Source organism: Lentilactobacillus kisonensis DSM 19906 = JCM 15041, assembly GCF_001434135.1.
GTDB classification, from domain to species: domain Bacteria; phylum Bacillota; class Bacilli; order Lactobacillales; family Lactobacillaceae; genus Lentilactobacillus; species Lentilactobacillus kisonensis.
The window spans coordinates 1-57,671 of sequence record NZ_AZEB01000007.1 but is presented as its reverse complement, the minus strand read 5'-3'; the positions used below and the strand labels follow the sequence as shown (position 1 = coordinate 57,671).

The window sequence follows — 57,671 nt, the reverse complement described above, 5'->3', positions numbered from 1 at the left end:
TTACTTTAACTATCTTAAATTTCATTTACTTTTTCAATACACGTACCCGATAGACAGCATCGATTTTACTTAATCGTTGAATGAGTTTGTTATCTTCTTCGTTCTTCAAATTATCTAAGTCGATGATGGTATATGCCACACCATCTCTGGCGGCATTGCTCATACTTTCGATGTTGATGCCAGCATCTGCTAAAGCCGTTGCAATTTGGCCGACCATGTTGGGGATATTTTGATGGATAATCGTAACCCGATAAGGGGCATTAAATGGCACTTGGAGGTTAGGCAAGTTGACTGAATTTAGAATGTTACCAGTTTCTAGGTAGGTCATAATCGTGTTAGCACCCTGAGTCGCACCATTTGCTTCGGCTTCAATCGTTGAACCGCCAATATGGGGAGTAACGACGACATCTTCGCGGTTCAATAAAATATTCTCGCCGAAATCAGTGTAATATGTCCGAATTTTACGGGCATCTAAGGCTTCAATTGCCGCAGCGTTATCCACGATGCCACCCCTAGAATAATTGAATAGTTTGACGCCATCCTTCATGATTTCCATTTGCTCACTACCAATTAGGCCAGTGGTTTCCTCATTCTTGGGCACGTGGATGGTGACATAATCCGCGCTTTTTAATGCGTCACCCAGTGTTCTTGCCCGAGTAATACGAGTCGAAATGTGCCAAGCGGCATCGGCTGAAAGGTAAGGATCGTAGCCAATTACGTTCATGCCCAAAGCACTGGCAGCGTTGGCAACGAGTGAACCAACGTGACCAACTCCAATAACGGCAAGGGTGCGTCCGGTTAATTCCGTTCCCTTAAATCTGGTTTTGTCCTTTTCAGTCCGGAGTGAAATATCGGCACCACTATTATGAGCAGCGTAATTTGCAGCCGCAAATAAATTCCGGGATGATGCAACTAGTAGGGCAATGATCAGTTCCTTAACGGCATTAGCGTTACTGCCTGGTGTATTAAATACAGCCGTTCCGTTTTGGGTTGCCTTATCTAAGGGAATATTATTGTAGCCGGCGCCGGCTCTAGCGATAACCTTGAGACTCTTTGGAAAGGTCTGGTCATGTAAATTAACCGATCGGATTAGGTAAGCATCCGCATCGTCAGTCTTGTTAATTTGGTAATTATCAGTAAATTGATCTAGCCCAGCTTGGGCAATGGCGTTATAGGTTTTTACTTGATACATCGTGTTGGTCTCTCCTTCTAAAGTGAGCGGAGCAAAGCGGTTAGAAACTGGAGCATAAGTCTCCTCTGACAGAAATCCCTGGTTTTGGGGATTTTTGTCAGAGGTGCTTATGTGGAAGTTTCTGCTTTGCGCAGCTGTCCTAAAATCAGTGAGCGGATCCAAGTGGTTAACAATCGGAGTGTAAGTCTCCTTGGAGGGAAATTCCGGATTTGGGGATTTTTCTCCAAGGTGCTTACACGTAGATTGTTGCTTGGAGGAGCTGTCCTAATTCTTCTGTTCAAAATTGTGTAAAAAGTCAACGAGTGCCTGAACTCCCTCAATTGGCATGGCGTTATAGAGACTTGCCCGCAGGCCGCCGACACTTCTGTGGCCTTTTAGATTCATCAAACCAGTATCGGCCGCAGCTTGAATCACTTGGTTGTCGAGATCAGCGTTGTCAGTTGTAAATGGCACGTTGGTGAGTGATCTGTCGGATTTCTTGATGTAGTTGGTGAATAGTTTGGAATCATCCAGGTAGTCGTATAGTAAGGCTGACTTCTTGCGGTTAAGTCTTTCAATTTCAGCTAAGCCACCTTGTTGCTTGAGCCATTTGAGAACCAGGCCAGTCGCATAAATTGCAAATACTGGCGGTGTGTTAAACATTGAATTTTTCTTAACGAACAGTGAATAGTTGAGGATGCTAGGGATGTGGGCCACTGGTTTAACGAGATCATCACGGACAATCACAATTGTAACGCCAGCTGGGCCGAGATTTTTTTGAACACCACCGAATATCAAGCCAAAATCTTTAACGTTGTATTCCTCAGCCATAAAGTTGGATGATAGGTCGCCAACTAACGTAACGTCACCGTGAGTGGGTAACGTGTGGTACGCGGTTCCCTCAATGGTGTTGTTAGTCGTGACGTGAAGATAATCATACTCTGATGAGGAAAGTGACTGGTTTGATTGGGGGAGCTTTTGGTAGTGGTCAGCCTTGGTGGAAGCCAGGGTATCAACGCTAACGCCTAAGTTAGTAGCTTCATCGCCGGCGCGGGATGCCCAGTGGCCGCTATCAAGTAAGGCAATTCGATGATGGTTCGTTGCCAAGTTGAGTGGAACGGCTGCGAATTGGCCGGTGCCACCACCTTGGAAAAACAAAACGTGATAGTTATCGGGGACGTGCATTAAATCGCGAATGTCTTGCTCGGCAGTGTTGATAATATCGTCAAACATGGCAGAACGATGAGAAATCTCAAGAATACTCATGCCCGTTCCCTGAAGTGAAGGCAACTCTGATTGAATTTGTTTAATTACTGGATCAGGTAGCGTGGCTGGCCCCGCCGCAAAATTATAAACCGTCATAACTCAAAACTCCCTTATCTTAAATTAAAAGGCTCCCGCAGAATGACACTGCGAGAGCCGGTTTGTTGATCGTTTACTGGCCTCACAGTGTGATGAAAAGTTCATCCATGTAAGGCCTTTTGCTGAGGTTAACTCATATCAAAAGATGGCCTACACGAATGACACCGTAGACCAGGAGGATGATGTAGTTGTTGTTAAACTAGTTAAATCCACTTTCATGTGAATAGCCTCCATTTCTTATAATTAAAATCTAACAGAACGCTCAGATAAATGCAACAGTATTTGGAATAATTTTTGACGGGTAGGTTTGCAACAGTGCCATTAACATGGTAAATTTTAATGAGAATCGTTGCGCTATTGGTGAAGGCGGCGATCAATCAAAGCAACGCTCTGGAGGAAACCAACATGACTGATTTTTACTTCATCCGCCACGGCCAGACGGAAGCAAACGCCATTGGCCTTAAGCAGGGAATCATTAATACTGAAATGACGTACCTTTCGGAAACCGGAAAGAGACAAGCGGAAAGTTTGCATGCAGGTTTCGATATCTCGTTTGCGGATAAAATCATTGCAAGCCCGCTGCAGCGGACAAAGGACACTGCAAGCATCCTCAATCAGAGTGCGAACTTACCGATAACCTATGATAAACGGCTGCTGGAAATATCCTATGGTGATTGGGATGGTCAAAAGAACAAAGTATTAGAGGAAGAATATCCGGCTGTCTTTGACCACGTCCTTAACGATGTTTTACCCACTTACGTCAATGAGGCCGGGGGCCATGCAGAAACGTTTGAGGATGTCATTGGTAGAGCAAGCCAGTTTATGGTCGATGTCAGTCATCAGAATCCCGATGAAAAAATTATTGTTGTTACCCACGGTTTTACCATTAAAGCGGCCGTATTAGCGGCAATGGGATCACCTAAAGAGATGATGGTGATTGAGGAACCTGATAATACGAGTGTTACTAAGATCACTTATACTACCGCTACCCAGGCCTATTACTTGCGTTATTATAATCGGGTGGTTCAGCCGGGGTTTTAGGTGCAGACTTCTAACCGCTTTGCTCCGCTCACTTTTTTTAGGACCGCTGCGCAAAGCAGAGACTTGCATCTAAGGAACTTCCGACTTAAGCCCAAGCCCGGGACTTAAGCCGAAAGCACCTTAGACTCCAGTCTCTAACCGCTTTGCTCCGCTCACTTTATTTAGGACCGCTGCGTCAGGCAGAAACCTGACTCCGCTCACTTCTTTTGTTGACAAGAACTTGTAAATCATATATATTTGTTGCAGATATCAAACGAGGAGGAAGTCACCCATGCAATTATCAGCTGTTAAATCAATGTGTTGTTCGATGTGTCCAGCTCAGGTTAGCACTGATGGTGGCTTCTTTAGGAATTCCATTTAATCAGATGGGGATGGTTTCGACCAGCCCATTGAGTGGAATGCTAAGAGTGTCGCGACTTCAGTGTTAACTGAAGCTGTGACACTCTTTTTGTTTGTCTAAAATCGAGGGTCTAAAATAATTCTAGAATAGCTTGCTTCTTTGCGTATTTAATTAATAGAGCTAAGAAGCACGTGAAACTAAAGGGGAAGATCATCTTGTGTAGTCAGATATTAGGTTGGTGAATTCGAACTAATTTTTGGAGGAGAAAAAATGAAAAAGCTAAGAGCAATATTATTGGTGGCAGTCGTTGGGATTATTACGGTTGGGCTGGCAGCCTGTGGTCAGTCTAGTAGTAAGAAATCCAACTCAAGTGAGCGCCAGACACTCAATCTTAGTACGACTGCACCTTTAGATACAATTGATGTTTCCAAATCGACCGGGTATGGTCAAACCGGAAATACGTTTGAAAGTTTCTATCGACTTGGCAAAAATGGTCAACCAACTGCTGGCCTCGCCCAGAGTGCAAAAAAGTCTAAGGATGGTAAGACTTGGACTTTTACCCTGCGAAATGCTAAGTGGAGTAATGGTGATAAGATTACTGCCCAAGATTTTGTTTATTCTTGGAGAAGAACACTCAATCCGAAGACGAAGTCGACTTATGCATACCTGTTTAGTGGGATCAAGAATGCTGACAAGGTTAATGCCGGCAAGCTGCCACCAAGTGCCGTTGGGATTAAAGCTACCGATGATAAAACGGTTGTCGTTCAACTTGAGAAGCCAATCGCTTATTTCAAGGTGTTAATGGCTTATCCATTGTTTGGCCCGCAAAGCCAAAAGGCCGTTCAAAAGTATGGGAAAAAATACGGAACTAAGTCGCAATACATGGTTTATTCTGGTCCGTTTAAGATCGAAGGTTGGAATGGAACGGGCAACAAGTGGCAGTTTGTTAAGAATAATCAATACTGGGATAAGAGCGTTGTCAAGCTTAAGAAGATTAACTATACCGTGGTTGCCAGCCCAACAACTGGACTTGAGCTTTACCAACAAGGCAAACTTGATTTGACGCCATTGTCAAATCAACAAATCAAGAATTACAAGAGAAACAAGGAATTCAAACAGTACCCTTATTCACTGGTTAGCTTCTTGGAATATAACTTCAAAGATGAAAGCAAGACCAAGCAAAAAGTTATGAGCAATCGTAACATTCGAACTGCAATTTCCTTGACGGTTGACCGAAAGCAGTTGACAAAGAAAGTTCTTGGTGACGGTTCTGCGACACCAACTGGTTTTGTGGCCTCAAAGCTAGCGAGCGACCCTAAGACTGGCGTGGACTTTGCCAAACAACAAGCTGTTCCAAATACCGTTGATCATAATGAAAAGTTAGCTAAACAGTATTGGGAAAAGGGATTGAAGCAAGTTGGTGTTAAGAAAGTCAGCCTTTCAATTCTGGCTTCAAGTGATGATCCAACTACGAGCCCTGTGACTCAATATTTGAAGGCCCAATTAGAAAAGGTCTTGCCAGGGTTTGACCTGAATATTAGAAACGTGCCAGGGCAAGTTGCTACCCAAGATGCGTTGAAGGGTGACTTTGATATTTACCTCTCTGGCTGGGGCGCCGATTTCAACGATCCAATTTCGTTCCTGCAAATTCCAGAATCTGGGACAGCTTATAACTATGGTAAGTATCGTAATGCTACCTACGATAAGCTGATCAATCGGGCTCAAAATCAGGACGCAAACAATACTGATAAGCGTTGGGATGATCTTGTCCAAGCCGCTAAACTATTTAACAAAGACCAAGGAATGACGCCACTCTATCAACAAGTGACATCATATCTTCAGAAGTCTTCATTAAAGGGTGTTATTCACAATACTGCTGGAACACAGTGGAGTTATAAGTATGCTTATATGAAATAGCCCAGGATAAATCGTTATTAGAAGCTCTTAATCATTTAATTATGGTTGAGGGCTTTTTTGGTATTCAAATAGAAATTTAATTTTCTAATTTATCTGCCATTTTTATCAGTTCCGTGCTAAACTAAGATAAATCAATCAGCAAAACATAATATGAGGTGATCAAATGACAAGAAAAATTGCTGTCATTGGAATGGGAAACGTTGGTTCCACTGCTGCACATTACATAGTTGCTTGTGGGTTTGCGGACGATTTAGTTTTAATTGATACGAGAGAGAAAAAGGTTGAGGCGGATGCAACGGATTTTGAAGATGCCATGTCTAATTTACCCTTTCACACCAATATCACGGTTAACGACTACTCAGCTTTAAAAGACGCAGACGTTATTATTTCCGCGTTAGGTAACATTAAATTACAAGATAATAAAAATGACGACCGGTTTGCGGAATTACCATTTACCAGCAAGGCGGTTAAATCAGTAGCGCAAAAGATTAAGGATTCCGGTTTTAATGGGATTATCGTTGATATTTCGAATCCAGTTGACGTTATTACCTCGATGTACCAGCAAATTACTGGATTGCCAAAGAAACACGTCATTGGAACTGGCACGTTACTTGATTCGTCAAGAATGAAGCGGGCAGTTGCTAAGGAATTAGGAATTGATCCCCGTTCGGTTTCTGGTTATAACTTGGGTGAGCACGGCAACTCACAATTCACGGCTTGGTCAACAGTTCGCGTACTGGGTCATCCAATTACGGAAATTGCAAAACAGCGTGGCTTGGATTTAAACAAGCTAGGTAAAGCAGCACGTGAAGGCGGCTTCAATGTGTTCCACGGTAAGAAATATACAAATTACGGCGTAGCAACGGCGGCTGTTCGGTTAGCTAACACTGTGATTAGTGATGCAAGAACGCAGCTAGCAGTCTCAAATTACCGAGAAGAATTGGACACGTATCTATCATACCCAGCAATTGTGGGCCGTGATGGCATCTTAGAAAAGGTGCAACTGGACTTAACAGATGAAGAAAAAGAAAAACTGCAAACTTCAGCTAATTTTATTAAGACGAAGTTTGCGGAGTCGATGAAGGGCTAGTGTGCGAAGAAAAGCCCTTATATTGTTAGCGGCTGCTTTTCGGAGCACGATTCCACTAGATAACGGCGGAAACTCTGGTTTTGGATTTTAGGGGGAGAAAGAACTTCCCAATAACAACAGGCGCCATTGGCTAAACACCAGTTTCAGTAGTCTTCAGATAATTACCCCGCTTTAGTCACCACATTCTTACTCATCTTTCGAACAGTGGTAGCCGCCTGATCATCATTAATCGTTCTAATAATATGGCGGTCGCTCGTTTCGCGACTTTGATCTTCATCAGCTTGGGATGTGTGAACTTCAAAGCTGTGATAGATAACGTGATGTTCACTTATTTCAAACCAGTTTGGGGTTAATTGTTTTTCCTGTTTTGTGATGCTTTTGTCTGGCCAAACTAAGTAATGAACTTTACCGGCTACCCGAGAACTTTCAATTTGCCAGCCTAATTTGAAATCCGAAACTTCTTGCCAGCGTTGAATGTTGACGTGCTTGACCGCGTAATAAATGATGCTGGCGTATTTGATTTTTCGATTGGCTTGGAATTCAGCTTCAGATAACGGCCGATATTTTTGCTTGGGTTTGGTTGTTTGGTGAGGTGATTGAACCGGATACGGTGTTTTACGAGACTGACTTGAAAAAAATACCAATGATCCGATGATTGTAAGTATAATGATGGGTAAAATGCTTAAAGTAACGTATCGTTTATGCATTTTTTTCTCCTAGAATCGTTCGTTTGTATTGTTAATATCATTCTGATCGAAATGATAAAGGTGAAGAGATTCCGGTACCATCCAAGTTGCTTAACCAACTAATGAATACAACCAATATGCCAAAAAGCCAACCCAGAGGCTAAGTGAACCGGCACCCAGAATTCGGACTGAGCACACAAACGTTTTAGTTTTAACCTGCTCGGCAGTAAATAGTCGCATTTGTTTGAAAATAAATGGAACGGCTAAGGCAATGGAAATGAGAGCGGCTGGGTAAACGCCTAAAAAAATTGCTAAGAAAATCAGTAAAATGGCTAGAATATTCATGGCATTAAATAGAAAAACTGAGTGTGGAACGCCCAAGTAGTGGACAATGGTGTAACGGTGGTTTAAGCGGTCCTCTTCAGCATCGCAAATGTTATTGGAGAACATGATATTGCCGATCCAAATGAATTCAGGGGCCGCTGCCAACAAAATTTCTAATAATAATTCAGGGTTCCACGTGAACACTTGATAAGAATTAATGTAAACTGAAATCAAGACAATCATGACACCCATCGTGAAACCGGAAACTAGTTCACCAAATGGTGTGCTAGAAATCGGGTGTGGACCGGTTGAATACAACACGCCGATCGCAAAGCAAAACATCCCCATCCAAAGTAGTGGTAGGCCTACTTTGGTGGTTAAGTAAAGACCAATGGCGGCAGAGGGGCCAATTAGAGCAACCAGTAAACTGTTTAAGAAGGTTGCGGAGATGTTTGCCCGGCCCACAATATTGGTTTTCGATTTGTATTCTTCTGCGTCAGAATGGTGAAAGTCGTTATAATTGTCCATCACGTTAACGGCGGCGTCAAACAAAATCATTGCGATGAAGAACAGCGCCGCGTATAAGCCATTAACGGAATTTAAAAAGTACCAGCTAAAGAAGAGGCCAACACTAAATGGGAAGGCACTCGCACCAAGAATTTTAAATTCAATTAGTTCGGTAAATGTTGATAAATTCATTAGGAGCCTCCAATAGACAAATGGATTTGTTACAAGTCACAATCAAATTATACCAGAGGAGCGACAAAATGAGCTTAACAAATAAAACACCTGAATCACAAGTTGAATCATTGTTTAATGAACTAGCCCCTAACTATGACTCGATGAACTCTTTGATTAGCCTGGGCTTACATCGTAAGTGGCGACGGATTGCCATGAAAGAACTGCATCATTTACGTGGTGCGTTTGTGATTGACGTGTGCTGTGGCACGGGTGATTGGACAGTTGCCTTAGCCAAAGCGGTTGGACCGGCTGGCCGGGTTGTTGGCTTGGATTTTAGCGAAGATATGTTAGCGGTCGCTAAGAAGAAAATCGCCGCAGCAGGTGTTTCCGACCGGGTCACCCTTGTGTCGGGAGATGCCATGGAGCTGCCCTATGCGGACGATGAATTTGATGTCGCAACGATCGGGTTTGGCTTGCGTAACGTTCCGGATGCTAACCGAGTGCTTGCCGAAATGGTTCGGGTTGTTCATCCAAACGGTCAAATTGAATCACTAGAAACATCAAAGCCGACGTCACCATTACTTAAATTGGGGTGGTGGGGCTACTTTAAAATTGTTCCGGTTATGGCCCAGTTTGCTGTTGGAAAGTACCGAGAGTACTCGTACTTGCAGCAAACTGCCAAGCAATTCGTCACTGCCAAGCAGCTGGCTCAAATGTTTCGGAAGGCGGGGATGACTAACGTTTCCTACCGACTCTTAACTTTTGGGGCAGCTGCCTTACACCTAGGTCGGGCAGAAAAATCAGAATAAACCTTGTCAAGCCATATTAAAACAGTTATCATGTAATTAACTTATTCTAAGGAGTTTTTAATGATGATAAACAATCAAGAAACTCAATTGAATAGTTGCCGATATTACTTTTGGTTTTTCCAGATCTGATCTGTGATAAGCCAAGAGATTTTCATGATGGAAATTAAAGGCCGCGCAGATCAGTAATTGACTGTGCGGGATAAACCAATGGTGGGTCCTTTTCAGTCAATCAACTGACTGAGAAGGACTTTTTTTAGGACTGCTGCGCCAGGCAGAAACTTCCACATAAGCACCTCGGCCAAAAATTCCAAGCCCGGGAATTTCTGTCCAAGGAGACTTATGCTCCAGTTTCTAAGCGCCTGGCTCCGCACACTTTATTAGGACAGCTCCTTCAGGCAGAAACCTACGTGTAAGCACCTCCGAGAAAAATTCCAGACCCGGGAATTTTCTTCGGAGGAGACTTACACTCCGGTTTCTAACCACCTGAATCCGCTCACTTATTTTTAGGAGGAAAACACTATGAGTAACTTATCAGACAAAATGAACAAACGGGTGGCTGCGTTAACGCCCGCCGCAATTTTGACTTTTAATCAGAAAATTTCAGCAATTCCAGATATTGTTAAATTGACCTTGGGGGAACCCGATTTTAATACGCCTGAGCACGTGAAGCAGGCGGCAGTTAAGGCAATCGAGGCTAACCAAAGCCATTACACTAATTCACGGGGAACTGAGGGCTTGCGAAAAGCCGCTGCGGGATTTCTTAACAAAAAGTATGGCCTTAATTACAATCCAGATACGCAATTAATCATGACAGCCGGTGCCACAGGTGCGATCTATGCCGCGTTAACTGCGATGATTAATCCAGGTGATACGGTGATTGTGCCAACACCAATTTTCCCACTTTACGTGCCAATATTGATGCTAGCGGGGGCTAAACCGGTATTTGTTGATACCTCTGAGGACGGCTTTATTTTATCGCCAGAGAAATTATCAGCCGCAATTGAAGCCAACCAAAATACTGTTAAAGCGGTTATTCTGAACTTCCCTAACAATCCCACTGGCGTTACATATCATCAAGATGATTTACAAAAACTCGCTGACGTGATTTCAAAGCATGACATCATCTGTTTAAGCGACGAAATATACAGCGAATTAACTTACGACGGAACCCACGTTTCAATGGGGACCATTCTACCTGAACAAACGTTAGTAATGAACGGCGTATCGAAGTCCCATGCCATGACTGGCTGGCGGGTTGGGATGATCTGTGGTCCAGAAGACATCATTAATGAAGTCGCTAAGGTGAGCGAATTTACAATCACATCTTTAGCAACGAACACGCAGGCAGCCGCTGAAGAAGCCTTTAAAAATGGGATGGACGATGCCTTACCAATGAAGAAAGCTTACATGGCACGAAGAGATCTGCTGGTTGCTGGGTTAGAAAAGGCTGGCTTTAGTTGTCCTAACCCCAATGGCGCCTTTTACGTATTTGCCAAAATTCCCGAAGGCCTCAATCAGAATAGTGAAGCATTCTGTTATGAACTTGCCGAGCAAGCTAAGGTAGCCTTGATTCCGGGCTCCTACTTCCTTCCTGGTGGTGAGGGGTATGTTCGAATCAGTTACGCGGCCAGCACTGAGGACCTTCAAGAAGCCATTAGTCGAATTCAAGCCTACGTTGATAAAAAAGCCGTTAAGTAAAGGAGTTAATTGGTGATTATGAAAATTTTAATGTACACGTCTCGTCCCGACGAACAACAACCCATTAATGATTGGGCCAAACAAAATGGGGTTCAGGTTGATACCAATACGGTGCCTCTGAGTGCAAAAACCGTTGATTTGGCAAAGGGTTATGATGGTATTTCGATTTTACAGCACGGTTCTGTGGGGGATCCTGAAGTCTACCGAAAGTTGCACTCATTTGGAATTAAGCAGATTGCGCTGAGAAGTACCGGCTATGAAATTATGGATCTTAAAGAAGCGGCCAAGAACGACTTGGTGGTAACGAACGTGCCAGCTTATTCACCCCGTTCCGTGAGTGAATTGGTGCTGGCTCACGTCATGTGGCTATTACGCCACCTTGGGGAAGTGAAAGAACGTGAAGATCAGGGTGATTTCAGCTGGAAGGGAATTGAAGCTAAGGAAATTCATACCCTGACGGTGGGAATTATCGGTGCTGGCAAAATTGGTAGCGCCGTTGCTCGAATTTTCAATGCATTGGGTGCCAAGGTGATTGCTGCCGACCCGATTCACCGTCCAGAATTAAATGATACCTTGACCTACGTCGATCACGAGACGGTTTACAAGACGGCCGACATTATCACAATGCACACGCCACTCACTGAAGAGACCCATCATATTATTAATGCCAAGGTATTCAAGGAAATGAAGCCAACGACGATTTTTATCAACGCGTCTCGCGGACCGGTGGTTGATACGCCAGCATTGGTGGCTGCACTTGAAAATAAAGAGATTGCCGCAGCTGCGATTGACACCATCGAAGGCGAGAATGGGATTGTTGGTCAAGATTTGTCTGGTAAACCGATTAATAACGAGAACTTGAAGAAATTGTTAGCAATGCCTAACGTCAATGTCAGTCCTCATATTGGCTTCTACACGGAGGTTGCTGTTCAGAACATGGTTGAAATTGCGTTAAATGATACCATGGCGATTATAAACGGCAAGCCAAGTCCCCATCAGGTTGGCGGTCGACTGTAGGAGTAGGATGATGCGGAGAAAAGATCGAGAAGTAACTGATATTAATGAAATTAAGCTGATTTTACACGATTCCCACGTCATTCACAGTGGTTTTCGGACGGCAGATTATCCGTATGTCGTGCCAACTAATTTTGCGTATGAATTTGATGCCGATAATCATCTGACCCTGTACATCCACGGCGCCCCGGTGGGCCATAAGCGCGATTTAATCAAGCAAGATGGCCGAATGGGCTTTGAAATTGACGATGGTGGTCAATTAATGACGCCAGAAGACTCGCAAGAAAATACGCCGAGCTTTGCCTATCGCAGTGTGATGGGGTATGGGGATGCTGAACTAGTGGCTGATCCCGAGGTTAAGCGCCACGCTTTGCAACTACTCTTGTCACATGAGACTGGGCAATCGATTGACCTGTTTCATATTTCAGAAAAGACTATTGAGTATGTTGGGGTGATTAAAATTAGTGTGAAGGGTTATACCGCTAAGGAACATTTAGCCGAGGAGAAAGGTTTTAAGTAGTATTGGATCGAAAAGTTGAAAGTGTTACTAAGCATGATTGTTCTCTGAGTAATTGAGAATGATTGTGCTTTTATAGTCATTTACCACTAAAAAATAAAAAATAAAGTTAACCGACGAAATTTGTTTCGTGACTGAATGCTTATGATAAAATAAAGTTGTTTCTACAGTCTACGTAAATGCGTTGGGTATATTTGTGTTTAACGGAACGAAAAATTTAGGGGGTATTTTTATGGATAGCATTGGTTACCACAACAGAGGAAGCTTTCAATTATTCCTCAAAGCGCTGTTAGCAATCGTTGCGACAGCATCATTGATCCTGTCATTTAATATGATGGGGGGGGGACAGCAATCAGCTCTAGCTGCTGATTCTGACGCAACCTATGTTCCATGGAACGGCGGAAGTACGGCTCAACATGACGCCTGGATAAAGGCCAATGTTGACCCAGATTGGAAGGGTCAAGCTGCTGCAGATGCAATTGGTCCCGATGTAACCGGCAAGCTTGATGACTGGATGCCAGACAAGAACTTACAGGCAATTGTTGTCAATGAATTATCCTTAGAAGGTGTTCAGGTTGATGGGGAAAATGTGACATCACCTGATCAAATCAGTAAGAAGCTACTTGAAGATAATTTAACAGGTATTAATTATGCAACTACAGATGGTAATCAGACGGATAATGAAGACATATTTAATGCTATCTTGAGTGTTAAATCTTTAACGGGATTAGAGTATGCGAAGAATTCATCCTACATTTCTTTGAGTGCTAGTTATTCAGCGTTTACAAAATACAATGTTCCAGTAAGACGTGGAGAACTTAGCGATATTGATGCACTTAAAGATTTGAAGAATCTCTCGGGAGTAGACTTTCAGAGAAATCAAATACATGATATTAGTGCACTTGCCAATAAAACGTTTAATACTCTTGATACTTCATTTACTGGCTTATATGGGAATAGAGTTACTGATGCTTCTCCGTGGGGACGATCTAATTTTGTTGACTCCTCAGGAGATTCCTTGAATAGTCAAATTTATGTTTTACCAAATATAAATTTGAATCCCAAAACGAAAAGCTACACAATGACTTCTTTTGCAATTAACAGCGAGGTAAAAAATATTGTCGGCGAAAACATTCCAATTGTTCCATACTATATTGGGAAGATACCGCAAACGAGTTTTGCAAGTGATTATAATAGCACCGCCGATGGAACAGCCAATACTAGTGCTAAAACGGTCACGTGGACTAATTTGAATAAAGATGGTGATGGGAAGGGTACCCTGACGGTTTATTACAACGACAAGTTACTCGGAAACACACCATACAATGGGGTCATTGTCCAACCATACACGTTGGATGATACCGTTGGAAATATTAACGTTATTTATAAGGATGAAGGTGGCACTGTTCTTGGATCATCAACCATTTCAGGAACTGAAAATGACTTGTGGAACTATGCCATTGGTAGCGATGGCTTAACATTAGCTGATCCCGATACAAGTGACAATAGCAAGGATGTTAATAATACACTCCAGCAGTTGGAGGCAACCAACGGATATAAGAGTGTGACAGCTGATGGCCCTAAAGATTCCAGTGGACAGCAGAACGCCAAATATTCTGTTGCTGATACCGCGGCTGGGTTACCAACGGTTACGTATACGTTTAGTAAGACAACCCCAGTTCAAAACATTTCCTTTAACGTCAAATATGTTGATAGTGATAATAAGCCACTCACCATCAACGGTAAGACGCAAGAAACGCTTACCGATAAGTCTGAGACGGCTTGGAATTACACGATTCCAACTGTCAGTGGATACACGTTTGACCACTTTGCAACGAGCGGCACAGCGCCAACTCTAGCAAATGGTAAATTATCTGGTACGTATGGCCCAAATAGTAAGGATATTACTTTAGTTTATAAAAAGAATACCCCAACGCCACCAATCCCACCAGAGCCTAATCCAACACCAGTTAACCCTATAAATCCGGTTAACCCAACACCAAATCCAACTCCAACGCCATCAACGCCGACTGTAACCACGCAGCCAGCAACTCCAGGCATTGCCAAGAAGGGTGAAGCCGTTTACGTCTTGAAGAAGATCTATATGTATAGTAACAAAGACTTCAAAAAGAGCGAACGAGTTGCCAACTATGCTAAGAAGCCGCGGATTAATCGACCGATGTTTGTGGTGACCGATTACGCTAAATCTAAAGCTGGCAACTTGCGGTACGTGGTTCGTGACGTTAACCATCACAGCAAGACCGCCGGTAAGACGGGTTACATCACCGCCGACTATGCCTTTGTTCGGCCAGTTTACTATCACAGTTCTCACAAGACGTTGACGATCATTAATCCACGGGGCGTCAATGAATATAAGAACAAAAACTTGACTGGTAAAGTTAAGAACTTCAAGCAAGGCACGCAACTCAAGGTTAAAGGGTTTGTTAAACACAATTTGACCACCCGTTACCTATTGAGTAATGGTCACTATATTACTGGTAATCGGAAACTGGTGATTGCTGGTGACCAGAAACAACCTAAGCAAATTAGGGTTAAGAAAGCTATCTACCGTTACAACAACGCCAACTTTGGCAAGCGCACGAAGCACATTAAGAAGGGCACCGTCTTGAAAGTGAAGAAGTGGGAATACTCACAACCTTATTCAACCACGACCTTTGGCGCAAAACGTTATGCGGTTGCTGGTGGTTATGTGACTGCTAATAGTAAGTATGTGAAAGTAATCAAATAGTTCTAGTGAGTCAATCAGTTAAACTTTACTGATTGGCTTTTGTTTTGTCCAAAGATAGAGATGATGCTGCCAGATCAACGTTTGACAAATGATATATCTGGATTGAAATAAAATCAGTCATTCTTTTAACTCAACCATTATAAATTAGTAGTTTACACATTAATCACTATAAAGTTATAAAAGCAGTGCGTTAATGTTGCGACAAATTGAGTGGGTTGATATATTTATGGTGGTATCAAGGGGATGCCCAGAACGCTTTATTGTCTCACGTGTATTAAGGATTACATTACACGCATACTATCGAGGAGGGGGTAATCATGAGAACCTTTTGTCAAGTGACCCAACGGATTCGGAATTTACTGATAGCCGTTGGGGTGGCGATCGTTGCCATGTTGCTATTGTTTGGAGGTGGAATGACACTGGCTAGGGCTGAGCCGGTTGCTGAACCGACCCAGTCAGCCCAGGTGACCGTAACTGAGCCAGCAGTGACGCAGCCGGCAGCCGAGACTAGCCCACCGGCGGCTCAGGGAACCCAACCCGTACAGCCAGCAGTTGATTCTCAGGCTGAAGTTCCAACCAAAGCTGAAACACCGATTGCGGCAACTGAGAACGCGACTGAACAACCAAAGACGGCCGGATCAGTTTCTGAAGCAACAACAACCCCAGCCGCTCAACAACCAGCTGAGCCGACCAACGTTTCTCAACCGGGAACAGCAACCAATGTTTCTCAAACAAAAACGCCAGCTACTACTCAGCCTGTAAGTAAAACCCCACAGACCGAGTCAAGGCAAGCTGTTAATGAATCGGTTGAGCAACCAGTTAACCAGGCAACGCCAACTGCTACTCAGCCAACTAAGGATAAAGATAAGGTTGGTGACAGTGAGACCACAACAGTTAAACCTGCAACCCCAGCCAAGGCCCCGGCCGCTCCTGCTATGAAGGCCAAAGCAGCCCTCGCAGCAACGGAAGTAACTGTTACTAATGAACAGGAATTAAACGATGCTTTGAACAATGCGCCTGTTGACGGCACTGTTCAGACCATTACCCTTGGTAGCTCATTTTCAACGGTGAAGGGGTTCTTCGTTAAACAGGGTCAAAATATTACCTTTGTCAACCAAGGCGACCCAGTTCAAATTGATCTTGGTTCTCAGATCATGGTTGAAAAGGGTGGTACGTTAACTTTCAAGGGGAAACAAAAAGATGGTATCACAATTGTGCCAGCTAAGAATTTCGAAGTTCCGAGAAATAACAAGCTGGGGGCAACGTATGGCGCGTTTAGAATCGATGGTACCGCTGAATTGACGAACACCACTATCAAGGACTTTACGATCACGCCTCCGCCACCATCATACAATGATGCGGCAGTCACGGTTTTTGGTGGCACGCTCACCATGAATGAAGGTGCGGTTATCACCCATAATCACTTATACGTGGAACCCGACCGGGGAACTGGTGATGCCGGCGGGGTAGCGGTCAATCAGGATGGCACCCTTATCATGAACGAAGGCAGTTATATTACTAACAACTCAACTGAGTGGGGTGTTCAAAATACTGCCGGTGGGGTTGCCGTTCACAAAGGATCTCATTTGATCATTAACGGCGGCCACATTGATAACAATTCCGGTCCAGATGTTGGCGGCGTGAACGTGGGGGATGTAAATACCCCAACGTACAATAAATACGCCGTTTCAACCATGGTCATGAATGGAGGCTCTATCGATGGTAACATTTCTTGGCACCATTCTGGCGGGATCTTTGTCAATGGAAACGCTGATGTTACGATCAATGGCGGTTCAATCAGTAAGAACCAAACTGGCTTAGTGGGTCGTCAACCCAACCCAGTTGCTTCTGGTGGCGCAATTGTTGTTCATCAGGGCTATGTGCAACAAGGTAAAACCGCCGAAGAATATAACAGTATTAATTTAGCCAAGTTGACCATCAACGACGCAATCATCGACGGCAACCACGCTTCAGCCGCCGGTGGTGGGATCTACGTTAATTCCAATAATGTGACCATCAACAAAGCCACAATCACGAATAACGTCGCCGATATCTATGGCGGTGGCATTTACGTCAGTATTGCGGAATATACCCTCCACCTTGGGAACAGTTTGATTACCGCTAATGAAGCGACTGATGGTGCGATGAAGGTTAGTGGAACTACCCAATTGATCGCAGGCTCTGGCGGTGGGATCTGGTTCTGCCCGACTGGTGACGCTGAAATTTACGTGACCGATGGGACCGCCATTTATGGTAATCAGGCCCTTAATAAGGGCGACGACGTCATGAGTGAAGCTAAAGCGAAGGGCGAAGTCACAACGCTTGCGAACAGAATGCTCGGTGGTGGTGGCGTTCAATGGTATCACGATCGGGATCACCAACAGGAAACTGATCCGGTTACCGTTGACCATGAAACAGGCTTCATTGCTTTGAAGAATGTGTCGACGGAGACAGCCAAAGCAATCGCAGCTGGTTTGGCCACCGTTATTATTACCGGAAACAAATCACCTCGAGGCGGCGGTATTGGTTCTAACGGTTCCGTTATCTTCGGTAATCAACTTGTAGGCACCAAGACGGTTAAAGTTACGAAGGAATGGCAAATTGATGGATCAATTACCAAACCTGATAAAGTTGTCATTAACATTGTTTTGGACGATCCAAAGAGTCCACAAAATGGTGGCGTTGTTGATTCAATCGAATTAAATGCCGATAATAATTGGCAAGGCGCCTTTGAAGGATTACCAACCAACATCCAATATAAGGTGACTGAAAATGAAATTGAAGGCTTCAAAGCGGCATATGGTGAACTAAAAGACTTAGGGAACAACGTTTTTGAACTGATCGTTACAAACAAAGCGGGCAAGAAGGAAACGCCACCTGATAATCCAGGTACACCAGACCAACCAGGTACATCGGACCAGCCGATTACTCCGCCGGGAACTCCGGGAACCCCTGGTGTCCCAACGGTTCCGGGGATGCCCCAAGTGGTTTCTGAACCACCAGTGACACCGACACCACCGGCTACCCCAACGACAGTGAATGAACCGGTCGATCCAAAGGTTCCGGCAACCAATAACAAAACAGATGAACCAGCAAAAGTTGTGAACGAAAAGGATGACACTGTCACTCCACATCAACAGGGAACTGACACTAAAGTTGATGCTCCAGTTGATTTGAGCGAAGATCATGACACAACAGCAACACCGAAAAAAGCCGTTGCAGCTAAAGAACAGATTAATAAGCAAGCCGTTGCGACATTACCACAAACCGGCGATCAAGATTCACTGATCACAGTTTTATTGGGAATCTTAATGTTGGTCGTGGCCCTAGGCAGTATTGGTTTGAACAAAAAGTTTAACTAGATTTATTGAAACAACCTCTCCTTCATAATAAAACAGCAGCCACCTTCAACTCGGAATATCATTTCCAAGTTGGGGTGGCTGTTTTGCTGACAAAAATTGGGTTATTTTTCGTATTTAATAATTAACAGTTGGAGTGAATCGAGCTGTTAACGACTAAACTACGGAGGACTAATTGTGCCGAATTTAATACTTTATCACGCAACGGGAAAAATGAATTGGCAGAAAATAATTGATCAAGGACTCAAGGTGCCGGCAACTGACTGGGCAAGGTTTTACGTTGGTAGAATGCGGAAGAAACCGGGCAGTCTTGGATTTGGGACGTATGGCTTTCTGTCAGATAAGGAGCTGGCAGAGCAGTATTGGTTATCCGCCACTTCAGGCCAGGAACATGTTATTATTAGGATTGAAATTGATGTTAATGAGGATAATTGTTTGAATTTTGTGAATGGGTTGAAGGATATGAGGTTGTTTAAGAATTTCATCATGGAAAACCGAATCCAACCACAAATTACAAATCTAAACAGACTTTACCATAACAGTTATCGCCAGCATGAATTTGATGGTGCATTGATTGAATACTATATAAGGCGTTTGGAGAAAACAGACGTTTTCCAACACATAGCTTGCGTAACTTGTGCAACAACGACAGATTTGTATCACATTAAGACATATATTCCTAATGGGATTGAGTATTGTATAAGAAATGTGCGAATAGTTCAACATATGGAAGGGGTATGAGTGAGTTGGCAAAGTATTTGAAAAGCGAAGAGGAAGTAAAGAAGATCATCCATCAAATGGCTGAAGACTTAACTGTCCAAGATTTGGTGGACTTGATGGGACTACCTCCAATGACTGATGAACAGAAAAAAGAATTAGCACGATTGGAAAAGGAACAGCGGAAAGCTGAAGATAAGGAAGCCAATGCTCACAAGGATAAGGCACTGTGAACCGGGTAATGAACATTTCTAGATGAAGAAAGACTCTGACAGTTGTCAGGGCCTTTTTTGCATTTCAAATTAAGTTGGTTGAATTATTTATTAATGATTGTGTTGGCATCATCAAGCTTAATTTCATCATGGTGTTTAATGGCACGATTGGTTAGGATCACGAAGATCATTGCCAATGCTGCGTACACCGCGCCGCCAAGACTGATTTTGTCTAAACCAACAAGCCCGGTCATGCTAGACGCTGTGGCGGATCCCAGTGAGATGCCAAAGTTGAAAAAAATTGAACTGAGGGATGATGCTAATACCAATGACTGCGGGTAATCCGATTCAGCTGTATTTAAGAAGTGAATTTGGATGGGGGAGTTCATGATGGTCACGATTAGGGTTAGTACTAAGAGAATGCTAAAACCAGAAAGCTTATTTAGCAAGGCAACCGGCATCAATGATAATAGGATAATATCGGCCGTATAGAACCTGGGCATCAGCCGTAACCCATTGGGTCGGGCAGCCACCGCGCCTGATAAACGGTTGCCAAAGATGCTGACAACGCCGATGATGAATAATAACCAATTTAGGCTCGTCGTACTAAATCCCAGAGACGTTGTTAACAATGGCCGGATATAGGTATAGTAAGCATACATAGTTGCGGCCATGAAGAGAGTGGCGAAGATGCCAAAATAAATTCGTGGATCCAGCAATAGCGTTAATTGTTTTTTGATAGAACCTTGTGTTTGTTTGATATGGCGCGGCAAGATGAACACTAGGAGAATAAAGGTAATGATTGTCAGCACCGAGATGCCATAAAAGGCATAACGCCAGCCAAAGCTTGTGCTGACTGAGACCCCGATGGGCACGCCAAAGACTGATGCAATACTAAAGCCGGCAAAGATCCAGGAAACTAAGCCTGCCCGTTTATCTCGCGGCGCGATTGTGCTGGCAAACGTCATGACGAGAGAAATGATTGATCCGGCGGTGGTAGCGGTGATCATCCGCGAAACCACCATCCAAACGTAACTAGTCGCAAAGCCACTCATTGTATTACCAATGAAGAATACGACAATTAATGATAGCAGTGTTTTATAACGACTATAGCGACTCGTCAGCACGGTTACAAATGGTGTACTGACCGCATAAACCGTTGCAAAAATTGTGACGAGATAGCCAATCGTTGCCAGCCGAACGTTAAATGTTTGGGAAAGGTCTGACAACACCCCGACGACGATAAATTCGTTGCATCCCAGCATGAACGCAACCAGCACAAAAATAATGGATTGTAATTTGAAACGGCTCATTTCCTGACTCTCCTCAATATGTAAGATGGTTAATGACAAATACCCCAACAATAAATACTAGCATATAAGACCACGTGGCGGAAGATTAGTTTTTACTGTGAACTAACATCAATTTGTCAGGTGAGCTATTTCTTTGACTTTGTCACCATAACCGTGCTGTAATTGATTGTCTAAAGTTTCGCGAATTGCTCATTAAGGGGGCGGGCGCATGCAAAATCAGTCAAATAAGACGGTTACTGATAATAATCAACCCATTACAATGACCGCGATGTTTAAATTTGTCTTTGGGACGGTACTTAAACGACCGTGGATCCTAGCGTTAAACGTTGTTGTCTTAACCATCCTGTCGTTTATGGATTTTTTATTGCCACAATTTAATCAGTATATCATTGACCACGTGATTCCGAATAAGGATACGGGCCGCTTGATCATTGTTGTGGGATTGTTGCTGCTAACGGTGACAATTTCTGGCATTTTTACCTATTTATCGACCTATTTCATGGGGGTCATGAGCCAAGGGGCGATTACCAATCTGCGAAATCAGTTATACCAATACCTGATTCGCTTGGACACCCATTTCTTTGAATCCAGCAAAACTGGTGATTTGATGGTTCGGCTGACGTCTGATATTAATAACTTGCAAAACTTAATTTCGCCAAATATGTTGTCGTTGATTGGCAGCCTATTCACGTTTATTGGTGTCTTAGTATTCATATTCTATGTAAATTGGATTATGGCACTGGCAGTTAGCCTGACCTTCCCACTGATTTTCTTGGTGGTACGGATTTTTAGAACCCGAATTCGAAATTCGTACCAAAAGGCGCGGCAGTCCCAGGCACTGATGACCAACCAGTTGCAAAATACCCTGACGCAGATTCAACTAATTAAGAGCTACACAACTGAAGATTTGGAATCGAGCCGATTCAGTAAATTAGCCAACCAGAATAAGGATAATATCATTGAAGCAACTCGGAATCAGGCAATCTTTTCGCCGCTGATTACCTTTATTCAATATTTAGGGACGGCAATTGTATTGCTGCTAGGGACGCTGTTTGTGTTTAAGAGCCAATTAACGATTGGTCAGTTGGTTGCTTACCTGAGTTACGTTAGCATTCTCCAGAGCCCCATTAGCGCGTTTTCCAGATTGTTGAACCAGTTCCAGCAATCGCTAGTTTCTTATGGCCGGATTGTTCACATTATTGGCCTGAAGCCAGAGATTGTTGATGCACCTGATGCCGTGGCCTTTCCAACGATTAAATCCGGAGTTAAATTTGACCACGTAACCTTTGCCTATTCATCGGAAGATGCCGAAGATCCTCACCAGGCGGCAATTCAAGACGTCACCTTTGAAATCCCATTTGGGAAGCAAACGGCGTTAGTTGGCCATTCCGGTGCTGGTAAATCCACGATCACCGACTTATTGGATCGGCTTTACGACGTTAACGGCGGTCAGATCTACTTTGATGGGATTCCAATTAATCACATCAAATTGAAATCGTTACGGCAAAACATTGCGATTGTATCGCAGGATATCTTTATTATTGATGGGACGATTGCCGATAATATTCGCTATGGGACACCGGGAGCGACTGATGATCGAGTTTGGGAGGTCGCTAAATTGGCAGATATTGATGACTTTATCCATGGCCTGCCAGACCAGTTGAAAACCCAAGTTGGCGAGCGGGGAATCAAGCTCTCCGGTGGTCAAAAGCAGCGAATCGCAATTGCCCGGGCGCTGTTAAAGGATGCTCAGATAGTTGTCCTAGACGAAGCCACCGCATCACTAGATAACGAATCAGAAAAAACAATCCAACATGCACTAGAAAACCTGATGGAACAGCGAACCTCATTGGTCATTGCCCACCGACTGTCAACAATTCACAACGCTGACCAGATCTTGGTCGTAAACGATGACCAGATTGTTGAAAGGGGAACTCATGATGAGTTGATGCAGATGGATGGGTACTATAAGCAGTTGTATGAGGCGCAGTTTGAGTGAGGGGGAATGTGAGATATTTAGTCTCGTAGATGTTGAGTTGATAGAAGTTTAATTAAATGTAAGCAGTAAATAATTGAAAGTCTACTACGTGGGTGTCCAATTATATAACTGCTTACTTTTTTGTTGTCAAAGTACGTTCTGATCAATATACGAGTGGTAATTTAAGTAGATGAATGTCCATTGATGTGGACAAGATTCGAGAAAACGGTTACATTTTTAGGAGTTACACTATTTATTGAAGGGAGAGATAAAAATGGTAAAGGTAAAAATAAATCGTGAAATATTAAATTTGTTAGAGAAAACGACAACGTTCATGACTGCAAAAGAGTTGTCTGATGAATTGAATGTTTCGACTAAGACGATTTATCGAGCAATTGATCAGATCAATCATAAGGTTGGAGATCCTAAGCTGATTGTTGCTGCCAAGGGTAAAGGAATCCGACTGAATCAAGATCGATCCCAGGACCAATTTACTCAGTTGCCAAACACCAATTTATCCGTAATTAATTCATTATCCCCAAGTCGCCGTCGGGAACAAGTCTTACTGCGATTATTATATGTATCGTCTCGATCCATCAAAGTTAGTTCTATGTATGAGCATTTCTATGTAAGTGATTCAGTTATTAATAATGATGAGAAGGTGATGGGAAAGTGGCTTGAAAAATTCCATTTGAGATTACATCGTGCTAATCGAGAAATGGCTATTCAGGGAAAAGAAGCAAATGTCCGTCAAGCAATTTCGGCGTTAACTGATGTTAGTGGCGTAATTGACTTCAATAATATATTTAGCAAATCAAATGTGTCATTGAATCAGCGAGATGTTGATTTTGTAATTAAATTGATTAGGGATGCAGAAAAGGATCTAATGGTTGATATTCCCTATCCTTATGATATTAATATTTTTTCTCATATCTATATTCTTATTAATCGCTATAAAAACGTCGGACGTAAAGGGGCACTACTAAGTAATACGCAGGAAACTAATCGTAATTTTAATTTTGATTTACTGCATTGTGCCCAGAACATTACTCAGAAAATCGAAAAATATGCCAATATTCAATTGCCCTTATCGGAAACGCTATACATCTATGAGTACCTTGAATCTTCAAGAATTTACAATTTCGATGAGGTAACTGGAAAGGTGCCATTTCGGGTATTGTCGATTGCTGAAGAATATGTTGCCAACGTTTCCAACATATTGGGTCAAAGCATTGATAGAAGTAGCATTTTGTTGGATTTAGTAAAACATATTAGACCAATGCTTAATCGGCTTACAAATGGAATTTACGCTAAGAATGAATTACTTGAAGAGATAAAGGCAGAATACCCAAAGGTTTTTGCTGCCGTTTCAAAAACGTCAAAGACGGTCTCAAAAAAATTTGATTTGCCTGATATTCCTGAAGGTGAAAGCGGATTTATCTCAATATATTTTGCTAAGGAATTAGAAAATAAGCGTAAACCAACTCGGGTGCTGATTACTTGTACCACAGGGGTTGGAACTGCGCAACTTTTGAAGGTTAAGGTCAGTAATTCATTTCCAGACTTTATTATTGATGATGTTCTTTCCATTGGTCAATACGAGGCTAACAAACTGAAATATACGGACGTTGATTTCATTATATCAACCGTTCCGTTTAAAAGCCTCCCAAAGAAGCCGGTAGTAGTTGTGAGTGCATTGTTTAACCAACGTGATCGAAATGCAATTCTTGAAACAATGGATTCACTTAAAGGGGTGAGGCAATGAGCTTAATTAATCAAGATTCAATTGTATTCTTGACAAAGCAATACACGAAAAATGAATTATTCAAATTTGTTTGTAAGCGTTTGAGTAATCACAACTTGATATCTAATATTGATAAGACGGTTAGTGCACTTCTAACAAGGGAGCAGGTTTCAGACACAAGGATTGATGACCTCGTTGCAATGCCTCACTGTGAAACGGCAACAATTAAAGCACCACAGATTGTGTTTGTGAATTGTCGAAGGTTTCCGATTGATTGGGGAGATCAGAATTTTGTAAACGGTGTTGTATTTTTAATGATTCCAACAACAAAAGATGATCGGGTTAAGCAAATCCCAAGGCTTGTTCAGAAGTTAGCAGATCCAGATGTTACAAACCAGTTGTTTAATTCTGATCACTCTCAAAGTTTTGTTGATAATGTACGTATATTTGAAAGAAGATGATGATTTAATGGATGTCAAAAGTTCAATTAATCCACGAACAATAATTGTAAATAGTAGTTCTAAATCAAAAGATGAAGTCTTAAAAGAAATTATTCATTCAATGCACAATGCGGGGAATGTTAGCAGTGAAGAGGGCTTCCTAAAGTCGGTATATCAACGAGAATCTCAAGGGATAACTGGAATTGGAAATGGTGTCGCGATTCCTCACGGTCAAAGTGAGAGTGTCGTTGAGCCAGGGGTTGCAATTGCGACTCTTAAAGACCCAATTCCCTGGGAAAGCCTGGACGACCAAAAGACTAAAATTGTGGTTTTGTTCGCGGTTCCTGATAATTCTGAAGGAGCAAAATTACATTTGCAGCTTTTAGCACAATTTGCTAGAAAACTCGGTGATGATGATGTTTTAGCGTCATTAAAGTCAGCGAAGAATGTTCAAGAGATAACGGCAGCATTTGAAAACTAGGAGGAATTTATGATGAAAATTGTTGGTGTATGTGCTTGTACTGTTGGAATTGCCCACACTTATATTGCTCAAGAAAAGTTAGAGAAGGCCGCTAAGAAGCTGGGCTATGAAATCCATTTAGAAACGCAGGGCACAATTGGGACTGAAAATGCCTTAACTCAGGAGGAAATTGATAGCGCTGACATCTCTATTTTGGCGATTGATGTCAAGATAAAGGGGATGGAACGATTTGATAATATCACTAAAATTACTGTTCCAACGGATATTGCAATTAAGTCACCGACTAAGCTAATTGAGAAAGCCGTTGAAGTTGCTAAATCCCGCTCTAAGGGTATTAAAGCATAGGCTTGGAGGGATAGATGATGAAACATTTTATAAAATCATTGCGATTGAAGAACCATTTGCTAACAGCAATTTCATTTTTAATTCCAGTTGTCTGTGGTGCTGGATTTATGATAGCAATTGGTTTAGCTATGGGTGACAACTCATCAGCAGACCTTACCAAGAGCTTTACCTTCTGGGATGCGTTAGCTAAGCTTGGCGGAACTGGTTTAGGAATGCTGCCGATGATTATCTCTACTGGAATTGCTTTTTCAATTGCTGATAAACCTGGAATTGCTCCTGGATTGATTGTTGGCTTAGCTGCTGAAGCGATTGGAGCAGGGTTTATCGGTGGACTGATTGGTGGTTACATGGCCGGTTGGTTAGTCTTAGGGACTATCAAATACGTTAAACTGCCAAACTGGGCAAACGGCTTGATGCCAATGCTGATTGTGCCGTTTATTGCTTCATTTATCGGCAGCATCATCATGGTGTATATCATTGGAGGTCCAATTGGGTGGTTAACAACTGGATTGACGCATTATCTGAGCACTTTAAATGGAACGTCCAAGCTGTTCTACGGTCTGATGATTGGTGTATTAGCTAGTGTTGATTATGGTGGGCCAATCAACAAAACGGTATTTGCGTTTGTTTTGACCATGCAAGCTTCTGGGGTGAACGAACCAATTACTGCCCTGATTTTGGTAAATATGGCTACTCCACTTGGTTTTACGGCCGCATATTTCTTTGGCAAGATGTTCAGAAAAAATATTTATACCAAAGTTGAAGTGGAAACAATCAAGACAGCCTTTCCAATGGGAATTTTCGAAATTGTTGAAGGGGTTCTACCAATTGTCTTGAACGATATTGTTCGGTGTGTTGTTGCAACGGGAATTGGTGGTGCTGTTGGTGGAGCAATTTCAATGTATTTCAGTGCCAATAGTAAAGTGCCATTTGGTGGCCTTCTTGCCATTCCAACAATGACTAAGCCGTTTGGATTTATCATTGGTTTGGTTGCAAACGTTATTGTAACAGGCCTTGTCCTAGCACTAATTAAAAAACGAGTAACAGCTGAAGATGAAAACAAAGAAGATACTGCTACTGAAGCTGACTTGAACATGGATGATATTCAAATTTCATAACGGAGGAATAACAGATGAATGTAAAATTTGCACCATCATTAATGACAATGGATCTTGATAACTTTAAAGAACAAATTGAATTTCTTAGTGATAAGGTGGACTCTTTTCACGTTGATATTATGGATGGTCACTTTGTACCAAACTTAACTTTATCCCCTTGGTTTATTGAACAGGTAAAGAAGATTTCTGACACACCAATTTCATCGCATTTAATGGTTGAAGATCCTTCGTTCTGGGTCGATGAACTAATTAAAGTTCACAGTGAATATATTTGTTTCCCTGCTGAGAGGGCTAATGGCATTGCGTTTAGGTTAATTAATAAAATCCATGATGCAGGTTTAAAAGCGGGAGTTGTTCTAAACCCTGAAACCCAGATTAGTGAAATCAAACCATATTTAGAAGCCTTAGATAAAATCACCATTATGACTGTTGATCCAGGCTTTGCCGGCGAAAAGTTTATTCAAAGTAGCCTGCAAAAAATCAAAGATCTTCGGTCGATTAGAGAAGAAAATGGCTATCATTATTTGATTGAAATGGACGGGTCGTCAAATCGGAAGTCGTTTAAGCGGATTTTTGATGCGCAACCTGATATCTATATTATTGGTCGAAGCGGATTATTTGGGTTGAGTGACGATATTGAAACTGCTTGGGACATGATGACTCAAAACTTTTTAGATGCAACAGGGGTTGCCATTACTCAATAGAGGTTTGAGGCAAACAAAAAGTACGGTTAGTTATCTGACCGTACTTCTGCATGTTAAATAATTGAGTGGGAACTTCTTAATATTAGCTAATCTGTTCTAACAAATGACTATGTTGTAAGAGTTCAACGAGCTTATCTTTGTCATCGATACTGTATAAGTTGTTTAGCCAATCTTTATCTTGGAGCCGGCGCATTAATAACCCAAGGTAAGAAAGATGCTGTTGCTCGTCTATTGGGGCTAAGCCAATCACTAATTTAATTTTTTTAGTTGATTCCGTTAAAGCGAACGGCTTCTTAAATACAGTAATACTCATTCCTAATTGAGTGACACCATCGTTTGGGGAAGCATGAGCCAACATAATTCCGTTTCCTAATCCCATATAGGGGCCATGTTTCCTTGTCAAATCAATGATTTTGTTAATATAATCTTGATTAATTTGGCCACTTTCTTGCAAGGGATCCATTGAACATTGGATAGCATCTTCCCAATGCTCGACATGAGGTACGATCTGAACATCTTTTTCAGATAAAATCGGGGCGTCATGCGTTCTGTTAAACGCCGTTGGTTCTTTGTGAGTTGTTTGTGAGAGATAGGTACGTAATGCACTTTTTAATCCATTAACATCAACTATTTTGGAATAGTTTGCAATGATGTCAATAAGTGTACCAACGTTAATTTGTGGGATTGAGTCGCTGGCAGTTAAATTGGCCATAATCAATGCTTGATTAATGGTGTTCCATTCGATGTCTGATGGTAGTGCGGAGACACTGATAATGGGGATTTGTTTTTTAGGATGTAAGTGGATTGTACTAATCACTAACTTTGTTCGCTCTAGCGTGCTGTTTTCATATTGGATAACGTTCATCGGCCCGGAAAAGTTAACTGATGGATAAGCTGTTCTGAGTTTCTTTAGTAGTAGCTGTGACGTCCCGATACCGCTGGAACAAACCACAAGAACTTCGCCAGAGTTAGAAACAGTTGAGTATGCATTCCTAAGTACGCCTCCGAAATAAAGTGCAATTAGAGCGATTTCGTCATCAGAAAGTTGCTTTTTTAGAAATGTTTCGAAAGGTTGGACCGCTAACCTTGTTAGATCAAAGGTTTCTTGGTAGCTTTCCTTAATTTGTTTGAGGCTTGGATGACGATAATTGATATTGAACTTAACACGATAATATGTTGAAAGTAGATGAACAGTAAGATTATTAACCAATGAATTTTGAGTTGGATTAATTGAAACACCTGCGACTTCGTTGAATCGTTGAATAATTGAATTAGTAATTGGTTTCAGGATTTGAATTAGTGGATCGTCCCAATTGACGAAGGAGAATTGCCGAGAGTTTACAAACCGTGCCAGGTATTCCGCTTCAGAGCGATTGTTAATTTGATTATCATGTAACAAGCTGTTGGCCCATGTAAAGGCAAGTGAATAATGAGGATCTGGGTTTTGATCCACGAGGCGCATACTTGGATCCTCTAAACGCCTAAGATACCACGTTAGGTAATATTTAAGCATTTCTCTGGCATCGTCAGTCAACGCATTGCCAGTAATTCTTTCCAAGAGTTTCAGTTGTTTAGGAACCATTTGGTTAATAGAAATCCTCGTTTGTTGATTATATAATTTTATGAGCTCGTCAGCATTCTCATACACCCATTTACGTTTGTTTAGTTCATCTCCAACAACTACTTTGCCTTTACCGGTATTGGTAATACCTAAATGTTGCTTTTTGAGGATGCTTTCAACGGATGTTAAATCTCTGATAATTGTGTTCTTAGAAACTGATAAATACGACGATAAGAATCTGAGAGAAGAATAATGTCGTGAAATTAGGACAAAAGTAATTATCATAATCCTCTGAGAAAGAGTTAGACCACTAAATACGGGGGAGCTGTTTGTGTTTTGCAGCTCCTGACGGGTTTCATCGGGAATGTAATAACCCATATTTTGAACGTTGGTAATCCCATATAATTCATGATTATCCAATTCTTCATTGATTTTCTTAATTAAGTAAAAAACACTTCGTCGAGACAGACTTAAAGAAGCCATTAAATCAGAAACGGGGGTAAACGTATCCGATTGTGACAAAATATTTAATAGCTCATTTCCATGCTTATATTTGCTAAATTTAATCATAAATAAAGAATTCCTCACTAGTACGTAGTTACAAAACTGCACTTTTTATGATGCCATTATTGCACTTGTGAACAGATTAATCAATATATATACTCTTAACTGTAATAGGGTAATTAAATATTAATTTTTCTGTGGAGGTGAATGGTTTGTTATCGGATTTATTGAATGCGCATACAATACAAATTAAAGACGGCGGTAGTTATAAATGGGAAGACGCGATTCGCAAGGCTGCTCAACCTTTAGTTGATCTAAAATTTGTTGAAGACGCATATGTTGATTCAATGATTGACGTTGTACAAGAAGAGGGACCATATATCAATATTGGACCACAAATTGCACTTGCGCATGCTAGGCCAAATGATAATGTTCACAAGATTGGTTTGTCATTACTAAAGACGAATTCATCAGTCGATTTGGTTAGCGAAGATCATCCGGTTAAACTTTGGTTTGTTTTGGCAGCGACCGATAGTAATAGTCATTTAAGTGTCATTCAGCAACTGATGGCAGTTCTAACAAATAACGATATTTTGAATAAATTGTTAGAAGCAAAGTCAGTAGATGAGTTGATTGAAGCCTTAGGAGAGGCCGATAAACCAGAAGAGTAACAACATTAGGAGGAACAATTATGAAAATTTTAGCAGTTTGCCAAAGTGGTTTAGGTACAAGCTTTATGGTTCAGATGAATATTCAGGCAATTATGAAGGATGAAAATGTTGATACAAGTAATATCCAGGTTGATCACTCAGATGTTGGTAGTGCTTCAGCAAATGCAGCAGACTATTTCTTTGTAGAATCTACCCTTGCTAACGCCGTTAGTTCACTTCCAAAAGATAAAGTTGTTTTGCTTAAGAGTCTAATTGATAAGAATGAGACTAAAGAGCATGTTAACGATATTTTGGATCGAGAGAATATTAAATACGATGCTAAGTAGGCTAACAGCCGCAGGGGGTTCTAAGTTATGAAAGCAATATTAAATCTGTTCGTCAGTATTGCAACCCAACCAGCTATATTGGTTGCTTTGATCGCAATGCTGGGATTATTACTTCAAAAGAAAAAGAGTACTGAAGTTATCCAGGGAACAATTAAGACTTTTGCTGGGTTCCTGGTTCTAATTGGTGGTGCCGGAATATTAAGTAATTCATTGACACCGTTTGCTTCAATGTTCAAATTTGCTTTACATGTTCAAGGAGTTGTTCCAAGTAATGAAGCCGTGGTTGCGATTGCCCTTGTTAAATACGGGACGACAACTGCTTTAATTATGTTGGTTGGTATGATTGTTAATATTCTATTAGCAAGATTCACACGATTTAAGTATATTTTCCTTACTGGACAAGCAATGCTTTATGTATCGTGTTTGACTGCCGTTATCTTGGTCAGTGCACACCTTGGATCAGGATGGCAAACAATTGTACTTGGTGGTATTTTCGAAGGGACTTTATTAACAGTAACGCCTGCACTTTGCCAGCCGTTCATGCGTAAGATTACAGGCGGCGATGAAGTTGCGATGGGTCATACAGGTAATATTGGTTATGCCATTTCCGGGTTAATGGGGAAATGGTTCGGTGATTCTAAAAAGAGCACAGAAGATTTGAAGATTCCTCAAAGTTTAGGATTCTTACGTGATTCAACAGTTTCAATCACATTATTAATGGGGATTGTTTACATTATTTTAGCTATTATGGCGGGCCCCCAATTTGTTGAAAAGAATTTAAGTGCAGGGAATAATTACATTATTTATGCAATGATTCAAGCTGGTACATTCGCTGCTGGGTTCGTTGTTGTTCTGCAAGGAGTTCGAATGATTTTGGGTGAAATTATCCCGGCATTCCAAGGAATTGCTCAAAAGCTTGTTCCTAATTCCAAGCCAGCTCTTGATGTTCCAATTATTTTCCCATATGCACCAAATGCTGTTTTACTAGGATTCTTTGTTAGTTTTATCGTTGGTACTTTATCAATGTTTGGAATGATTGCGATGGGCACCACTGTTATTATTCCTGGAGTCGTTGGTCACTTCTTCTGTGGCGCCGCAGCAGGTATTTACGGAAATGCTGCCGGTGGTCGTCGAGGTGCAATCATTGGTGCCACGGTTAATAGTTTGATTATTAGCTGGTTACCATTATTTATTCTACCAGTTCTTGGTGGTTTGAAACTAGCTGCATCAACGTTTGCTGATACAGACTACTTAATTCCCGGGATCTTGTTAGGAAACTTAGGTGGGTTTGGAAAGATTGCACTGATTGTTGGAATTTTAGGATTTCTTGCCTGTGTTCTTATTCTTAGTGCAATTCTCACTCAGCGAGCAAAATCTACCAAAGCAAATCAAGATTAATTATAAGATATAAATAGGAGGCAGTTTTATGAGTTCACCAGATGAAATGAAAGCGGTTAATGCGCTCAGATTTTTAAGCATTGATATGATTGAAAAAGCTAAGAGTGGTCATCCAGGACTGCCAATTGATGCTGCACCAATGGCATATGTTCTTTGGGAAAAAATGATGAATTTTAATCCTAAGGATCCAAAGTGGTTGAACCGCGACCGGTTTGTCTTATCTGCAGGTCATGGATCAGCATTGCTATATAGTCTGCTTCATTTCAATAAATTCAGTGTCTCAATGGATGATATTAAACAATTTCGTCAATTAGGGTCAATGACTCCGGGTCATCCAGAGTTCGGTCATACTGAAGGCGTCGATGCAACGACTGGTCCTTTGGCTCAGGGCCTTGGGATGGCTGTTGGGATGGCTATTGCTGAACGACACTTAGCTAATGTTTATAATCGTCCGGATTATAACATTATCGATCATTATACGTATGCACTTGTTGGTGATGGTGACTTGATGGAAGGATTGAGCCATGAAGCCTTAAATATTGCCGGCGATAAGAAGCTGAGTAAATTAATTGTTTTGTATGATTCAAATGACATTTCATTAGATGGACCACTTAGTTTGAGTACAGAGGAAGATGTTGCGGGGCGCGTCAAGGCAGCTGGCTGGGATTATAGCTATGTAAAAGATGGTAATGATCTTGATGCCATTCAATCTGCAATCGAATCTGCAAAGAGAACGGACCAGCCTTCGTTTATTGAAGTAAAAACGGTTATTGGCTATGGGACACCATTGGCAGGTACCAATAAAGTCCATGGTGCAGCTATGGGACCAGAAAACGTCGAAAAAACTCGAGAAAATTACCATTGGGATTTAGCACCATTCGAATTTTCAAAAGATATCTATGATATGTACGATAATTTCGTTAACCTTAAGAGTGTTGCCTACAGTGACTGGAAAGATTTGTTTAACAAGTATTCGTATGAATATCCAGCAGAAGCTGGGCAACTACGGGCCAATACTTTGGATACAAGTAGCATTAAGACATCTTACAAGCCGGGAGATGAGATCGCTACCCGGGTTGCAAGTTCTGAGCTTTTACAACAGGTTGCGGATAAAAATCCCCAGTTCTGGGGTGGCGCGGCTGATTTATCTTCATCTAATAAGACTTACTTAAAAGATGATGGTGATTTTACCGATGAAAACCCTAGTGGAAGAAATATTTTCTTCGGTGTTCGGGAGTTTGGAATGGGAGCTGCCGTTAATGGAATTAATCTTCATGGCGGAAGTCGAGCTTTTGGAAGTACCTTCTTCGTCTTCAGCGATTACATGAAGGCAGCTATCCGACTTGCAGCAATCCAGCATTTGCCATCAATTTTTATTTATTCCCATGACTCATTAGCAGTTGGTGAAGATGGCCCAACACACGAACCAATTGAACAGTTAGTTGGCTTACGAGCAATTCCAAATGTTAATGTTATTCGACCCGCAGATGCAAATGAAACGGAAGCTGCTTGGAAAGTTATTGGTGAAACAACTGACAAACCGAATATTCTGGTGACTTCGCGGCAGAAATTGCCCGTGCTAAAGGAAACGCTGGGTGCCCCAGTTGCTAAGGGTGGTTATATACTTTCTGATTCAACTGCGGCAACGCCAGATGGTATTTTGATTGCTAGCGGTTCCGAGGTTCACCTTGCTCTAGAAGCTCAAAACAAATTAAGTGAACTGAACTTTGACGTTCGAGTTGTCTCAATGCCATGTATTGAGTTATTTAACCGACAAAGTCAAGAATATAAAGATTCCGTTTTGCCACCTGATGTTGAACACCGAGTTGCTATTGAAATGGGAACCAGCTTCGTATGGTCACAATTCACGGGTCTTAAAGGCGCAATTATTGGCGTTGATCGCTTTGGGGCAAGTGGTAAAGGGCCAAAAGTGGTTGATAGTTATGGTTTTAACACAGAAAATGTTGTTAATACTTTCAAGAAGCTATGGGATAAATTTTAAGCATCTTAAAGTTAATAAGGAGGGATGATTTTGTCCAAGAAAGTTAGTGGAATTGCTGCCAGCGATGGAATTGGTATTGCCAAAGCCTACTTGTTGGTTGATCCGGATTTAAGCTTTAAAAAACAGACCATCTCAGATGACGCTGCAGAAATTAAGCGACTTCATGCTTCCTTTGATAATTCCATTGAAGAGTTAAAAAAGATCAAACAGAATGCAAAAGCTAGCCTTGGTGAAGATGAAGTTGCAGTGTTTGATGCTCATATTGCGATGCTATCTGATCCAGATATGATCAAGCAGATTGAGGATGAAATTAAGACTGATAAGGTTAACGCAGAACAGGCGTTAGTTGATGTGACGACTAACTTTGCTGAGACGTTGGCTGCAATGACCGACAATAAGTATATGCAAGAACGAGCAGCAGATGTTAAAGATATTGCCAAACGGGCATTAAGTCACTTGCTTGGTAAACAATTGCCGAATCTTGCTTCAATAAACAGTCCAGTGATCGTTGTTGCCCATGAAATCACGCCTTCAGATACTTCTCAGATGAATAAGAAGTATATTAAAGGAATGATTACTGATATGGGTGGGCGAACCAGCCATTCGGCTATCATGTCACGGACACTTGAAATTCCGGCAGTGGTTGGCTCTGAGAAGGCTACCACCGAGATTGCTAACGGTGATCAGCTGATTCTTGATGGACTGAACGGGGTTGCAATTGTCAATCCATCGCAGGACGAAGTTAGCGAATATGAGCAAAAGGCGACTGAATTTGCTACCAAAAAGGCTGAATGGGCGAAGTTAGTTGATGCACCTTCGATTTCAAAAGATGGTAAGCAATTTGAAATTGCGGCCAATATTGGGACCCCAGCAGACGTTGATGATGCACTAAAAGCTGGTGCAGATGCGGTGGGCCTGTTTAGAACAGAATTCCTGTATATGGATAGCGATTCTCTGCCAACGGAAGATCAGCAGTTTGAGTCGTATAAAAAGGTTGCTGAATCAATGAACGGCAAGCCAGTTGTTATTCGGACAATGGATATTGGTGGTGACAAACCATTACCATATCTGCCATTGCCTGAAGAAATGAATCCATTTTTGGGCTACCGGGCAATTCGAATTTCACTTGATCGCCAGAATATCTTTAGAACACAGTTGCGTGCTTTAATCAGGGCATCAAAGTTTGGCCAGCTTAGAATTATGTTTCCAATGATTGCGACGCTGGATGAATTTCGTAAGGCTAAACAAGTCTTTATGGAAGAAAAGCAAAAATTACAACAAGATGCTCCAGGCATTGGTGATGATATTAAACTCGGAATTATGATTGAAATTCCAGCAGCTGCGATCTTTGCGGATCAATTTGCAAAAGAAGTTGATTTCTTTAGCATTGGCACCAACGATTTGATTCAGTATTCCTTTGCAGCTGATCGAGGTAACGATGCGGTTTCGTATCTTTACCAACCACTGAACCCTGCTCTCTTAAGGCTGATTAAACATGTTATTGATTCGGCACATGCTGAGGGTAAGATTGCAGCAATGTGTGGTGAAATGGCCGGCGACCAACGGGCATTACCACTTCTTTTGGGAATGGGGCTTGATGAGTATTCGATGAGTTCTAGTTCAATTTTAAGGTCTCGAAGCCAGATGAGAGGCCTTACCACAGGCGAATGTTCAACTATTGTCGACGAGGTTTTAGCGAAGTGCCAAACAGCTGATGAAGTTGAATCATTAGTTAACAAACGTCTCACGGGTGTTGCCCAATAATCATTAATGACAGTCATACAAGCAAGAGGTTGAAACGATGAGTCCAACAGGAATTTGTTTCAGCCTCTTGTTGTACATATAAATAAAGGAGAATTTTACGATGACACATCAAGATGAGCTGAAGAAATTAGTTGGCGAGGAAGCAGTTAAATTCATTAAGGATGGTATGGTAGTTGGCTTGGGGACAGGATCAACAGTCAGATTTATGGTAGATGCTTTAGGGAAGCGAGTTAAAGATGAAGGGCTATCCATTGTTGGTGTCCCAACTTCTGAAAGAACGAAGAAGCAAGCAAACGATTTAGGAATTGAAACTAAGGGAGTTGATGAGGTTGACCACATCGATTTAACAATTGATGGTGCCGATCAAATCGATCCTAATTTTCAAGGAATTAAGGGTGGCGGTGGTGCTCATCTCTGGGAAAAAATCGTTGCGATTAATTCTGAAAAGAATATGTGGATCGTTGACGAAAGTAAGATGGCAGATCAACTTGGATCATTTCCGTTGCCGCTTGAAGTAATTCCTTATGGTAGTAAGCAGCTTTTTAAACGCTTGGAGATTGGTGGCTATCATCCAAAGTTTCGAATGAAAAATAATCATTATGTAATGACAGATTCAAATAATTATATTATTGATTTGCATATGAGCAAAATTAATAATTCACAAAAAGTTGCTGCGAGTTTGGATCATATGACCGGAGTCGTTGAACATGGATTGTTTTTGGATATTGTTAATACAGTGATTGTTGGTCGTGAAACTGGCCCGGAAATTTTACACGCAAGATAGTAGCCTATGAATGATTAATCGTTAATTTGTAAAGAGAGACTTACAATTATATAAAACACCCCGATATTTAGATGAACATAATCAACTAAATATTGGGGTGTTATTTTCTTTACCAATTAAAAAAGGAGATTAATCGCATTTTCATTTGTGATGGCACCTTTGATTACCACAAATATATTGATTAAATTCTGGGATCTAAATGTCTATTCCCTCTCCTAGCAACAATAAACCAAAGTATTCTACTTAATAATATGCAAAAATCGTTCCAACTGTTCCTTTGGGTTCGGATCACCTGTGATTGATCCACCAACAACGATTACTTCAACAATTCCTTGTTCTTTAAGTGCTTCAGCGGCTTTTAGGTCAATACCCCCAGCAATTGCAATGTGTCGGACGTTCGGGTGAGCCTCTTTAAACTTGGAAGCCATTGAGGTTGCCTGAATGGGAACACCTAAATCGTTATTATGGTGCAAAAGATAGATCGCAGAACTAAGATTATCAATCTGGGAAATCTGATCTTCAGAAACGTCTGACAGGTCGATCATCATTACTTGGTCTGATGAAGTTTCATCAAAGCAGAGCTGGATGGTCTTTGGAGATGCCGACCCCATCACCGTTAAATAATTAGCGCCATAATTGAAACCAGATTTAAACTCATATTGCCCTTCATCAACGGTTTTGGTGTCATATAGAATCTGACTTGCTTGGATGTCATTAGCGATTGGCTGAAGGTCGTTAAGACCAAAATCCTTAATAAGGGAAGTACCAAATTCAATGATATCGGCCCGACCATCAAATAGTTGAACAAAGTGTGTTGCTTCTTCCAGTGACTTCCGATCTATGGCTACTTGTATTTTCATTTAGTATCCACCTTCGCTTTTGTACCTTAATAATTAAAGAAAAGATTTATAAGGAAGGTTAATCGGATGTGAATAACGATCCTCAAACCCTCTATCATGGTAGTATTGTAGCTTATCTTGATCATCAGGGTAAGTAAATCTACCACCAGGGAGCCATAAGAATGGGTGAAATTTATAATCAAAGCGTTCCTTGCGCATTTTCCAAAGAGTTTCAATTTCATTTGGATTTCCTAGCATGTTAGTCCAAACATCCCAATGAAGTGGAATAACAACACTTGTATTAAGGCTTTCTGCAGCCCTTAAGACATCTACTGACGTCATTTTGTCTTGGACGCCAACTGGGTTTTCGCCATAGGCAACTAACGCAACGTCAATGTTGAAATCCTGACCGTGTTTGGCAAAGTAGGCAGAATAGTGAGAATCAGCGGCATCATAAATAGTGCCAGCATCGGTTTTAATGACGTAATTAACAGCTCGATCATCCATTTCTGGGATGGTTGCATCATCTGGTAGATCGTCAGAATCTGGATCGGTAATTAAAACAGAACGATCAAAAGAGTCAGTAACGCTAATTTCAATGTCTGCTACGTTGATCGTATCTCCAGGTTTAACGACTTGACAGCGTTCTTTTGGGACGCCCCAATCAATCCACTGTTTGACAACATATTTTGGGCCAATAAATGGAACGGTATCAGGCGTATTTTGTAAAACAGCGGCAGCAACGTTCATATCAATATGATCATGATGGAAGTGAGTGACAAGCAGGGCATCCAAATTATGAATAGCAAAGGGATTGATAACCATTGGTTGGCTTCTAAGGTTGGGTTGGATCTTCCGCCCACCTGTAAGCCTCGACCATTGATGTCTTGGTGACATGTCTGGCTTATCGTGAGTGGTTTTGCCAGTTCCACACCACAAATCAATTGCAATGCTGGTTTGTTTGTCAGTCTTTATCCAAACGCCCATGTTAACAAGCCACCACATCATGAACTTATTATTTGGCACGGTTGTCCGTTCGATCTCTTCATTTAACCAAGTTCCCCATTCAGGAAACACTTCATCCTTCCACGTTTGTTCGGTTACTTCACTAACGTTTTTTACTCCCATTGTTAAAACCTTCCCAGATTTCTTATTTTTCTAATTCTTGTAATTTAGGATCCAAATGTGCCTTGATATCGTTTTTATCAACGAAGTTTGTTAGGACGATGGTTTTGTCACGATCTTCATCTGGAAATCCTTCAAACAATTCACGAGTAGTAACGTAAATATCAGCTGGAGCACTAGTAATACTACCTAAGTCAACAGTATCAACATCAATATCGTCGCGCTTTTCTTCTGATAAAATACTTTCAATGTTCATTTTGGCAATAACACTTGAACCAACACTTAATCCACATACAGCAACAATTTTCATAATAATTTCCTCCATTAATATTAGTGATTTAGTTTAATTAAATGAATGCAAGAATTAAGGTTCGCAGGAACTTTAATAGATACATTAGCGGCATCCAAACAATTGCGTAGTCAATGTTCGACCAGGTTAGGCCGCTTCCATAAACGGCGCCTGTTAATGGGTAGAACAAGATTACTGCAGCGGACGAAATAAGACCGGTAATTAAGCCGGCAGCAATGGCACCACGCCAACCACCTGCTTTGTTACCAAAGACGCCCATTACGTTACCATCAAAATACATAATAATTGGACTAGGGAAGACAATAACCGGAGAGTGGAAAATGATTGTCAAAAAAGTGACAATGATACATCCCACCGTTGATCCTAAGAAGCCAAACATTCCGCCCATGGGAGAATAAGGGAAGATTGTTGGGGCATCTAAAGCTGGAATTGCTCCTGGTAGAAATTTGTCTGAAATTCCTTTGAACGCAGGAACAATTGATCCAATGAACATTCGAACACCAGCAAGCAGGACAACAATTCCTGCGGTGAACGTAAATCCTTGAAGGATAAGCCAGAGAATCCAGTTAACAGCACCAGTGCCTGTTCCAGCAAGAGATTGAATACCGGCTTTTCCAACGGCAATCCCAATGCCAACGAATATTATAGGCATTAGGAAAAATAATACAATTGTATTGTCTCGGAACATCGATGCCCACTTTGGTAGCTTCATGTTATCTGCATCTTGATTTGGATCACTGCTACCAAACCATTTTCCGATAAAGTGGGCAAGAATGGAACCAACTTGATCCATGAAGCCAAGTGTTGAAACGTCGTGCATCCAAGGACGAGAAATAACTCGAGGGATTGCGGGAGAATAGGTATAATAAAGAGCATTTAGAATCGTTCCCACAGTCACCGTCCAAAAGGCACCAGTATGAAGAACAACCGGTAAAGTAACATTCATGAATGCGGCGTGGTAAAGCATTAAGTGAGCCGTTAAATAAGCATTTTTAAAATTTTTTCCAGGCGTGAGTCTAACTAGTAGTAGATGAAGAAAGAATGCCAATAAAAATGTAATAACCGTATCTTTTGCAATCGTATTAAATCTGAGAACAACGCCCAAAACCGCATCATTCGTTGGCAGTACGCCACGAACGTGAAGGGTTTGATTTAACTTAGTAACAACTGGAGACAAAGAATTGATTAAAATGCCAGCACCAGATGCTAAGATTGTGAGCCCAATGACGGTTTTTACTGTGCCATCAATCACTTTCGGAAAGGACTTTCTTTGGAGTAATAGGCCAAGGAGAGCAACCAATCCAAGAAAAATGGTTTCATTACTCAATATTTGAAAAACAAAGAAATTAAGGATCTTCATTTCGATTACCCTCCATTAATCTTGTTTGCAATTTGTGTTGCATCATCGTGAGTTTCTGCTTTGCGCAATTCCGTTAAATTGTTACTGTCATTTAAAAAAGTGACAATTTTTTGAAGTAACGATAAGTGAGCGGTGTCACTGGTTGATGCTAGAATGACGATGAGGTCAACTGGGTCGTTGTCTTTACTTCCGAATTTAACTGGTTGGCGAAGCGTTGCTATGGAAAATGAAGTTTCCTTCACGGCCGCTGATGGTCTTGCATGACCCAGTGCCAAGCCAGGAGCAATCACGATATAGGGGCCAAGTTTTTTTACTGAGTCAATCATACTTGTTACGTAATCTTCAGTTATTCGGTTACTGTTAACTAACGGGTTAGCAGCTACTTTAATTGCTTCTTCCCAATTGGTTGCAGTTGCTTTAAGCTGAATTTCCTGGGGCGTTATTTCTAAGGTATTAGCCATTTGTATCACCTCCTAATGTAAAATGATATCATAATATAAATAACATTGATGATTGATATTTACATGTATCATTATATCCGAAACCGTTTTCATTTCAAGCATAAATACTTTTTTAAACGTTTTTTTGTTATGATTCAATTATGGAAACTTAAGTATAAGGAGTAATTAAATCAATGGATCTAGATATCGAAAAGCGGATTAAGCATCTGTATCCGCAACTCGGAAAACAAAGTAAAAAGTTAGCTGATTACATTTTGAAAAATGGGGCTAAATTGTCCGCAATTACCGTGGCAGAATTGGCAAATAAATGTAATGTTTCAATTGCAACGGTATCACGCTTTCCACAGCAGCTTGGGTATTCAAGCTTTTCTCAATTTAAGTGGTCAATGGTCAATGATTTATCCTCAACGGCAAGTGTTCAAGAAGTTAAACAAGAGGATTCACCTAAAGTTGTTGCTAAAAAGACATTGGAATCAAACATCGAAACGCTAAACGGCACGTTTAATTTAATGCAGGAAAAAGATTTAAAAAAAGCCCTCGACCTTTTAGTTCATGCGAATCGGATTGAGTTCTTTGGATTGGGTGGGTCTAATATTGTTGCTCTAGATGCCTATCATAAATTTTTGCGGGTACCATTAAACGTCCTACATGACTCTGAATATCATATGGCATTGATGCAATCAACGAGATTGAATCATACTGATTGCGCAGTAGTCATCTCCCATACTGGGAATGATAGTGATACGCTACTTTTGGCGGATTCTTTAAAAAACAATCACGTTCCAATGATTGTGATTACCAGCTTCCCCGAATCGCCATTAGCCAGTTATGGTGATGTAAAATTTTTCTCCATTTCAGAAGATTCTAAGTACCGCTCGGAGGCTTTACTTTCCCTCACATCGCAGTTAGCGATTAATGATTGTCTATATACACTTACCGCTCAATACTTTGGTAAAAAGGCGGACCGAGTGTTATCCAACATGCGCAAAACTATCTTACAAAAGCATCCTGGAAGTAACTAAGAATGTTTTTAATTGATGGCGGAATAAGCTTTTGACAAATTGTTTAGTATAATTAATCCTCATGCCCTAAAAAGTGGTCCAAACTTAGTATTAGTTAAAAACTAACCATCGTCAGTTTCTAACCAGCACTAAGCTTAGGCCACTTTATTTTGCTCGAAGTGTTTTTTATTGACTGTTAATTAAAGTATGGCATAATGAACAGTTGAATTTTGGAGATAATCTCGTTCTTATTCTGAAATTACCTACATTAAAAGTTGTTTCAAAATGGTCATTGTCCGTTGCAACGGACAATGATTTACACGCAATCGAAAGAAAACGCTTTATTCTTTAATAAAAGGAGGCAGTTTATGGATGCCACTTGCGAAAAAATGATTATGACACTTTCCAAGACTGATGGTTACGTGACGGCAGTTGACATCGCGGCCAAGCTTGGTGTGTCAGAAAAGACGGTATATCGCAAAGTACGGTTGATTAACGACTCACTTGGAATTGATGTGATTCACTCCGAACGGGGAAGGGGGTATCGGATTAATTACGATCAATATTTAGCAGCGACTAATAAGAAAACGCATAATGATATTGTTGATTACTCACCGGTTGAACGACGGAATAAGGTTTTATTGAGCATTTTGTTTAGTGCCCCATTTTCAATTTCTGTTGATAAGCTTTATGGGCATTATTACGTCAGTAACGACTTAATCCAACAGGACCTATCAATACTAAGCAAACTTTTGAAGAAGTATGCGGTTCGGCTGGCTAGAAAGGGTAATAAGATTTCAGTTGTCGGTGATGAGGAGGCAATTCGCCGGTCAATTAACATGGCGTTAGTCCAAAGCAACTTAATGAGTGTTGACAGTCCCCAGGGATTTGCCAGCGAGGTTGCGGATATCAACGTTTACGACAACCAATTTTTAACTGCTCAAATTGAATGGATCCAACGCTCCCTTGGCCTAACCATTCCCTACCCCTATAACGTTAATATCTTTTCACATTTATATATTCTGATTAAACGATTTCGAACTGGTAAGGTAATTGAAGATGACAAGGCCAAAAAGGCGTTTGCTAATGAGGCAAAAACCATTGAAAATAATCCGGAATTCTTCGCGGTTGCCTCTGATGTCATCAAGAACACCTCTGATTATCTTCATACCAGTTTACCGGAGATTGAAAAAGGATACCTGCTCCAATATTTGATTTCAATGCGCTATGACCATGACGTTACCTTTAATGGAATGGTGTCTGATGAAGTGATGCGGTTGGTTAATCTATATATTCAAGGATTTAACTTAACAGAATCTGATCCACGAGTGCAATCGTTAAAGCAAGATTTAATTGGTCACGTCAAGCCGATGCTCAATCGACTTGAAAATCATATCATCGTTGCTAACCGGCTACTGAATGATATTAAGTTGGAATATGGTTCGCTATTTGAAACGGTGAAGGGGATTTCTGAACGGGCAAGTCAACTTATGACTAATAAAGCGGCCATTTCTGACGACGAGTCTGGGTTTATTACCCTTTATTTTGCGAAGTACTTTGAGGAGAGCCGACCAGTTAAAAAGGCTTTGATCATGTGTGCCAGCGGTGTGGGAACTTCTAAGCTATTACACGCCAAGGTCCATCAGGCATTCCCCAACCTTAGGATTGTTGGGACACTGTCGATCGAATCATATCAGAACAATGAAGAAGATTATCAAGATGTTGATTTAATTATTACTACGGTTAATATTCATCCAATTAATCAAACCCGGGTGGTATTATCTAGTGCGATGTTCACCCAAGCAGATAGAAAGAGTGTTGAAAGTGCATTATACGGGTCTTAATTATATGATTACCAGCTGCCGCCAAGAGGATGCCTTGACGGAATTAGAGAGGGCCGTAACGCAACAGCACGTTATTGATAAGCCAATTGACCAACTGGTTGATGATATTAAGAAACGAGAACAATTAGGAAGTACAGAAATTTATCCAGGAATCATGATGCCCCATATCAATGAGCCCTACGTTAATCAAACCACGGTCGTTGTGACTAGGTTTACGCAACAAGCTAAACTGTTAGGGCACTCGGGGATCCGAGCTGCAATTTTTGTGTTAACCAATGGCGCTACCGATGCGCTGGCTGAATTTATGCACTTATTGGTGGATCCTAGGCCGTTTGAGTACCTTTTAGACCGTCACCATACCAATGCGGATGTTAAAAACTATTTCATTAAAGGAGGTGAGAACTAATGTTATTTGATCAAAACGTTATTTTATTTGATAAGGAGGCTTCTGATAAGCAAGAAGCCCTCTCGATTTTAGCTGATAGCCTTTATAAAGCTGGTAGTGTTACTGAGGAATTTAAGCCAGCCATTCTGAAACGTGAATCGAATTTTCCAACGGCTTTAAATACTGAGACAATTGGGGTCGCAATCCCTCATACGGACGCTGACAAAGTAATTACGCCCCAAATTGGGTTCATGCGGTTAAAGACACCCGTTAAATTTTTACAAATGGGTGATAATTCTGAAGTCCAAGTGAAGTTGATTTTTATGTTGGCACTGAAGAAATCAGATGATCAATTGAAGATGCTGCAAACATTGATGGGCCTATTCCAAGATAAAGAAACTTTGGCTAAATTAGAAACCATTAATGATAAGGATGAATTTATTAAAATCATGGAAAATGTTGGCATTATTAAGTAGGACAGCTCCTCCAAGCAGAAGTCTGCCCATAAGCACCCCCACCAACAATCCCAAGACCGGGGATTCTTGGTGGCGGAGACTTATGGCCTGACTTCTAACCGCTTGGATCCGCTCACTAATCATAGGAGGTCGTCATTATATGGATGCAATATCTAGTGGATTGCAGTGGTTTGTTAATTTAGGCGCAAGTGTTATGTTGCCTATTCTACTGTTTTTCTTCGCATTAATTTTAAGAATCAAACCAAGTAAAGCGTTCAAAGCCGGCTTAACCATCGGGATTGGGTTTATCGGTTTGAACTTGGTAATTGGGGTTTTAACGAAGAACCTTGGTCCTGCCGCCCAATCGATGGTTAAGAACTTTGGCCTTCATCTAGGGACAATTGATATCGGTTGGCCCGCCGCTTCAGCAATTGCCTATGGGACCGTGCTTGGTAGTTTGGCAATTCCCGTTGGTGTTATCTCAAATGTCATTTTGCTATTATTAGGTTTAACCAAAACGCTGGATGTCGATGTTTGGAACTACTGGCACATTGCGTTTACGGGATCATTAGTTTACGTTGTTTCTCATAGTTTTGCTTTAGGATTGTTTACAATGGTTGTTCACGTCATGGTCATTTATCTGTTGGCCGACATGGCTGCTCCCCACATCCAAAAGCAATACGGTTTGGAAGGCATTTCATTTCCTCAGGGTGCTTCAGCCCCAGGTTACGTTTTAGCATTACCGCTTAACTGGATTATGGATCGAATCCCTGGAATCAATAAGATTAAGATGACGCCTGATACAATTCAGAAACGAATGGGAATCTTTGGGGATTCATCAGTAATGGGCTTGTTCATCGGGATTGTGATTGGAATTCTTGCCAAATACTCCGTTACTAAGACCCTTCAACTTGGTGTTAGCACCGCTGCGGTCTTGGTCCTAATGCCCCGGATGGTTTCCCTACTAATGGAAGGATTAGCACCAATCTCTGAGGGTGCCAATAACTTTGTTAAGTCACGGTTCCCTGGTCGAGATCTTTACATTGGGATGGATAGTGCCTTAGCTGCTGGTAATTCAACTGTGCTTTCATCAGCTTTGATTCTGGTACCATTAACGTTGTTCATTGCCGTTATCGTTCCCGGTAACCACGTTCTGCCATTTGGTGACTTAGCAACTTTGCCATACATGATTGCCGTAATGGCTGCCGTTTTCCGTGGTGATATTTTCCGGACGATCGTTGGTGGAATTGTTGATGTCATCATCAGCCTCTATATTGCTTCTTGGGTAGCCCCATTAGTAACGGCCGCTGCTCAAGGCGCCAAATTCAATCTGCAAGGGAACTCATCAATCTCAGTTTTGAGTGATGGTGGTGTTTGGACGACTTGGATGATTGTTGGCCTTGGCAAAGTGATGACCTGGGGTGGTATTGGTCTAATCGGCTTAGTAACCCTTGCACTAATGGTATGGTATAATAAATTCCGTGGTAAAAAAGGTAAAAACCGCGAAAATGATGCTGTAGAAACTAATAATTAATTGCGTTTATATACGCAGAGGTGAAAAATATGAAGACGATTATGGTTGTTTGTGGAAGTGGAATTGCAACATCGACTGTTGCTGAAGGCAAGATTAGAGATTACTTGCAATCAAAGGGTGACTTGGACAAGGTTAAGATTTACAAAGGTAACATTGCACAATACGTTAACAATGTTGACGATTATGATGTTTTCGTCAGTACCGTTGTGGTTCCTGACAATATTAAGGACAAGGTTATCAACGCTGTTCCGTTGTTGACTGGCATTAACACTGACAAGGTTTACGAACAAATTATGGATAAATTAGGCTTTGAAAAATAATCTTTAAATTAATGAATAATTATTAATTTAAAACCATTAGATTTCAAGTGAATAAGGAGGGATGGTTTTGTCGAAGGAAATCAAAGGGATCGCTGCGAGTGATGGAATTGGTATAGCTAAGGCTTACCTGTTAGTCGATCCTGATTTAAGCTTCGAAAAACATACCATTTCAGATACCGATGCGGAAATAAAACGAATCCATGATTCATTTGACGCATCAATTGATGAATTAAAGCAAATTCAAGCGAACGCCAAGGCAACGCTTGGGGATGACGAGGCTGCTGTTTTTGATGCTCATATTGCAATGTTGTCCGATCCTGATATGATCAAGCAAATTGAAGATGAAATCAAGAACGACAAGGTTAACGCTGAACAAGCGCTGGTTGATGTCACAACCAATTTTGCAGAAACCTTGGCGGCGATGACTGATAACAAGTATATGCAAGAGCGGGCAGCTGATGTTAAGGATGTTGCTAAGCGTGCTTTGAGCCACTTGTTGGGCAAGCAATTGCCAAGCCTTGCATCAATCAATAGTCCAGTGATTATTGTTGCTCATGAAATTACGCCTTCTGATACTTCTCAAATGAATAAGAAGTATATCAAAGGGATGATTACTGATATGGGTGGCCGAACAAGTCATTCGGCAATCATGTCCCGGACACTTGAAATTCCGGCGGTGGTCGGATCTGAAAAGGCCACCACTGAGATTGCCAATGGTGACCAACTGATTCTTGACGGCTTGAATGGGGTTGCAATTGTCGATCCCGATCAAGCTGAAGTGCGTGATTATCAGCAAAAGGCGACCCAGTTTGCGGCTGAGCAGGCTGAGTGGGCTAAGCTGGTTGACGAGCCTTCAGTTTCAAAAGATGGCAAACAGTTTGAAATTGCCGCCAACATTGGGACCCCGGCCGATATGGACGATGTGTTAAAAGCTGGTGCGGAAGCGGTCGGTTTGTTCCGAACGGAATTTCTGTATATGGATAGTGATGCGCTGCCAACCGAGGATCAGCAATTTAGTGCTTATAAAAAAGTTGTTGAGACGATGGCCGGCAAGCCAGTCGTTATTCGAACGATGGATATTGGTGGTGACAAACCATTACCATATCTGCCATTGCCTGAAGAAATGAATCCGTTCTTAGGCTATCGGGCAATTCGGATTTCGCTGGATCGTCAAAACATCTTCAGAACCCAGTTGCGGGCGTTAATTCGGGCTTCCCAATTTGGCCAGTTACGAATTATGTTCCCAATGATTGCGACGCTTGATGAATTCCGTGAAGCCAAGAAGGTCTTTATGGAAGAAAAGCAAAACCTGCAAAAGGAAACACCGGGCATCGGTGATGATATTAAGCTTGGGATTATGATTGAAATCCCGGCTGCTGCAATTTTCGCTGATCAATTTGCCAAGGAAGTTGATTTCTTCAGTATTGGCACAAACGATTTGATTCAGTATTCGTTTGCGGCTGACCGGGGTAACGATGCCGTCTCATATCTATATCAACCATTGAATCCGGCGTTGTTGCGATTAATCAAGCACGTGATTGATTCTGCCCACGCTGAAGGTAAGATTGCAGCGATGTGTGGTGAGATGGCTGGTGACCAACGTGCTTTGCCACTATTGCTGGGAATGGGTCTCGATGAATATTCCATGAGTGCTAGTTCTATTTTGCGGTCACGAAGCCAAATGAGAAGTTTGACGACGACTGAATGTGCCGCAATTGTCGATGAAGTGCTGGCTAAGTGTCAGACAGCTTCTGAGGTTGAAAAGCTTGTTAATGAGCGGTTAGCAAAATAATAGATTAGGACAATCGTTTAGATCTTAAAATTTAAAAAAATACAAGCATTCTCTCGATTGGGAATGCTTGTATTTTTTTGTTAAATAGCCAGGATCTGCCGTTTGCTTTCTAAATTCAACTGTTACATTGCAGAAACCGCTTTATTTCCCACTCTTTTGTTTTGCCCTCAATTGGGATACACTCTGTATGTAATCTAGAAAATAAGACAGGTGATTCCTAATGAAGACAATTTACGATTTTTCTGAACAAGAAATGAATGGGGCCCCGGTTGATCTTAAACAGTTTAAAAATAAGGTTGTATTGATCGTTAATACAGCCAGCAAATGCGGGCTGGCTCCACAACTCGAAGGGCTAGAAGCTTTATATAAAAAATACAAAGATGAAGGCTTTGTCATTCTTGGCCTTCCCTCTAATCAGTTTCATCAGGAGTTAGCAACTGACGAGGAAGCTGATGACTATTGCCGGCTACATTACGGTGTGACCTTTCCGATGACCAAGCGGGTAGTTGTCAACGGCAAGGGAGAAGACCCGTTGTTTACCTACCTTAAAGATCAGTCAGGCCATGGCCGGATCAAATGGAACTACACGAAATTCTTGGTCGGTAAAGACGGGCAATTAATTCGCCGGTTTGCGCCAATCACGAAACCTGAGGCAATAGAAGAGGAGATCTATTCTGCTCTGAATAAGAAAGAAATCTTGAAGTAGCCTGCTGAGAAGTTAGCGAGTGGGTATTTAGTGCTGGTTTAATGACATTCCAAGTTGATAGATATGAAAAGCTGACGCCAGGAATCTTGATGACGTCAGCTTTTATGGTCGGTAGGTATCCTAAATGGTGAATTTGATTTTAACTACCCGATTTGTCTGTCATCCTGCGTTAAATAGCTGTTTACAATGTTTTACTAAACAACTACTATATAACTATTGAGTCTTTTGAAAAACTTAATAATTTCATACCTGAGGGGGTATTGAAGCATGAAGTTCCTTAAAGCATTTTTGTGCTTTGTATTGGCGATAGCGCTGGGGGCGCCGATCGTTGCTCACGCCAAATACAAAGTGTACCATCAACGCTCTTCTGGACTCTATCGTGGTAGTCTGCGCAATCTGAACAATAAGAAAGTGCACTATGTGAGGGTTCCTAGAGAGTATTTCCATGTTTCCCACACGTCTAAAGTTCACACGATTAAGTCGGAGCGGGGCAAGCGGGTGACTTTTACGACCCGATATATTTTGCCGTTACCTGGTAAGAATGGCCAACACTGGGGTAATCCTCAGTCAATTGCCATGACGGGCCGTAAATATATGTACATTGTTTATTGTCCAACTAACCTTCGAAATAAGGGACGAATCGTTAGGTTTAACACCCAAATGTTAGATTCGCTTGGGGTTCGTCTTCATCCAAAGGAATTGCGGGATGCTTACGTTAAGCACCACCATAAGTATTCGGTTATTCAACGACAAATCCATGACGCAATTAAGGTTGGCCCACTCTTCACAACTGGTCATGGTCAGTCGCTGGCCTATAATTGGAAAAATAAGGGCTTATACATGTGGCGAGATAAGGAGCGGGCACCTAGGGTTCCGGTCAGCAATTTTGGCTATATCCAACACATCAAGACCAAGACGTTGCGGCCAGATCACGCTATTCGCTTTTCACTCCACAGTCGTGGGACCCGGGTTCCAGGCGGCCATGATTTGACGTTTGATAAATCAGGGAACGCTTACTTTTGGTCATTCCCCGGCTGGGGCGCTTACATCTTCAAAGGTAAAATTCATACTCATTCTGTAAAGTTTCGCTTGACCCACCAGGTATTAAAGCACCTGCCGGGAACCCGAATTCAGAGTATGGGTTACAACCCAGTTCGCAAGCGTCTGTTAATGATGTCGGATGCATCGATCGCCAGCTTCCCAGCGAAGGGGTTACGCGGCCACGGTCATTTAACCAATCGAAGTTTCGAATGGACTCAGTTTGGCCCAAAACGAGAATTTGAGGGAATCGCCTATGATGGCAGTTCAAAGGGCAATCTGTTAGTTAACCACTGTCCGGAAGTTCTGCAGGCGGATAGGGGATATTAAAAGCCTGTGACGAGCAACGGTTGACGCGGTTGCCTAAGGGGTTTCTAATTGAAATCCCGGTCTTGGATTTTAATTAGAAACCCCTTAGGCAGTTAGCGTCAGTTGCATCGGAGCACGTTTTCGCTATGTTGCCAAGACTTAGCAAAACTACCAGAGGGAAATGCCCTGGCTTGGAATTTTTCTCTGAGGTGCTTGGCTTCGCACGATTCAACTATGAAGTCAAGCACGCCAAAACCTAGCCATATCTTCAAAAATAAACGTCTCAGAATTCAATTTGAACTTCGCTGCAGTGTGGCGATTGTTGCTCGCTTTCCCGCACCGCTGCCAAGACTGCCAAGCTACCAATTGAGGATATTTGGCAGCCAAATGGTCAATAGTTTATGTAATGTCATCAAGTAAAAAAATATATCTGGAGGGGTATTATGAAATTTAGAAATGTCTTATTAGGGATAGCTGTCGGCTTATCTATGGCTGCGGTTACTGGCACCACAGCTAATGCTGCTACATATGTTCAACGAAGGAATGCGCTTAGCCGTTATTCAGGCTTGCGGGTTGTTAATAATCGGCAGACGAAGTTCGTTAAAGCAAATCCGAACTATGGCTGGACAAATAAGCCTGGTGGTGTGGGAACAATCAAAAGTGTCAGCGGGACTAAGTGGATTTTGAAGACGAAGTACCTGCTGCCAAATACTCACGCGGCCCTTAACAAGTCGAGCCGTGATTTGACCAATCCGCAGGCAGCCGCATTTGCTGGCAAATACTTGTTTGTTTTGTACGCCCCGCACCAATTTCACGGGAAGGGATTTGTTGTTCGTTATAATAGAAGCACGCTGAACAACTTGAGCCTGGCAAAAGCTCAGAATTCGTTACTTAAACCAACCGCTGGCATGAAAGTTGGCCCAATGTTTAACGTGGGCCATGGCCAATCGTTAGCCTATAATAAGAAACAGCACGCAATTTGGATGTGGCGTGATCGACCAGATATGAAGCCAACAACCTGGTCAACGATTCAACGGATTAGCATGTCATCGTTGAAACCAAACCGGGCCATCAAATTTCATATGGACAACGGTGGTGCCAACGTTCCGGCGGGTCATGATTTAACCTTTGATAACGCGGGTCATGCATACTGGTGGGGAATCTCAAATGGCATGGTTAAGATTTATAAGGCCAAATTAGGTGCCAAGTCAATTCACGTGACGTTGGCAAAACAAATGCTGAGATATCGAACGGGAACCCACGAACAGTCAATGGGATATAACTCGCACAACGGCCGCCTATATCTGGTGTCTGATGATTCAGTCCAAACGTTACCTGCCAGAAAGTTAAATGGTCACGGTAGTTTGAAACCAAGTGACATTAAATATACTAAGTTTCGTTCTCACCGAGAATTTGAAAGTATGATTTTTGATGGTGGGCATGCGTTCTTATTGAGTAATCGTGATCCGGAGTTGCTCCGGTCAACGACAGCATATTAGAGAGTGGCAACAAGCAGTTAATAATGGTTCGTAACTAAATGTGACGAATAATAATTGTGTGGATGTTTTTCCATAACATAACTTTTAAGATTAAAGAAAAGGGATGAGAGATTTCAATCTCATTCTTTTTTTTGCAAAATTATTGACACGATGTCACTAACTATGTATACTTTATAAAAGTGACAAGGTGTCACTTGAAAGGAGAATAACATGGTATCAACAACATTTTTACATTTAAACCCAGAAAAGCAACTTAAAATCCAAGAAGCATTGCTAGGCGAATTTAGCACTCACCCCTTAGCTCAATCGCAGGTTGCGCCAATCGTGAAGACTGCTGGAATTGCCCGCGGCGCGTTTTATAAGTATTTTGATGATCTAACGGATGCTTATCTCTACATCTATGGTGTGGCGATGAGGGATATTCATACTTCGATTGATCGGGAAGTAGACGATGGGGTCTTTGATCCTGATTTTTATTTAGGACAGGTTACTGCATTTGTCGACGGGGTCGCAAATAGCCACTACCGCAAACTAATTGAAATGCATCTCAGCAAAAATGAATCTTTGGTTGGCTCAGACAATGAATCACAGACCCAAAGTTTGAATAGTCAACAGTGGGCTGCGATGATTTTAAGCCATGAAGCAATTAAGCAAATTCTGCTGCATCCTAGCAGTCGTGAGGCAATCAGTAGCCGTCTCAAAGCGGCCTTGGATCTATTGTCAGGAAAGGGGACTAACTAAATGTATTTAGCATTAAAAGAAATTCGTCATGAAAAACTCCGGTACGGATTAATCATCTCAATGATTGTTTTGATTGCTTACTTGATCTTTATCTTAACCGGATTGTCTTTTGGCTTAGCAGGTGAGAATACGCAGGCCATTGAATCTTGGAACGTGAAAAGCATTGTCTTGAACAAAGATTCTAACGTTTCGTTGAGCCAGTCACTGATTACTGACGATCAAGCTAAAAAAGCTAGTTTGTCGGCTAAGCAGGCGGTAATTGGATCCACACCAGTTGTGGCTAAAGATAAAGGGCAAAAAAAGATTTCGTCAACCTTTATTGGTGCAAAGAAAGATCAATTTATCCTAAAAAATCTAAAGATCTCATCAGGTCGTCGTGCTCGTGATAGCCAAGAAGTTGTTGCTGACGAGAAGTTTAAGGATGAGGGATATCGCCTTGGAGATAAAATCAGGCTGAATTCATCTGATCAGCAGTATCAGATTGTTGGGTTCACTAAAAATGCGAAACTTAATATTTCACCGATTATCTATGGAAGCACGGGGACGTGGAAATCGTTGCGAGGAATGACTAATGCTAAGGTGACTGGCAGTGCAATCGTTTCTAAGACTGCAAAATATGATGCAAAGGATACGCATCTTAAAACGTATGCCATTTCATATTTCATTTCTAAGTTACCAGGTTACTCAGCCCAAAATACGACCTTTGGCTTCATGATTGGCTTCCTGATGATTATTTCTCTAATTATCATTGCGGTTTTCCTCTATATTTTAACGATGCAGGCGTTACCAATATACGCGGTATTGCGGGCACAGGGGATCCCAGCTAGAACGTTGGCAGCAACCATTACGAGCCAATCGTTGATTTTGATGGTCTCAGGACTTGTGATCGGAGCTGCGCTGACTGCTGCCACTGCTAGCATTATTCCGATCGGCGTGCCGATGTCGTTTGATATTCCGGTCTTAACCTGGATTTCAATCGGCCTGCTTATTATGGGATTCATCGGGTCGGCAATTCCTGCCCAGAAGATTGCAACCGTTGACCCCGTTAAAGTAATAGGAGGATAATCATGTCAGTTATTGAACTCAAAAAAATTAATAAGTATTTTGGTAAAGGCGTTAGTAAGGTTCATGTTTTACATGACATTGATTTTTCAGCCGACCGGGGCGAATTGATTCTGGTCGTTGGCCCATCAGGCTCTGGCAAAAGCACTTTTCTGACGATTGCTGGTGGTCTACAAACACCAACATCTGGTGAGGTTTCAGTGGAAGGCAAGCAAATAGCGCAATTGTCAACATCGCAACGGGATAAGTTGCGGTTAAATCAGATCGGTTTTGTCTTACAATCTTATAGTCTGGTGCCATATTTGAAAGTTAAGGAACAGTTTGATTTTGTGAACAAGGTTAAACGGCAAGGGAACCTCAATAAGGCCGAATTGGCTGACTTATTAAAGCAATTAGGAATTGAGAACTTAACGAACCAATATCCCGGCGAGCTTTCAGGCGGCCAAACCCAGCGAGTCGCAATTGCGCGGGCATTGTTTGCCAACCCAGACATTGTGTTAGCGGATGAGCCAACGGCAGCTTTGGATAGCGAACGGGTTGCTGAAGTTGGTAAATTATTTAAGGAGTTGGCAGAGACTCGGAATAAAGCGGTTGTGGTGGTAACCCACGATGTGCGGTTGATGGACTTTGCGGATAAGACGTATCGGATTATGGATGGCAAGATGACCGAAACGAATACTGAAAAAATGGCTAAATAAGTCATATTGATTAATTAAATAAAACTGAGCAAGTTGAAATCAGGAAACAAATTTAGATTACGATAACCAACAGATTCTATCCAAATAAAGTCCATTGCATAATTGTTCTCAATTTTGGAATAATTGCGCAATGGGTATTTATTAGGACAGCTCCGCAAAGCAGAACTCTGCACATAAGCACCACCAGCAAAAATTCCAGAACCAGGAATTCCTGCTGGTGGAGACTTATGCCCCGAGTTCTAAGTGCTTTGCTCCGCTCACTTTTACATTTTTTGAGTTGTTTTTGTCGAATTGATTGTCTTGAGAAGCGTGTTGGACATTTTGACCGTTTGAACTGGATGAAATAGCTGTCACTTGACTTAAAGTATACTTTAAGGAGTAACATTTACACTGAATCAGTAATGGTTGATTCAGTCAGAAAAGTAATGATGACAGTAGGATCGTTCTGCAAATCAGCACGATGATGAGAAGGGAAGCAAAACCAATGAAATATGCTAAGTTAGGTCAAACGGATATTAACGTTTCGAAAATTTGCATTGGCGCGATGAGTTTTGGGCAAGTAGGTACAATGCATGATTGGACATTAGACTATGCTGATAGTAAAAAAGTGATTAATCATGCGCTCGATCAGGGAGTTAACTTTTTTGATACTGCGAACGTTTATTCTAAGGGAACAAGCGAAGAATATTTGGGTAAAGCGTTAAAGGATAGCCAGGTTCCTCGTGATCAAGTTGTATTGGCTTCAGAGGTTTATTTCAATCCTGGTCGTTTATCGAGCAAGGCCATTCATCGAGAAGTTGAGGGATCATTAAAACGACTACAAACCGACTACTTAGATGTGTACATCATCCACAGGTTTGATTACGAGACGCCAATTGAAGAAACAATGTCAGCATTGGATGATCTCGTAAAGTCCGGTAAGGTCCGAACTATTGGCGCTTCAGCAATGTATGGATATCAGTTCTACAACATGCAACAGGTTGCTAAAGATAATGGCTGGGCTCGATTTCAAACGATGGAAAATCATTATAACTTGCTTTATCGAGAAGATGAACGGGAATTAATCCCAATTTGTAAGCAGATGAATGTGTCACTGATGCCCTATAGTCCGCTTGCTGCGGGTCATCTAAGCCATCGATCATGGAAAGTAAATACCCTTCGTAGTCGGACTGACAGAGTGTCTATGGGTAAATACGATCGAGCAGAAAGTCAAGACTTACAGATCGTTGATTGGGTCAGCGAACTGGCTAATAAGTACGGCGTTTCAATGAGCCAAATTGCACTAGCTTGGCAGTGGGCTAAAGGGGTCACTGCACCAATCGTGGGGTCAACTAAAATAAGTCACCTTGACGATGCGATAGCGGCACTTTCGGTTAAACTTTCCCCTGAAGACATCCATTACTTAGAAGAACTGTATACACCTCATGAGATTGTTGGCGCCATTGATCATAACCCGGCAGAAGGAACGGTGTTGATTGATGAGAAAAAGTAACTGCCAATAATATTGATTATTAATCACAAAAGAAGTGCTCAAGGTAGTTTATCCTGAGAGCTTCTTTTGTGATTAACCGAGTAAGTAATTATCAGAAATGATTGATGCTTATTCGTGATTAATTATTGATTACTAAGGTTGTTTGTTGTTGTGTAAAAAATACTTATCCGATGATTCGAAGCGTGCTTAAAACCCCAATTTACTCACGTACAAACAAATGATCAAGTAACTGAGGGGGGTAATTAACACTTGCAGTAAGAATGATTTTGATTAAAGAAACGTGAGATCTAATTGGTGAGATATCTTGCTAACAAGGGAAAATTTGATATACTACACTATCATAGCGAGACTTGAATCAGCTTTTTATGTTTGTATGTTCGTAGCTTTGTGAACTTCAGGTTAATTTGGGAGGATGATATCATTGCAAACTCTACAGTCAAACCCAAAGCAAGATGGCTTTCGAATGCCCGCTGAATTTGAACCACATCAAGGTGTTTACATGCTTTGGCCGACAAGACCAGATAATTGGCGAAACGGGGCCAAGCCGGCACAGCGGACGTTCGCTAATGTTGCGAAGGCAATTGCCCAGTTTGAACACGTTACGGTGGGCGTTGCCGATGATCAGTATGTTAATGCCCGTCATTTGTTGCCAGCAGAGGTTGAAGTGGTTGAACTCTCAAGCAATGATGCCTGGGTTCGAGATTGCGGGCCAACGATTGTGACTAATCAGGCAGGTGAGCGCCGCGGGATCGACTGGCACTTTAATGCTTGGGGTGGCTTGGTGGATGGCCTGTACTTTCCTTGGGACAAGGATGATCGGGTGGCTCAAAAAATCACGGAGTTAGAGCACCTGGATCGTTATCGACTAGATGATTTTGTCTTAGAAGGTGGCGCCATTCACGTTGATGGTGAAGGAACGCTGATTACGACTGAGGAGTGTTTGCTTTCAAAGGGGCGCAATCCGGAGTTATCTAAAAGCCAAATTGAAAATCTCTTAAAAGAATATTTAAATGTTTCGAAGGTAATCTGGCTTAAGCACGGAATTTATCTGGATGAGACAAATGGCCATGTTGACAATATTGCCAACTTTGTTCGACCAGGAGTTGTGGCATTGGCTTGGACTGATGATCAATCTGATCCGCAATATCAAATTTCAAAAGAAAATGAGGCGATTTTGCGGCAGGCAACGGATGCCAAGGGCCGTCCAATTCGAATAGAGAGGCTAACGGTTCCGCAACCAATCACGATTACAAAAGCCGAAAGTGAAGGTGTTGATGCCGTGGCGGGGACGCTGCCAAGAAGAGCGGGCGACCGGCTTGCTGCTAGCTACGTTAATTATTACACGGCAAATGGTGGCATTGTCTTTCCAATGTTTGGGGATCTAAATGATCAAAAAGCGCAAGCAACCTTGCAACGATTATATCCAGATAGAAAGATTGTTGGTGTCTATGCCCGAGAAATTATCCTTGGTGGGGGAAATATTCATTGTGTTACGCAACAAATACCAGAGTGAGCGGAGCAAAGCGGTTAGAGACTGGAGCCTAAGTTTTCTCCGCCAGAAATCCTGGGCTTGGATTTTTGGCGGAGAAGGCTTAGGTGCAAGTCTCTGCTTTGCGGAGCGGTCCTAATCAATGTCACCTAGGACAATCACTAAACAGTCTTTGGAGTTTTTGTTAAAGTTCCTTAGATGCAAGCTGCTGCCTGGTGTAGCAGGCTTCTACCATGTTACGATGGGCTTGGATTTTTCTCGAAGGTGTTTATACGCAGATCCTTGCTTTATGGAGCGACCCTACCGTGTAATTGAAAAACCAAAGCAATAGTAACTTAGATTAAATAGACCTTAAAAGGCATGAGGCTGGGACAAAAGTCCTAGTTAACGC

At 41.8% G+C, this 57,671-nt stretch carries 50 protein-coding genes; 39 read left to right on the top strand and 11 right to left on the bottom strand.

Annotated features, from left to right (window positions below; all coding sequences use genetic code 11):
• Positions 1–25: 25 nt before the first annotated feature.
• Positions 26–1,192 (bottom strand): phosphoglycerate dehydrogenase, encoded by a 1,167-nt coding sequence (locus FC98_RS05040; RefSeq protein ID WP_054654760.1) that lies wholly within the window; start codon positions 1,190–1,192, stop codon positions 26–28.
• A 264-nt stretch (positions 1,193–1,456) separates the two neighbouring features.
• Positions 1,457–2,533 (bottom strand): 3-phosphoserine/phosphohydroxythreonine transaminase, encoded by a 1,077-nt coding sequence (gene serC / locus FC98_RS05035; protein ID WP_056949281.1) that lies wholly within the window; start codon positions 2,531–2,533, stop codon positions 1,457–1,459.
• A 405-nt stretch (positions 2,534–2,938) separates the two neighbouring features.
• Between serC and FC98_RS05030 the strand changes: the two genes are divergently transcribed.
• The 3 genes from FC98_RS05030 (at position 2,939) to FC98_RS05020 (ending at position 6,921) form a co-directional block, all read left to right on the top strand.
• The gene (locus FC98_RS05030; RefSeq protein WP_054654758.1) at positions 2,939–3,574 is read left to right on the top strand and encodes a histidine phosphatase family protein; all 636 of its coding nucleotides are present in this window, start codon (positions 2,939–2,941) and stop codon (positions 3,572–3,574) included.
• Between the two features lie 610 nt (positions 3,575–4,184).
• A complete protein-coding gene (locus FC98_RS05025) occupies positions 4,185–5,831 on the top strand; it encodes a peptide ABC transporter substrate-binding protein (RefSeq protein WP_056949280.1) in 1,647 nt (548 codons plus the stop codon).
• Positions 5,832–5,994: 163 nt separating this feature from the next.
• A complete protein-coding gene (locus FC98_RS05020; protein ID WP_054654756.1) occupies positions 5,995–6,921 on the top strand; it encodes an L-lactate dehydrogenase in 927 nt (308 codons plus the stop codon).
• 161 nt (positions 6,922–7,082) lie between these two features.
• Here the strand turns inward: FC98_RS05020 and FC98_RS05015 are convergent, their stop codons facing one another.
• Together FC98_RS05015 and FC98_RS05010 are read right to left on the bottom strand one after the other, a co-directional pair.
• Positions 7,083–7,628, bottom strand: coding sequence for a hypothetical protein (locus tag FC98_RS05015; protein ID WP_008856185.1), 546 nt, complete (start codon positions 7,626–7,628; stop codon positions 7,083–7,085).
• A 90-nt stretch (positions 7,629–7,718) separates the two neighbouring features.
• Positions 7,719–8,630, bottom strand: a complete 912-nt coding sequence (locus FC98_RS05010; protein WP_056949279.1) for a 1,4-dihydroxy-2-naphthoate polyprenyltransferase — start codon at positions 8,628–8,630, stop codon at positions 7,719–7,721.
• A 68-nt stretch (positions 8,631–8,698) separates the two neighbouring features.
• Between FC98_RS05010 and FC98_RS05005 the strand changes: the two genes are divergently transcribed.
• The 8 genes from FC98_RS05005 (at position 8,699) to FC98_RS15060 (ending at position 19,708) form a co-directional block, all read left to right on the top strand.
• On the top strand, positions 8,699–9,421 hold the full coding sequence (locus tag FC98_RS05005) for a demethylmenaquinone methyltransferase (protein WP_040471204.1): 723 nt from the start codon (positions 8,699–8,701) through the stop codon (positions 9,419–9,421).
• 519 nt (positions 9,422–9,940) lie between these two features.
• Positions 9,941–11,119: an aminotransferase class I/II-fold pyridoxal phosphate-dependent enzyme gene (locus tag FC98_RS05000; RefSeq protein WP_008856180.1), complete on the top strand. Its 1,179-nt coding sequence runs from the start codon at positions 9,941–9,943 to the stop codon at positions 11,117–11,119.
• A 15-nt stretch (positions 11,120–11,134) separates the two neighbouring features.
• Positions 11,135–12,136 carry a D-2-hydroxyacid dehydrogenase gene (locus FC98_RS04995; RefSeq protein WP_172633912.1) on the top strand — a complete coding sequence of 334 codons (1,002 nt, stop codon included), beginning with the start codon at positions 11,135–11,137 and terminating at the stop codon, positions 12,134–12,136.
• A 10-nt stretch (positions 12,137–12,146) separates the two neighbouring features.
• A complete protein-coding gene (locus FC98_RS04990) occupies positions 12,147–12,653 on the top strand; it encodes a pyridoxamine 5'-phosphate oxidase family protein (protein WP_040471200.1) in 507 nt (168 codons plus the stop codon).
• 229 nt (positions 12,654–12,882) lie between these two features.
• On the top strand, positions 12,883–15,399 hold the full coding sequence (locus FC98_RS15140; RefSeq protein WP_056949278.1) for a DUF5776 domain-containing protein: 2,517 nt from the start codon (positions 12,883–12,885) through the stop codon (positions 15,397–15,399).
• A gap of 317 nt (positions 15,400–15,716) precedes the next feature.
• Positions 15,717–18,761 carry a Cna B-type domain-containing protein gene (locus tag FC98_RS15325; RefSeq protein ID WP_056949277.1) on the top strand — a complete coding sequence of 1,015 codons (3,045 nt, stop codon included), beginning with the start codon at positions 15,717–15,719 and terminating at the stop codon, positions 18,759–18,761.
• Between the two features lie 174 nt (positions 18,762–18,935).
• On the top strand, positions 18,936–19,499 hold the full coding sequence (locus FC98_RS04975; protein WP_040471861.1) for a hypothetical protein: 564 nt from the start codon (positions 18,936–18,938) through the stop codon (positions 19,497–19,499).
• Complete coding sequence (locus FC98_RS15060) at positions 19,496–19,708, top strand: hypothetical protein (RefSeq protein WP_008857753.1); 213 nt, start codon at positions 19,496–19,498, stop codon at positions 19,706–19,708. The genes FC98_RS04975 and FC98_RS15060 overlap by 4 nt, the downstream gene beginning before the upstream one ends.
• 83 nt (positions 19,709–19,791) lie before the next feature.
• Here FC98_RS15060 and FC98_RS04965 read toward each other — a convergent pair whose 3' ends face one another.
• Positions 19,792–21,000, bottom strand: a complete 1,209-nt coding sequence (locus tag FC98_RS04965; protein ID WP_008857752.1) for an MFS transporter — start codon at positions 20,998–21,000, stop codon at positions 19,792–19,794.
• Positions 21,001–21,208: 208 nt separating this feature from the next.
• On the opposite strand from FC98_RS04965, the gene FC98_RS04960 reads away from it, so the two are divergent.
• The 7 genes from FC98_RS04960 to alsE all read left to right on the top strand — a co-directional run bounded on the left by FC98_RS04960 (position 21,209) and on the right by alsE (position 27,810).
• Complete coding sequence (locus tag FC98_RS04960; RefSeq protein ID WP_056949276.1) at positions 21,209–22,999, top strand: ABC transporter ATP-binding protein; 1,791 nt, start codon at positions 21,209–21,211, stop codon at positions 22,997–22,999.
• A 253-nt stretch (positions 23,000–23,252) separates the two neighbouring features.
• Complete coding sequence (locus FC98_RS04955) at positions 23,253–24,743, top strand: BglG family transcription antiterminator (RefSeq protein WP_056949275.1); 1,491 nt, start codon at positions 23,253–23,255, stop codon at positions 24,741–24,743.
• The gene (locus FC98_RS04950; RefSeq protein ID WP_008857749.1) at positions 24,740–25,183 is read left to right on the top strand and encodes a PTS sugar transporter subunit IIA; all 444 of its coding nucleotides are present in this window, start codon (positions 24,740–24,742) and stop codon (positions 25,181–25,183) included. The genes FC98_RS04955 and FC98_RS04950 overlap by 4 nt, the downstream gene beginning before the upstream one ends.
• 7 nt (positions 25,184–25,190) lie before the next feature.
• A complete protein-coding gene (locus FC98_RS04945; RefSeq protein WP_235803584.1) occupies positions 25,191–25,643 on the top strand; it encodes a PTS sugar transporter subunit IIA in 453 nt (150 codons plus the stop codon).
• Between the two features lie 12 nt (positions 25,644–25,655).
• The gene (locus FC98_RS04940; RefSeq protein ID WP_040471858.1) at positions 25,656–25,988 is read left to right on the top strand and encodes a PTS fructose transporter subunit IIB; all 333 of its coding nucleotides are present in this window, start codon (positions 25,656–25,658) and stop codon (positions 25,986–25,988) included.
• Between the two features lie 14 nt (positions 25,989–26,002).
• Positions 26,003–27,106, top strand: a complete 1,104-nt coding sequence (locus FC98_RS04935) for a PTS fructose transporter subunit IIC (protein ID WP_420805281.1) — start codon at positions 26,003–26,005, stop codon at positions 27,104–27,106.
• A gap of 14 nt (positions 27,107–27,120) precedes the next feature.
• Positions 27,121–27,810, top strand: coding sequence for a D-allulose 6-phosphate 3-epimerase (gene alsE / locus FC98_RS04930; RefSeq protein WP_008857744.1), 690 nt, complete (start codon positions 27,121–27,123; stop codon positions 27,808–27,810).
• 82 nt (positions 27,811–27,892) lie between these two features.
• Here alsE and FC98_RS04925 read toward each other — a convergent pair whose 3' ends face one another.
• A complete protein-coding gene (locus FC98_RS04925; protein WP_056949273.1) occupies positions 27,893–29,941 on the bottom strand; it encodes a BglG family transcription antiterminator in 2,049 nt (682 codons plus the stop codon).
• 146 nt (positions 29,942–30,087) lie between these two features.
• On the opposite strand from FC98_RS04925, the gene FC98_RS04920 reads away from it, so the two are divergent.
• The 6 genes from FC98_RS04920 to rpiA all read left to right on the top strand — a co-directional run bounded on the left by FC98_RS04920 (position 30,088) and on the right by rpiA (position 36,820).
• Complete coding sequence (locus FC98_RS04920) at positions 30,088–30,546, top strand: PTS sugar transporter subunit IIA (RefSeq protein ID WP_054654736.1); 459 nt, start codon at positions 30,088–30,090, stop codon at positions 30,544–30,546.
• 20 nt (positions 30,547–30,566) lie between these two features.
• Positions 30,567–30,872, top strand: a complete 306-nt coding sequence (locus tag FC98_RS04915; RefSeq protein WP_008857741.1) for a PTS sugar transporter subunit IIB — start codon at positions 30,567–30,569, stop codon at positions 30,870–30,872.
• A 27-nt stretch (positions 30,873–30,899) separates the two neighbouring features.
• Positions 30,900–32,270, top strand: coding sequence for a PTS ascorbate transporter subunit IIC (locus FC98_RS04910; protein WP_054654734.1), 1,371 nt, complete (start codon positions 30,900–30,902; stop codon positions 32,268–32,270).
• A gap of 28 nt (positions 32,271–32,298) precedes the next feature.
• The gene (tkt, locus tag FC98_RS04905) at positions 32,299–34,272 is read left to right on the top strand and encodes a transketolase (protein WP_056949272.1); all 1,974 of its coding nucleotides are present in this window, start codon (positions 32,299–32,301) and stop codon (positions 34,270–34,272) included.
• A 30-nt stretch (positions 34,273–34,302) separates the two neighbouring features.
• The gene (gene ptsP / locus FC98_RS04900; RefSeq protein WP_054654732.1) at positions 34,303–36,036 is read left to right on the top strand and encodes a phosphoenolpyruvate--protein phosphotransferase; all 1,734 of its coding nucleotides are present in this window, start codon (positions 34,303–34,305) and stop codon (positions 36,034–36,036) included.
• Between the two features lie 100 nt (positions 36,037–36,136).
• Entirely contained in the window at positions 36,137–36,820 is a 684-nt protein-coding gene (rpiA, locus tag FC98_RS04895) for a ribose-5-phosphate isomerase RpiA (RefSeq protein WP_008857734.1), read from the top strand.
• Between the two features lie 239 nt (positions 36,821–37,059).
• Here rpiA and FC98_RS04890 read toward each other — a convergent pair whose 3' ends face one another.
• From FC98_RS04890 to FC98_RS04870, 5 genes are read right to left on the bottom strand one after another with little or no spacing between them, the layout of a single operon-like run.
• Positions 37,060–37,680: an orotidine 5'-phosphate decarboxylase / HUMPS family protein gene (locus tag FC98_RS04890; RefSeq protein WP_054654730.1), complete on the bottom strand. Its 621-nt coding sequence runs from the start codon at positions 37,678–37,680 to the stop codon at positions 37,060–37,062.
• A 33-nt stretch (positions 37,681–37,713) separates the two neighbouring features.
• The gene (ulaG, locus tag FC98_RS04885; RefSeq protein WP_056949271.1) at positions 37,714–38,787 is read right to left on the bottom strand and encodes an L-ascorbate 6-phosphate lactonase; all 1,074 of its coding nucleotides are present in this window, start codon (positions 38,785–38,787) and stop codon (positions 37,714–37,716) included.
• Between the two features lie 22 nt (positions 38,788–38,809).
• Positions 38,810–39,094 (bottom strand): PTS sugar transporter subunit IIB, encoded by a 285-nt coding sequence (locus FC98_RS04880; RefSeq protein WP_054654728.1) that lies wholly within the window; start codon positions 39,092–39,094, stop codon positions 38,810–38,812.
• Between the two features lie 37 nt (positions 39,095–39,131).
• Complete coding sequence (locus tag FC98_RS04875) at positions 39,132–40,454, bottom strand: PTS transporter subunit IIC (RefSeq protein ID WP_056949270.1); 1,323 nt, start codon at positions 40,452–40,454, stop codon at positions 39,132–39,134.
• 5 nt (positions 40,455–40,459) lie between these two features.
• Positions 40,460–40,915 carry a PTS sugar transporter subunit IIA gene (locus tag FC98_RS04870; protein WP_008857728.1) on the bottom strand — a complete coding sequence of 152 codons (456 nt, stop codon included), beginning with the start codon at positions 40,913–40,915 and terminating at the stop codon, positions 40,460–40,462.
• A gap of 173 nt (positions 40,916–41,088) precedes the next feature.
• Here FC98_RS04870 and FC98_RS04865 point away from each other — a divergent pair, with 173 nt between their 5' ends.
• From FC98_RS04865 to aguA, 15 genes are all read left to right on the top strand, one after another.
• The gene (locus tag FC98_RS04865; RefSeq protein ID WP_008857727.1) at positions 41,089–41,937 is read left to right on the top strand and encodes a MurR/RpiR family transcriptional regulator; all 849 of its coding nucleotides are present in this window, start codon (positions 41,089–41,091) and stop codon (positions 41,935–41,937) included.
• Positions 41,938–42,284: 347 nt separating this feature from the next.
• Positions 42,285–43,760, top strand: coding sequence for a BglG family transcription antiterminator (locus FC98_RS04860; RefSeq protein ID WP_054654726.1), 1,476 nt, complete (start codon positions 42,285–42,287; stop codon positions 43,758–43,760).
• Positions 43,732–44,166 carry a PTS sugar transporter subunit IIA gene (locus FC98_RS04855; RefSeq protein WP_156637200.1) on the top strand — a complete coding sequence of 145 codons (435 nt, stop codon included), beginning with the start codon at positions 43,732–43,734 and terminating at the stop codon, positions 44,164–44,166. The genes FC98_RS04860 and FC98_RS04855 overlap by 29 nt, the downstream gene beginning before the upstream one ends.
• Positions 44,166–44,621: a PTS sugar transporter subunit IIA gene (locus FC98_RS04850; RefSeq protein ID WP_008857724.1), complete on the top strand. Its 456-nt coding sequence runs from the start codon at positions 44,166–44,168 to the stop codon at positions 44,619–44,621. Before FC98_RS04855 ends, FC98_RS04850 begins: the two co-directional genes overlap by 1 nt.
• 139 nt (positions 44,622–44,760) lie before the next feature.
• Positions 44,761–46,134 (top strand): PTS galactitol transporter subunit IIC, encoded by a 1,374-nt coding sequence (locus FC98_RS04845; protein WP_008857723.1) that lies wholly within the window; start codon positions 44,761–44,763, stop codon positions 46,132–46,134.
• Positions 46,135–46,163: 29 nt separating this feature from the next.
• Positions 46,164–46,454, top strand: coding sequence for a PTS sugar transporter subunit IIB (locus tag FC98_RS04840; protein ID WP_054654722.1), 291 nt, complete (start codon positions 46,164–46,166; stop codon positions 46,452–46,454).
• Between the two features lie 67 nt (positions 46,455–46,521).
• On the top strand, positions 46,522–48,246 hold the full coding sequence (gene ptsP, locus FC98_RS04835; RefSeq protein WP_008857721.1) for a phosphoenolpyruvate--protein phosphotransferase: 1,725 nt from the start codon (positions 46,522–46,524) through the stop codon (positions 48,244–48,246).
• A gap of 220 nt (positions 48,247–48,466) precedes the next feature.
• A complete protein-coding gene (locus FC98_RS04830; protein WP_056949269.1) occupies positions 48,467–48,952 on the top strand; it encodes a glutathione peroxidase in 486 nt (161 codons plus the stop codon).
• Between the two features lie 267 nt (positions 48,953–49,219).
• Positions 49,220–50,320 carry a hypothetical protein gene (locus FC98_RS04825; protein ID WP_008857719.1) on the top strand — a complete coding sequence of 367 codons (1,101 nt, stop codon included), beginning with the start codon at positions 49,220–49,222 and terminating at the stop codon, positions 50,318–50,320.
• A gap of 422 nt (positions 50,321–50,742) precedes the next feature.
• Positions 50,743–51,798, top strand: a complete 1,056-nt coding sequence (locus tag FC98_RS04820) for a hypothetical protein (RefSeq protein ID WP_008857717.1) — start codon at positions 50,743–50,745, stop codon at positions 51,796–51,798.
• Positions 51,799–52,008: 210 nt separating this feature from the next.
• On the top strand, positions 52,009–52,539 hold the full coding sequence (locus tag FC98_RS04815) for a TetR/AcrR family transcriptional regulator (RefSeq protein ID WP_008857716.1): 531 nt from the start codon (positions 52,009–52,011) through the stop codon (positions 52,537–52,539).
• Positions 52,540–53,604, top strand: coding sequence for an ABC transporter permease (locus FC98_RS04810; RefSeq protein WP_008857715.1), 1,065 nt, complete (start codon positions 52,540–52,542; stop codon positions 53,602–53,604).
• Between the two features lie 2 nt (positions 53,605–53,606).
• Complete coding sequence (locus FC98_RS04805; RefSeq protein WP_056949268.1) at positions 53,607–54,299, top strand: ABC transporter ATP-binding protein; 693 nt, start codon at positions 53,607–53,609, stop codon at positions 54,297–54,299.
• 484 nt (positions 54,300–54,783) lie between these two features.
• Complete coding sequence (locus FC98_RS04800) at positions 54,784–55,791, top strand: aldo/keto reductase (RefSeq protein WP_056949267.1); 1,008 nt, start codon at positions 54,784–54,786, stop codon at positions 55,789–55,791.
• A gap of 421 nt (positions 55,792–56,212) precedes the next feature.
• Positions 56,213–57,304 (top strand): agmatine deiminase, encoded by a 1,092-nt coding sequence (gene aguA, locus FC98_RS04795; RefSeq protein ID WP_054654716.1) that lies wholly within the window; start codon positions 56,213–56,215, stop codon positions 57,302–57,304.
• Positions 57,305–57,671: the final 367 nt, after the last annotated feature.

Excerpts from the sequence above, each read along its gene's own strand:
- FC98_RS04825 (WP_008857719.1), top strand. The coding sequence starts at position 49,220 with ATGAAGTTCCTTAAAGCATTTTTGTGCTTTGTATTGGCGATAGCGCTG.
- FC98_RS04925 (WP_056949273.1), bottom strand. The coding sequence starts at position 29,941 with ATGATTAAATTTAGCAAATATAAGCATGGAAATGAGCTATTAAATATT.
- FC98_RS15325 (WP_056949277.1), top strand. The coding sequence starts at position 15,717 with ATGAGAACCTTTTGTCAAGTGACCCAACGGATTCGGAATTTACTGATA.
- FC98_RS05005 (WP_040471204.1), top strand. The coding sequence starts at position 8,699 with ATGAGCTTAACAAATAAAACACCTGAATCACAAGTTGAATCATTGTTT.
- FC98_RS04815 (WP_008857716.1), top strand. The coding sequence starts at position 52,009 with ATGGTATCAACAACATTTTTACATTTAAACCCAGAAAAGCAACTTAAA.
- FC98_RS04845 (WP_008857723.1), top strand. The coding sequence starts at position 44,761 with ATGGATGCAATATCTAGTGGATTGCAGTGGTTTGTTAATTTAGGCGCA.
- FC98_RS04910 (WP_054654734.1), top strand. The coding sequence starts at position 30,900 with ATGAAAGCAATATTAAATCTGTTCGTCAGTATTGCAACCCAACCAGCT.
- FC98_RS04950 (WP_008857749.1), top strand. The coding sequence starts at position 24,740 with ATGAGCTTAATTAATCAAGATTCAATTGTATTCTTGACAAAGCAATAC.
- alsE (WP_008857744.1), top strand. The coding sequence starts at position 27,121 with ATGAATGTAAAATTTGCACCATCATTAATGACAATGGATCTTGATAAC.
- tkt (WP_056949272.1), top strand. The coding sequence starts at position 32,299 with ATGAGTTCACCAGATGAAATGAAAGCGGTTAATGCGCTCAGATTTTTA.
- FC98_RS04875 (WP_056949270.1), bottom strand. The coding sequence starts at position 40,454 with ATGAAGATCCTTAATTTCTTTGTTTTTCAAATATTGAGTAATGAAACC.
- FC98_RS04860 (WP_054654726.1), top strand. The coding sequence starts at position 42,285 with ATGGATGCCACTTGCGAAAAAATGATTATGACACTTTCCAAGACTGAT.
- FC98_RS04850 (WP_008857724.1), top strand. The coding sequence starts at position 44,166 with ATGTTATTTGATCAAAACGTTATTTTATTTGATAAGGAGGCTTCTGAT.
- FC98_RS04820 (WP_008857717.1), top strand. The coding sequence starts at position 50,743 with ATGAAATTTAGAAATGTCTTATTAGGGATAGCTGTCGGCTTATCTATG.
- FC98_RS04870 (WP_008857728.1), bottom strand. The coding sequence starts at position 40,915 with ATGGCTAATACCTTAGAAATAACGCCCCAGGAAATTCAGCTTAAAGCA.
- FC98_RS05000 (WP_008856180.1), top strand. The coding sequence starts at position 9,941 with ATGAGTAACTTATCAGACAAAATGAACAAACGGGTGGCTGCGTTAACG.
- FC98_RS05010 (WP_056949279.1), bottom strand. The coding sequence starts at position 8,630 with ATGAATTTATCAACATTTACCGAACTAATTGAATTTAAAATTCTTGGT.
- ulaG (WP_056949271.1), bottom strand. The coding sequence starts at position 38,787 with ATGGGAGTAAAAAACGTTAGTGAAGTAACCGAACAAACGTGGAAGGAT.
- FC98_RS04955 (WP_056949275.1), top strand. The coding sequence starts at position 23,253 with ATGGTAAAGGTAAAAATAAATCGTGAAATATTAAATTTGTTAGAGAAA.
- FC98_RS04940 (WP_040471858.1), top strand. The coding sequence starts at position 25,656 with ATGAAAATTGTTGGTGTATGTGCTTGTACTGTTGGAATTGCCCACACT.
- FC98_RS04880 (WP_054654728.1), bottom strand. The coding sequence starts at position 39,094 with ATGAAAATTGTTGCTGTATGTGGATTAAGTGTTGGTTCAAGTGTTATT.
- FC98_RS04965 (WP_008857752.1), bottom strand. The coding sequence starts at position 21,000 with ATGAGCCGTTTCAAATTACAATCCATTATTTTTGTGCTGGTTGCGTTC.
- FC98_RS04960 (WP_056949276.1), top strand. The coding sequence starts at position 21,209 with ATGCAAAATCAGTCAAATAAGACGGTTACTGATAATAATCAACCCATT.
- FC98_RS04915 (WP_008857741.1), top strand. The coding sequence starts at position 30,567 with ATGAAAATTTTAGCAGTTTGCCAAAGTGGTTTAGGTACAAGCTTTATG.
- FC98_RS15140 (WP_056949278.1), top strand. The coding sequence starts at position 12,883 with ATGGATAGCATTGGTTACCACAACAGAGGAAGCTTTCAATTATTCCTC.
- FC98_RS04890 (WP_054654730.1), bottom strand. The coding sequence starts at position 37,680 with ATGAAAATACAAGTAGCCATAGATCGGAAGTCACTGGAAGAAGCAACA.
- FC98_RS05030 (WP_054654758.1), top strand. The coding sequence starts at position 2,939 with ATGACTGATTTTTACTTCATCCGCCACGGCCAGACGGAAGCAAACGCC.
- FC98_RS04990 (WP_040471200.1), top strand. The coding sequence starts at position 12,147 with ATGCGGAGAAAAGATCGAGAAGTAACTGATATTAATGAAATTAAGCTG.
- FC98_RS05020 (WP_054654756.1), top strand. The coding sequence starts at position 5,995 with ATGACAAGAAAAATTGCTGTCATTGGAATGGGAAACGTTGGTTCCACT.
- FC98_RS04830 (WP_056949269.1), top strand. The coding sequence starts at position 48,467 with ATGAAGACAATTTACGATTTTTCTGAACAAGAAATGAATGGGGCCCCG.
- FC98_RS04805 (WP_056949268.1), top strand. The coding sequence starts at position 53,607 with ATGTCAGTTATTGAACTCAAAAAAATTAATAAGTATTTTGGTAAAGGC.
- rpiA (WP_008857734.1), top strand. The coding sequence starts at position 36,137 with ATGACACATCAAGATGAGCTGAAGAAATTAGTTGGCGAGGAAGCAGTT.
- FC98_RS05040 (WP_054654760.1), bottom strand. The coding sequence starts at position 1,192 with ATGTATCAAGTAAAAACCTATAACGCCATTGCCCAAGCTGGGCTAGAT.
- FC98_RS05015 (WP_008856185.1), bottom strand. The coding sequence starts at position 7,628 with ATGCATAAACGATACGTTACTTTAAGCATTTTACCCATCATTATACTT.
- FC98_RS15060 (WP_008857753.1), top strand. The coding sequence starts at position 19,496 with ATGAGTGAGTTGGCAAAGTATTTGAAAAGCGAAGAGGAAGTAAAGAAG.
- FC98_RS04945 (WP_235803584.1), top strand. The coding sequence starts at position 25,191 with ATGGATGTCAAAAGTTCAATTAATCCACGAACAATAATTGTAAATAGT.
- FC98_RS04800 (WP_056949267.1), top strand. The coding sequence starts at position 54,784 with ATGAAATATGCTAAGTTAGGTCAAACGGATATTAACGTTTCGAAAATT.
- FC98_RS04810 (WP_008857715.1), top strand. The coding sequence starts at position 52,540 with ATGTATTTAGCATTAAAAGAAATTCGTCATGAAAAACTCCGGTACGGA.
- FC98_RS04935 (WP_420805281.1), top strand. The coding sequence starts at position 26,003 with ATGATGAAACATTTTATAAAATCATTGCGATTGAAGAACCATTTGCTA.
- FC98_RS04865 (WP_008857727.1), top strand. The coding sequence starts at position 41,089 with ATGGATCTAGATATCGAAAAGCGGATTAAGCATCTGTATCCGCAACTC.
- serC (WP_056949281.1), bottom strand. The coding sequence starts at position 2,533 with ATGACGGTTTATAATTTTGCGGCGGGGCCAGCCACGCTACCTGATCCA.
- FC98_RS05025 (WP_056949280.1), top strand. The coding sequence starts at position 4,185 with ATGAAAAAGCTAAGAGCAATATTATTGGTGGCAGTCGTTGGGATTATT.
- FC98_RS04840 (WP_054654722.1), top strand. The coding sequence starts at position 46,164 with ATGAAGACGATTATGGTTGTTTGTGGAAGTGGAATTGCAACATCGACT.